Genomic DNA, 57,279 nt, shown 5'->3' with positions numbered 1-57,279 from the left:
GGTGAAGTGGGGCTCCTTCAGCGCCGAGTAGTTGGCGGTGTTGGTGATGAAGCCGTCCACGCTGTCGAAGCCCTTGACGGTGCCGGAGACGGTGCTCGCGAACAGGTCGGCGGACGGGCCGAAGTTGGTGTCCCAGCCGAGCCAGCCGTGGTGACCGGCGTCGATGTAGGTGTAGACGTTGTTGATCGCGTGCAGCTTGTCCAGGGCGTAGCGGACGCCGTTGACGTAGGCGCCGCTGTCCTTGGCCTCCTGGCACTTGGCCACGTTGAGGTTGGTGATCAGGTTGGGCAGCGAGTCGATCTCGATGATCGACACGATCCGCAGGGCAGCGTACCTGGGCTCGGCCATGATCGCGGCGATCGGGTCGATGTACTCGGTCTTGTAGCGGTTCAGGCCGTTCTGGGAGATGAGCAGCTCACCGTTGGAGGCCAGCGCCGAGCAGTCCCGGTTGGGCAGGTTGTAGATGACGAACTGGATCGTCAGCGGCTTGCTGCCGTTGGCCGCGTCCTGGCGGAGCGCCTCCTCCAGGTGGGCGCGGAGGCCCATGGCCGAGGAGGAGCCGGCGATGGCGGCGATGCGGTCCAGCCACACACCGGTGGAGATCTTGGCGACCGCGTTGCCGCCCGGCTCGGCGGCGGCCTTGGCCGACCAGTCGGGGTTCACGTAACCGGTGGCGTCGGTGTACGGGTTGTCGACGTGCTCGCCGGTCGGCGGGTTGCCGTCGTCGTCGGCCTCGGTGGCGGTGACCGTGGCGCCGGTGTGGCCGCTGGCGGCGGCCGTGATGGTGGCGGTGCCGTTGGTCTGGTCGGCGTCCTGGGCAGCCGAGACCGTCACGTTCTGCGCCGTGTTCCAGTTGGCGGTGGTGAAGCTCAGCGTGGAGGGCGAGATGGTGATGTCGCTGTCACCGGTCTTGCTCAGGTTGACCGTGACGTTGCCGCTCGGTGCCTGGCTGAGCTTGAAACCGACGGTCGCGGAGCCGCCCTCGGGGACGCTGACGGAGGTCGGGGAGGCGACGATCGACGGGGTCGAGGTGCCGGCCACGGTGAAGGGGACCGCGGCGGTCTCGGTGGAGAGCGCCGGGGAGGCGTTGTCGTACGCCTTGGCCTTGGCGGTGTGGGAACCGGCCGCCAGGCCCGTGGCGGAGTAGGAGTAGGGGGCGGTGGTGTCGGTGTTGACCAGCGTGCCGTCGACGTAGAACTCGACCTTGCTGACCGCGCCGTCGTCACTGGCGGTCGCCGTGAGCGGCACGGCGGCACCGGTCTGGTAGGAGGCGCCCGAGGCGGGGCTGGTCAGGCTGACCGTGGGCGGCTGGTTTCCGGGGGTGGTCCCGCCGCAGGCCACGCCGTTGATCGTGAAGGAGGTCGGCTTGGGGTTGGTACCGGACCAGTTGCCGTTGAAGCCGATGCTGGTCGAGGCGCCGGTGGCCAGGTTGCCGTTCCAGTCCAGGTTCTTGGCGGTGACGGCCTGGCCGCTCTGCGCCCAGGTGGCGCTCCAGCCCTGGGTGAGCTGCTGGGTGGTCGTCGGGAAGTTGAACCCGAGGGTCCAGCCGGTCAGCGGGTCACCGAGGTTCTTGACGGTCACGCTCGCGGTGAAGCCGCCCTGCCAGTCGTTGGTCGTGTAGGCGACGTCGCAGGCGACTGCGGCGTGCGCGGTGGCGGCTTGCCCGGTGGCAAGGCCGGCGGCGGCCACCAGCAGTGCCGCCGTGGTCGCCGCCCGATTACGCCAGGCGTGGCGACGCGAATTGACTCTCATGCGTGATCATCTCCAGGACGATGGTGGGAGCGCTCCCATAGTCCGGATGTTTCACCCGTGTGTACAGCTTGTTGCACGTCGGAGCCCCTGAATTAGGGCCGCCCCGGCCTCTGACCTCACCGAACGGGTTTCGAACCCGATGAAAGTTTCAGAGCCCTGTCTGCGGCCGGTCCGGAATGGTGCGTGGATCTCCTTGCCCGCCGCGTGCGCCCACCGCGTCCGCCCGGACCCCCATCCGGTCACCGCGGCCGAAAAGACACCGTCTAGGGCACAGTGTGCCGCCCCGCTCAGCCGGCGGGGCGGTCGCCGCGCTTGGCGCGCTGGATGAGCTCGTAGACGTGGGCCCGGAGCTCGGCGAAGCGGGGCAGGGAGCGGGTGGTGAGCTGGTCGCGATCGTCCGGCAGGTCGACGGCGACCTCTTCGAGCACCACCTGCCCGAGGCGGTGTCCAGCAGCCCGGCGACGCATCTCAGCAGGGTGGTCTTCCCGCCCCGGAGGGGCCGACGATGCAGACCGGCTCGCCGGGCGCGATGCTGAAGGTCAGGTTGCGGACCGCCTCGACGCTGCGGTTCCCGCCGCCGTACACCTTGCGCAGGTCACGTACGTCGAGCAGCGCGGTCGGGGTCTCGGGGCGCGCGGCGGCGCCGATGAGTGTGGTGGTCATGTCAACTCTTTGTCCGTTTGATGAGGATGACGCTATAAATCATGTACGCGATTGTCAACGATTTTTTCACCAAACGAAGAACCAAGCTTGTGAGCAGTTTGGGCGAACCTTCGCGTGGGCATGCCGAAACGGGCCTGGACACCGGGAACAGGCCTGGGATGTGCGTGCCGGATCAGGCTTCGGCGAGCACCGCCACGTCGACGTCGGGGCTCTGGAATCGCGAGATCTGCGTGATCACGTCACGTAGGTGTGCCCGCATCGCGGCCTCGGCGCCGGCCGGGTCACCGGCGACGATGGCATCGACGATCCTCTCGTGCTGATCGAGGGAGACGGCGGACCGCCCGGGCTGGAGCGACAGCCGGAACTGGTGACGGACGAGCTGGCCCTGCAGCCGGACGAGGATGTTCCGGACGGTCGACTGCCCCGCGATCTCCTGGATGAGAGCGTGCAGTGCGGCGTTGAGATCCGAGTAGGCCAGCGGGTCGTGTGCCGCCACCCTCTCGCGCATCGCCTCTTTGATCCCGAGCAGTCTCTCGGCCTGCTCGGGTGTCACCCGCTCCGCCGCCTTCGCCGCCAGCAGGCCCTCCAGCACCATCCGCACTTCGGTGATCTCCACCGCCTCGGCGGTGGAGATCGTGCGGACGCGTGCCCCCTTGTTGCGCTGCACCTCGACCAGGCCGTCGGCGACGAGTTCACGCAGCGCCTGCCGCACGGTGGACCGGCTGACCTGGTAGAAGTCGCACAGCTCGGATTCGATGAGGCGCTGCCCTGCGGTGAACTGCCCGGTCAGCACCGAGCGGCGGATCTTCGCGACCAGATCTTGGAGATCGTCCGCTCCCATGCCCTTCCTCCCGTTTCGGTCACCGTAGGGCGGCAACTGAAGGCGTCAACATTATAGGTTCCGAAGCCGGCGACATGATCTGTACGCCTTCGGGCCTCCGGGGATGCCGGGCGCGTCACTCGATCACGGGGGTGCCGTGGGTGTGGAACGAGTCGATGGTCTTCAGCCCCCAGGCCTGCCCCTTGGCGCGCTCGGCCTGGGTCCAGGTGACGACCTCCCAGTCGGGGGCCAGGATCAGTCGGGCACCGGCGTTGCACAGCTCGACGCGGTTGCCGCCGGGCTCCCAGACATAGAGGAAGAACGTCTGCTGGATGGCGTGCTTGTGCGGACCGGTCTCGATGTGGATGCCGGCCTCGAGGAAGACGTCGGCGGCCCGCAGGATGTCCTCCCGGGTGTCGGTCGCGAACGCCACATGGTGCAGGCGCCCTCGCGCGCCGCGCCGGTCGGCGGTGTAGACGATGTCGTAGGACTTGTCGCAGACCGAGTACCAGATGGCGGCGACCTCACCGTCGCTCGCTCCACCCGGCGCCGAAGCCGGCCGCCTCGATGGCCTCGACCCTGCGCCGCAGGGCCTGCGGGCCGCCCGCAGGAACGTACGGCCGACGCCGGCGCGATCCCTGCCGGTGACCTTCACCGTGTACCGCTCGTAGTCGTCCCAGGAGTGCAGGTAGATCGAGTCACCCTCCCGGTGGACCTCCTTCATCGCCATCAGGTCGACGAAGAAGTCGCGGGTCTCCTCCGGCACCGAGGTGAAAAGCTCGACGGATCCCACATGGGCGATGTCGCGGAACGCTTCTGACCGCATCGGATCTCCTCGGGGTAGGTGGGGCCCACGGCGGCCTCGTACTGGAAATCACGACCGCGGGCCGGTGGTCAGGTCTGGCGCGGCCAGGTGAGGCCGTCGAAGAGTTTGCGCGCGGTGCGCAGCACCCCCGACCGGTGCACGCGCAGCCGCGCTCCGCTGCCCGACACCTCGATCGAGGTGTCGAAGAAGCCGGTCGGATGCTCGATCCGCAGGACGTCTCCCGGCGGCCCGCTCACCGCTATCCCGGTGGCGACCGAGCCCTCAAGGAGTACGGCGGTGGCGACCGAGACCGCGCCCAGCACTCCGATGGAGGTGTGGACCCGGTGCGGGATGAACGTCCGGGTCGAGATGGCGCCCCCGTCGCGGGGGGCGGCCACCAGTGACATCTTGGGCACCGTGGTCGCGCGCACGTCGCCCAGTCCCATGAGCCGGCCCGCCTGGAGGCGAATCTCCTCGACCTTCGCCCTCAGCGTTGCGTCGCCCTCCAGTTCGGCGGGCGACTCGTATCCCGTCACCCCGAGCGCCTCGGCCGCCATCAGCACGACGGGCATGCCGTTGTCGACGCAGGTCACCTCCACGCCGGCGATCCGGTCCCGCACCGACCCGGTGGGCAGCAGGCTGCCGCACACGGAGCCTTCCGTACCCTCGAAATCGAGGGTCACCGGCGCCGAGGCGAAGGGCACGCCCGAGATGAGCGTGCTGCCCGCGTACCTCACCCGGCCGTCACGGGTGTCCACGGTGGCGGTGGCCACACCGTCGCCGTTGACGATCCGGACGCGCACCCGGGTGGTGTCGCCGTCCACCGGGATCAGTCCGCGCTCGATGGCGAACGGCGCGACGCCGACCAGTAGGTTGCCGCACGTCTGCTGTGCCGAGACCCGGGCCTCGGTGACCTGCACCTGCAGGAACAGGCAGTCGACATCGGCCTGCGGATCGGCCGAGCGCGACACCACCGCGACCTTGCTCGTCAGCGGGTGACCGCCGCCGATCCCGTCGACCTGCCCGGCGTCTGGCGAGCCCATCAGCCGGAGCAGCAGGTCGTCGCGGCGGGCCTGGTCGGCGGGCAGATCCTCCGCATCGAGGCTGCCGCCTCCATCTCGGCCACGCGGCGTACGCTGTGCGCCACGGTGCCGTCGAGAAGCCCGCGGACCACGGCACCGTCGAGCCCGGTCAGGGTGTCGACCAGATGGTCGTAGCACCACCGCCCCAGCCCCTGCGACTCCGCCACCCGCAGCGACTCGACCATCAGGGCGGTCAGGCCCTTGACCACGATGCTGCGCAGCAACTTGCGCGCCGCCGCCTCGCCGAGTCCGAGAAAGGCGACGCGCGGTTTCACAGGGCGCCCTCGGGGTGTTCGTCGACGTACTCGACGCCCAGCCGGGTCAGCACCTCGCGCAGGCCGTACATGTCGACGCCGAGCACGCCGGACCGCAGGGCCGCGCGCCTGTCGTGTTCGGCCGCGATCCGGGCCCGTGACCTGGCCAGCACCTCCGCCGCCGACCGGGCGGGCACGCACATGACCCCGTCGTCGTCGGCGACCACGACGTCGCCGGGCCGCACCACCTGACCACCGCAGACGACGGGCACGTTGACGGACCCGGGGGTGGCCTTGACGGTGCCCCGCGCCGAGACGGCGCGTGCCCAGACGGGGAACCCCATCTCTCGCAGGGCGGCGATGTCGCGCACACCGGCGTCCGTCACGAGCCCCACCACTCCGCGGGAGAGCAGGGACGCGGCGAGACGGCGACCCGGCCCGGCCGTCCGCTTGATCGCCAACAGTCCACCGGAATGGCACCCGAGCCGCCAACTTAATTAGTTACGAAATTGTCAACAATATCCCTAACCATCCTTGCGGACAACCGGGCGGTGGATCCCGGTGCCCCGCCCGGTGCACGGCGCTGAAATAACCGCAGCGCCGGCGCCGTTGAACAGCACTCGAAGGGGGGCGCGCTCCTCCCTCCCCGCGACGAAAGGCTTGCTCCCCATGGCTCCTCCGCTCTCCATCCTTGATCTGGCGTACATCGGCGAGGGAGAGACGGCCGCCGACAGCCTGCGGGCCAGCGTGACCCTGGCCCAGCGCGCGGAGGAGTGGGGCTACCGGCGGATCTGGTACGCGGAGCACCACAACATGCCCACCATCGCGTCCTCGGCGACCGGCGTCCTCATCGCCCACGTGGCCGCGCACACCCGGACGATCCGCCTCGGAGCCGGCGGCGTCATGCTCCCCAACCACTCCCCGCTGACCATCGCCGAGCAGTACGGAACCCTCGAAACGCTGCATCCCGGGCGCATCGACCTGGGTCTCGGCCGGGCGCCGGGCAGTGACCAGCAGACCGCACGGGCCCTGCGCCGCACCCCGATGGCCGCGGACGACTTCCCGCAGGACGTCCTGGAACTGCAGGGATACCTGACCGGCGAGTCCCGGATCCCGGGCGTCGACGCGACGCCGGGCAAGGGCACCGACGTGCCGCTGTACATCCTCGGCTCCTCCCTGTTCGGAGCCAGGCTCGCCGCCGCACTCGGGCTGCCGTACGCCTTCGCCTCCCACTTCGCGCCGAACGCGCTCCAGGACGCCGTCTCGCTCTACCGGCGCGAGTTCAAGCCGTCCCGGCAGCTCGATCGCCCGTACGTCATCGCCGGCGTCAACGTCCTCGCGGCCGACACCACGGCCGAGGCGCAGGAGCACTTCCTGGCCATGAAGCGCAGCCGGGTCAGCCTGCTGCTCGGCCGGGGCCGGAAGTTCACGCCGGAGGAGGCGGACGGCATCCTCGCCTCCCCCGCGGGGCAGCAGATCCTCCAGATGGCCACCTACTCCGCCATCGGCACCCCGGCCGAGGTGACGGACTATCTCCACCGCTTCGCCGAGAAGTTCCAGGCCGACGAGCTGATCACCGTTTCGGCCTCCCCCGACCGGAAGGCCTGGCTGCGCTCCTTCGAACTCCTCGCGGAAGCCCGCGGCCTCCTCGCCACCTGACGTTCGACACGTTCGGCGGCGGCGTGGGCCCCGTTGAGCCCGGCGGCAGCGCGACGTCAACCGCCGGACCGCAGCCGGGCTCGCACCGGCTCTTCATGATCCAAAATGAAAATCTCCAGAGATGGTAGAAATGGGAGGCGCAGCTGGAATCCTGACGGTAGGGGCGATGGATGATCCGGATTCTGCTCGCCGAGGACATGCACATGGTCCGCGGGGCACTGGTCGCGCTGCTCCGGCTCGAACCCGACATCCAGGTGGTCGCGGAGGCCGCCACCGGCAACGAGATCGTGCCCATGGCGCTGGAGCATGAGCCGGACGTGGCCGTGATCGATGTCGAGCTACCCGGCGTCGACGGGCTCACCGCCGCGGCCGAGCTGCGCAGAAGACTGCCGCGATGCCGGGTGCTGATCGTCACCGGCTTCGCCCGCCCGGCGAACGTCCGCAAGGCGTTCGCCGGGCGGGCGTCCGGGTTCATGCTCAAGGACGCCCCGCCGGACCAGCTCGCCGACGCGATCAGAAAGGTCGCGGCGGGCGAGCGGGTGGTCGATCCCCAGCTCGCCGTGGCCGCGCTGGAGGCGGCCGAGAGCCCGCTCAAGCCGCGCGAGCTGGAGGTGCTGCGGAGGTTCTCCGACGGCGAGGACGTGGAGCAGATCGCCGAGGCGCTGTTCCTGTCCGCCGGCACCGTACGCAACCACCTCACCGCGATCGTCGCCACGCTGCACGCCCGCAACCGGCTGCACGCCGTACGGATCGCCCAGGGCGCCGGTTGGCTCTGAGCCCGGCCCGCCTGCTCGCCGGGTTCATCTGCCTGCTGTGCCTGCTGCGAGTGACCTTCCACCTCGGCGAGACCACGTCCGGCCCGCTGACCGTGGCGAGCGTCATCGCCGTCGCCGCACTCCAGTTGCCGATCTCGCTCCGAGGCGGGCGGCGCCCGGCCCCCGTGCTCCTGCCGGCGCAGGCCGTGCTGAACTACCTGCCCCTGCTGGCCGAGGCCGAGAGCTGGCGGGCCGGCGGCTCGGGGTTCGTCGCCGCCTCGGTCCTGCTCGTGGTGAGCGGTCCCTGGGCATGGTCGCTCTTCGGGTTGATCGCGCTCGTCGAGGGCACCCTGGCGGTCGCGCTGGACCTGGCGCCCGTGCAGGTCTACTACGCGGTCGTCGCCCCCCTCAACGTCGGCCTGATGCTGTACGGTCTCAGCCGCCTCACCGACCTGCTGGACCGGGTCCGGCGGGAGCGGTCGGAGCTGGCCGCCAGGGCCGGAGAGGTCGAGCGGCTACGGCTGTGGGGGTACGTCCACGGCCTGGTCGTGAGCAGCGTGTCCGCCGTCGAGCGGCTGGCCCGGAGGGCCCGGCGCGAACATGACGCGGAGGCGGCGCGAGGAGCGATCCGCCGGGCCGTCGCCGTCGCGCGGGAGGCCCTGGAGCGGGTCCGATCCCTGCCGGCCGTCGAAGAGGCGATCCCGGTCCCGTCCCGCGACGACGACACGCGGATCCTCCGGCTGGCCACGCCGATCCTCGTCATCACGCACGTGCTGTTCATCGGGCAGTCGCTGTTCAACTTCGTCGCCGACGAGGGGCTCGATCCCGGCTCCGGAGACGCCGGCTACCTGGTCCTGCTGCCCGTGACCTTCGGTCTGCAGTTCTGGCACCTGGCCGCACTGCGCGCGGGCACCCGGCCCAGGGGGCCTGCCTGGACGCTGGCCGCTCAGGCGCTCACCATTCACGCGCCGCTCCTGCAGGGGAACGCGTCCGGGCTCGTCGTGTCGGGGTTCTTCGCCGGGGTCGTCCTGCTCTACCTGCGGACGCCGGTGTCATGGCCGCTGTCCATGGCGATCTGCGGCATCGCCGCCCTCGAGGCCTGGTCCACCCGGGGCCCGGGCGTCGCCGCGTACCAGCTCTGCAGCACCCTCGCCACCGCCCTGACGGTCTACGGACTGACCCGGCTGGCCGCCCTCGTCACCGAGCTCAGGAAGACCCGGGCCGAGCTCGTCGAGGTGGCCGCCCTGCGCGAACGGCTCCAGGTGGGCAGAGACGTCCACGACCTGCTCGGCCGCGGCCTCACCGCGATCGTCCTGCACGGCGAGCTCGCACTGCGGCTGCTCGGCACGGATCCCGGCAGGGCGGCGGAACAGCTCGAACGGGTGACGGAGTCGGCGCGGACCGCGCTCTCGGACACCGCCCGGCTGAGCGCACCGGACCGGCGCCTGTCGCTGGCCGCGGAGACCGACTCCGCCAGAGCCGTGCTGGAGTCGGCGGGAGCCACCGTACGGATCGACGCCGCTCCCGTGACCGGGCCGGCCGAGCCCGTGCTCGCGGTGGTGCTGCGCGAGGCGGTCACCAACGTGCTCCGGCACAGCACCCCGTACGAGTGCGTGATCGAGATCGCCGTCGAGGACGGCCGCGTACGGCTGCGCGTGGCCAACGACCGCGCCGCCCCCGTGTCCGCCCCCGTGTCCGACGGGCCCGGCACGGGACTGCGCAGTCTGCGCGCCCGCCTGGCCGCCGTCGGCGGCGAGCTCACCACCACCCGGACCGGCGACCGCTTCGAACTCCTCGCCCGCACCCCGGTCGATCATGAGAATCTCACGCCCACGAGGTGACCCCGGCGACTGTGCGGGCAAGCGCCCGGTGCCGCACAGTTGGTCCGCCACACCGACACGACAGACCAACCGGGGACCATGAACCGTCGACAGTTCCTCGCGGCCGCCGCGCTCTCGGGCCTCGCCTCGGCCTGCGGCTCCGCCTCCGCGAGCGATCCGACCACCTTCCGCACCGAGTTGCGCGTTCCACCTCTGCTCGACCCCAAGGTGGACAAGGACGGGACGCGGAGATTCACGCTGACGATGCGGCGCGGCCTGAGCGAGTTCCTGCCCGGCAGGCCGGTCGAGACCTGGGGGTTCAACGGCCCGCTCCTCGGGCCGACGATCCGGGCGGCCCGCGGCGACGAGATCCGGATGACGGTCACCAACCGGCTGGACGAAGTCAGCACCGTGCACTGGCACGGGATGCGGCTGCCCGCGAAAATGGACGGCGGTCCGCACCAGCCGATCGAACCGGGCGCGACCTGGAACCCGCACTGGACCATTGACCAGCCCGCCGCCACGTCCTGGTACCACCCGCACCCGCACGGTCAGACCGCCAGACACGTCTACCGGGGCCTCGCCGGCATGTTCATCGTCGATGACGACCGGGGCGAGGCGGGGCTTCCCTCGCGATATGGGGTCGATGACATTCCTCTCATCCTGCAGGACAAGAACCTCGCGGAGGACGGCTCGCCGACCGGTGACCCGTTGAAGGGCACCTTCGGCATCCTGGGTGACCACATGCTGGTCAACGGCACACACAGGGGTTTTCTGAACGTGGGGACCGAGCGGGTGCGGTTCCGGATCCTCAACGGGTCGAACGCGCGGATGTATCACCTGACGTTCGCCGACGGCCGCTCGTTTCACGTGGTCGGCGGCGATGCCGGGCTGCTGGCCGCTCCGGTCGAGGTGGAGCGGGTCTCGCTCACGCCGGGTGAGCGGGTGGAGGTCGTCGTGGCCTTCACGGCCGGGGAGCAGGTTCTGCTGCGTACGGTCTCGGGCTCCGACGACATCGACGAGGGCGACTTCGACCTTTTGAAGATTGTCGCGGCGCCGCGGCTGACCGCCTCTCCCCGGCTGCCCGGCCGCCTGGCCGGCGCGCCCGCGCCGATCGTGGTGCCGTCGAATGCCACGGTACGGCGATTCCGGCTCAACGGGCACGATGCGATCAACGGCAAGGAGATGGATATGTCGCGCATCGACGAGGTGGTTCCGGCCGGGGCCGTCGAGATTTGGGAGGTTGAGAACACCGTTTACCCCCATAACTTTCATATTCACGAGGTGGCGTTTCAGGTGATCGACGTGGATGGGCAGAAGCCGGCGGGGTATGCGAGCGGGCACAAGGACACGGTGTACGTGCCGTCGAAGAGCACGGTGCGGCTGGCCGTCCAGTTCGGGCGGTTCACGGACCCGGGGACGCCGTACATGTATCACTGCCACATCCTCCGGCACGAGGACTCCGGCATGATGGGGCAATTCGTGATCGTGCCGCCCGGCACCGCGAACCAGGTGCCCCGCACGATCGCCGCCCACCACCTGTAGCGCCGACCGCGTCGCGGAAGCCGCCCGGCCGAGACTCCGGCCGCGTGCCTGCCGTCATCCCGACGACTGCTTCCGCGAGGCCGCCATGGCCGCGCCCACGATGCCCGCCTCGTTCTGGAGGGCCGCGGGGACGATCGGGGTGCGTATCCTGATCCGGGGCAGGAACCTGTCGGCCTTCTTGCTGACCCCGCCGCCGATGACGAACAGCGAGGGAGAGAAGAGCACCTCGAGGTGTTCGAGATACTCGGCCACCCGGTCGGCCCACTCGTTCCAGCCGAGGTCGTGTGCCTCCCGTGCGTGGTCGGAGGCACGCTTCTCCGCCTCCTTGCCCCTGATCTCCAGATGGCCGAGCTCGGTGTTGGGCACCAGACGGCCGTCCATGAGCAGGGCACTGCCGATCCCGGTGCCGAAGGTCAGCAGCATGACCACCCCCGGTCTGCCCCTGGCCGCCCCCGCCTCCACCTCGGCCAGGCCCGCCGCGTCGGCGTCGTTGAGCACCGTCGTCGGCAGGCCGGTCTCCGCGGAGAACAGCTCTCGCACGTTCGTGCCGATCCAGTCCTTGTCCACGTTGGCGGCCGAGCCGGCGACCCCGTCGACCACGACTCCGGGAAAGGTCACGCCCACCGGCCCGTCCCAGCCGAAGTGCCGGACGATCCGCACCACCACTTCGGCCACCGCTCTGGGCTTGGCGGGCTTCGGTGTGGGAACGCGCAACCGCTCTCGCGTCAGCCGCCCCGTGGCGACGTCCACCGGCGCGCCCTTGATCCCCGACCCGCCGATGTCGATTCCCAGCGCTTCCATGTACGCACCTCCTGCCGACCCCCTTCCCTCCGACAGGCGGCTGATACTCGCTTGCAGATGGCGGTCAACCCGGTTGAAAGCACCTCGTCTCAGACTGTGGGCATCGCAGCCGGAAAGGAACCCCTCCCATGACGATCACCCGTTCCCTGACAGGACTCGCCCTCGCCGCCGCACTCATATCGATCACTCCGGTGGCCGCCCAGGCCGCGACCGGCCCGGCCGGCGAGGGCACGACGGCCGCGGAGAGCGCCACCCAGCGCACCATCCAGTGGGGCGTCAAGTACGCTCCCGGCCGGAAGGCCAAGACGCACGGCTCGCTGACGGTCTCCGGCGAGGACCACGCCGACATCCCGGCCGCCGCGACGAGCCGGGTCTCCGGCAAGGTCTACGACCTGACCAGGGGGTCCTCCTGCGGCTGGGCGGTCTTCCGCCTCACCTACCGGACCGCGGACGGGAACCTGCCGTTCAAGCACCGCAGTGTCGTCGACTGCTCGTACGGCACTCCGAAGTCGTTCACGTTCACCCAGCGCGACCTCTACCAGCTCGAACTGAAGGTCTGTTCGGAGGCCAAGGCCGCCAAGCCCTCGCTGAACTGCCTGTACGCGGGCACCTGGAAGGTCCTCTACGTCGCGAAGTGACCGGCGGCCGGACGCCTTCCCGGTGGGAACGTCAGCTCACCGGGGAGGCGGACCGGCGCCTGCGGCGCACCATGAATCCGAGTGCCGTCGCGGGCAGTACGACCAGTCCCGCGATCAGCCCCGCCATGGGCAGGTAGTCCTGGTCGGGCGTGACGGGCGAGCCCGTGCCCGTCGCGGGGAAGGTGATGGTGGCGGTGACCGCCCGTTTCACCATGCCGCTCATCAGCGTCAGCTTCACCTTCCAGGGCCCCGCCGGCACCTGCGGGTCCAGGGTCACGATCACCGGAGCGGCGGACCCCGGAAGCAGCGTGACCCCCAGATCGGCGGGAAAGGGCCCGGCCTGCAGACCGCTCGGCCCGTCCGACAATGCGAGCGTCCCGCTCATGTCCAGCGTCCGTTTACCGGTGTTACGGACCAGTGTCGCCAGCTGCGGACTGCCGTCCGGGCCGCGCATGGGTGTCAGATTCTCGATCCGGAAGTCCGAGGGCGGGTCGCCACCGGGCCCGATGTCGAGGTAGACACGGATTCCGACACGATTGATGACACGCACGGGCCTGGCGGCGTTGGATTCGGCAACGGTCTCCGCCCAGACGACGCCGTACCGCTCGCCACGCGAGGCGGCGGGCGGCACTGTGATCTTTACTTGCGCGACCTCCTTGCCGCCCGGTGCCACGTCGATCGAGGGGCGGTCGAGTGATATCCAGCTCGCCAGCTCGTTCCGGACCTGGCCCGGCGGCGCGCTGAAAGTGTTCCGCACGATGTCGGCACCGCCCGGATACAGGCGGATCCGCTGGGTCCTCCTGGAGGTGTTGGAAACCTCCAGCTTTCGCTGGATGGTGGTGCCCGGATTGAGATGGTCGACGATGTAGGAGAGCGCGCGTGGGTCGTTGCGGTGGCTGACCGGCGCCTCAAGGAGGCGGATGCCGATCGTGCCATGAGGGTCGGCGGTGACCGGGCTCGCGCCGGCCGCGCTGGAGAACAGCGCGGCCAGCAGCGTCGGCATGAACGCTCCAGCGAACCGGTCACGCCACCTGATGTGTCACCGTCCCGCTGTAGTCGGTGCCCACCTCGGCCGTGATGGGGACGTTGACGATCAGCGTGGGGTTCCAGGTGGCCGTGCTACCGCCGGTTCCCCCCGTGTGGCTGAAGGCCGTCACGGCGGTCCCCGCCGTACCGGTCAGCGCGACAGCGTCGCCTGCCGTGGGCTGGCCGGGAGTGAAGGTACCGCCGCCGGTGGTGGCGGTCTCCGGACCGGACCAGTACTGCACCGCGGCGAAGGGAACGGTCAGGGAGCCGACGGTGAAGTCCGTGGCGAACACCGTGGCGGTCCAGACCGAGCTGGCCCCGCCGCGGGTGTCGGAGACCGACACCGGGCCGATCTGCCCGGTGATCGAGCTGGCCGGAGCAGCGGAGCCGAGGTTGATCGGACCGGTCGGCGCGGTGATGTCCAGGGTTCCCGGCGACACAGTGAACGTGACGATGGTGTTGGCGTTGTTTTCCGCCACCGCCGGTACCGCCAGGATGAACAGCAAGGCGCCCGCCCCCGCCGAGGTGAGTGCGGCGAATCTCTTACCCAAGGTCTCTTCCTTCCGAATGACGGAGTCTTCGGGGGGATGAGCAAGTAATGGATCTTCCACACCCGCTGCGATCACCTTAAGAGATCAACAACTACGCAGCGTGGCCGAAACGGTAAAAGGGCGGCCCGTAGATGGCCGGGTAACCACCAAAGTGCCAGACAAGCCCCACGACGCCCCAGAGTGAGCGCATCGCCCTCCGATGGGCCGATCGGCAGTGGAGACGAACGCTTGAAGTGCAAATTTCAGAAATTCCCGAACACTGAATTCCTGTTTTGAAGCACTCTCCCGCAACCCTTTGACACAAAAAAGAAAACCAGCAACAAAAGATTGTCGAAACGGCGGGTTCCCTCAGCGTTTCACCGGGCCGGTCGAGGCCCTGACCACCAGTTCGGGCTCGAACAGCAGCTCGTCGGCCGGGACCAGCGCCTTGTCGATCTGGGCCGCGAGCAGATCGACGACCGCGCGCCCCATCGCGTCGATCGGCTGGCGCAGCGTGGTCAGCGGCGGGTCCGTGCAGTTCATCAGCGCCGAGTCGTCATAGCCGATCACCGAGACGTCACCGGGCACGGAGAGTCCCGCCCTGCGGGCCGCCCTGATCGCCCCCAGAGCCATCACGTCGCTGGCGCAGATGACGCCGGTCACGCCCTTGCGGATCAGTCTCGCCGTCGCCGCGTGCCCGCCTTCCAGGGAGAACATGGTGTGCTCCACGAACTCCGGGTCGAGCCCCGCCGCGTCCAGCTTGCGCCGCGAGGGCACGTGATCGGGAGGGCCGAGCACCATGCCGATCCGCTCGTGGCCCAGCGACCGCAGGTGGCCCAGCGCCATCTCGGCGGCGGCCACGTCGTCGCAGGAGACCTGCGGGAAGGCGAGATGCGCGACCGCGGCGTTCACCAGCACGGTCGGCAGGCGCCGCTCCCGCAGCAACTCGTAGTGCTCGTGCGAGGCGTCCGCCTGGGCGAACAGGCCCCCGGCGAACACCACACCCGACACCTGCTGCTGGAGCAGCAGGTCGACGTACTCCGCCTCGGAGACGCCGCCCAGCGTGCGGGTGCACAACACGGAGGTGAACCCCTGCTGGGCCAGCGCCCCGCCGACCACCTCGGCGAAAGCGGGAAAGATGGGATTCTGCAGCTCGGGGAGGACGAGCCCGACCAGCCTCGCCCTGTCCCCCCGCAGCTGGGTCGGCCGCTCGTAGCCGAGCACGTCGAGCGCGGTGAGAACGGCCTCGCGGGTCGCCTCGGACACCCCGGGCTTCCCGTTGAGCACGCGGCTGACCGTCGCCTCGCTCATCCCGACCTTCTTGGCCACTTCTGCAAGCCGTCGCGTCATGATGAAACTATAAGGCAAGAGAAGCAATTACTTGCGTAAACTTGCGAAAGTTACGTCAAGAGTCAAGGGGCCGGCAGCCGTCCCGTTCAGCTCTCGGTGATCCGGCCGGCGTCGACGTGGATGCGCCGGGTGGTGTGCACCGCGTCCAGCATCCGGCGGTCGTGGGTGACCAGCAGCAGCGTACCGGGATAGGAGGCGAGCGCGGACTCCAGCTGTTCGATCGCGGCCAGATCCAGGTGGTTGGTCGGTTCGTCGAGCACGAGCAGGTTCACCCCGCGCGCCTGGAGCAGCGCCAGCGCCGCCCTGGTCCGCTCCCCCGGCGACAGGGTGACGGCCGGGCGCGGCACATGCGCGGCGCGCAGCCCGAACTTGGCCAGTAGCGTACGGACCTCGGCGGGGACCATGTCGGGCACGGCGGCCCCGAAGGCGTCCACCAGGGGCTCGTCACCGAGGAACAGCCCGCGCGCCTGGTCCACCTCGCCGACGACCACGCCGGGACCGAGTGAGGTGGCTCCCTCCTGAAGCGGGGTCCGGCCCAGGAGCGCGGCGAGCAGCGTGGACTTGCCCGAGCCGTTGGCACCGGTGACCGCCACCCGGTCGGCCCAGCCGATCTGCAGGTTCACCGGGCCGAGGGTGAACGCGCCGCGCCGGACCACGGCCTCGCGCAGCGTCGCGACGACGGCTCCGGAGCGGGGGGCGACCGCGATCTCCATCCGGAGCTCCCACTCCTTGCGGGGCTCCTCGACCTCCTCCAGCCGCTCGATCATCCGCTCGGTCTGGCGGGCCTTCGCGGCCTGCTTCTCGGTCGTCTCGGTACGGAAGTTGCGGCCGACCTTGTCATTGTCCGGCGCCTTGCGCCGCGCGTTCTTGACGCCCTTCTCCATCCAGGCACGCTGGATCCCGGCGCGCTGCTTGAGGGCGGCGACGGTGCCGGCGTACTCCTCGTACTCGTCGCGGGCGTGCCGGCGGGCGACCTCACGCTCGGCGAGGTACGCCTCGTAACCACCGCCGTGCAGGCGGATCAACTGCTGGGCGAGGTCGAGCTCGACGACCCGGTTCACGGTCCTGGCCAGGAACTCGCGGTCGTGGCTGACCAGGACGGTCCCGGCGCGCAGACCGGTGACGAAGCGTTCCAGCCGCTCCAGCCCCTCCAGGTCGAGATCGTTGGTGGGCTCGTCCAGCAGGAAGACGTCGTAGCGGCTGAGCAGCAGGGAGGCCATGCCCGCCCGCGCCGCCTGCCCCCCGGAGAGCGCCGTCATCGGCCGGTCGAGCTCCACGGCGAGGCCGAGTTCGGCGACCACCTCCCCCGCGCGGTCCTCCAGGTCGGCACCGCCCAGGGCGAGCCAGCGCTCCAGACCCACGGCGTACTCGTCGTCAGCATCCGGACGGCCCTCGACCAGCCCCTGGGTCGCGGCGTCCAGCGCGCGCTGCGCGGCGGCCACCCCGGTGCGGCGGGCCAGGAAGTCCGCGACCGTCTCGTCCGCCCGGCGCTCGCGCTCCTGCGGCAGGTAGCCGACCGACGCCGAGGGCGGGCTGAGCCTTACCGAACCGTGCTCGGGTGGCAGCAGCCCGGCGAGGATCCGCATCAGGGTGGACTTCCCCGCGCCGTTCACCCCGACCAGCCCGACGACGTCGCCCGGGGCGACCACCAGGTCGAGCCCGGTGAAAAGCGCTCGGTCGCCGTGTCCGGCGGCCAGATCCTTGGCGACGATGGTGGCACTCATGCCTAAACGTTATCCGCCCTCACCGGCCGCGATGCCATGCCCGATATGTCTGATTCGAAAGCCGGTCCGGCCGGAGGGCGCCACACGCCACCGCGACCCCTATTCCCGACAAATCAGACATATCTCCTTTTGTTGGAAATTTTTTCGGGTGCCGGCGATCAGCTATTGACCTGGCTATTCCCGCAGAAAAGCATTACCTTACGGGTACTTAAACCTACTTTTTTTGCGATTTAGGGCAACATCACTTACTTCTAGGCCGTCTTATGGAGAGGAGGCGGTCACTCCCGGCTGCCTCCAACAACGGGGAGAAAAGGAAATAATCTTGATGAAACGAATCGCCATCGGCCTGCTCTCCGCGGCCGTGAGCGGCTCGCTGCTCATGTCCGCCGGAACGGCCTCCGCGGAGCGAGTCGCCCTCAGTGTGCGCATCGACAGCGTCAACCCCAACCCGGTCGTCGTGCAGGGTGACGACGACACGAGGGTCACCATCGAGGTCCGCACCACCGAGGCCGAGCGCGTCGAACTGCGCCTCAAGCCGGTCTCCGACCAGCTGCGCACCCAGGACGCGCGCGAGCCCCGGGTCCTCCACCAGGGCGACCTGTGGCGTTTCACGACCAGCTTCGACGCCTCCGACTTCGAGGGCCGCTGGGTCGCGATCGCCGACGCGTACGACAAGGACGGCAAGAAGGTCACCGACCAGGTCAACTTCTCCGTCAAGCACGAGAAGAAGGAGAAGGCCGAGACCCGCGTCTACCGGTTCTCCGCCAGCCCCGAGGCCGTCCGCAAGGGCCGCTGGGTCTACTTCACCGGTCGTCTCCAGGTCGACGACCACCGCTGGAAGAACGTGCGGGGCGAGGAGGTGGAGATCTACTTCCGCAGGCACGGCTCCAGTGCCTGGAAGTACGTGACCGCCGACGACACCAACCGGAAGGGCGAGTTCTACGCCAGGGCCCGCGCCACCAAGAGCGGTGAGTACCGGGCGGTCTTCGACGGGACCGACGACCTCTCCGAGAGCAGGAGCAGGTCCGACCGGGTGCGCGTGTACAGCTACCGCTACCACCGGTAGTCCTGCCTGACGGCAGCCGACGCGGAGGCCCGGGGCGACCCGGGCCTCCGCCGCCGTCTTCTGACGGTTCGTTAGGGACACCCCCGGTCCGTGGTCTGTGAGTGGTGTCACCGGTTGATCCCCCACCTCCTGGGCAGGTGAGCAGGCACGACGACCGGAGGGGAGCCGCGACGATGACGACCGGTGATTTCTACGACTACTCCGAACTACTGGAGAAGCACGAGAAGGAGATCCTGCTCCGGGTGCGGGAGTTCATGGCGAACAAGATCGCACCCATTGCGAACGAGGCGTGGACCAACGCGCACTTTCCCCACCAGGTGATTCCCGATTTCGCCGAACTCGACATCGCGGGCCTGCCCTATCGGGGTGCGCGGAGCCTGCTGACCGGGTTCGTGGTGCTGGAGATGAATCGGGTGGACCCGTCCATGGGCACTTTCTTCGGCGTTCACAACGGCCTGGCGATGGGCAGCGTCGACCGGCTGGGGTCGGACGAGCAGCGGGAGCGGTGGCTGCCGCCGATGGCGGCGATGGAGAAGATCGGGGCGTTCGCGCTGACCGAGCCCGAGGGGGGTTCCGACGTCGCGGCGGGGCTGCGCACGACGGCCAGGCGTGAGGGCGACGTGTGGGTGCTCAACGGCGCCAAGCGCTGGATCGGCAACGCGACCTTCGCCGACCTGATCGTGGTCTGGGCCAAGGACGAGGCCGACGGCCAGGTCAAGGGATTCGTGGTGGAGAAGGGCACGCCCGGCTTCGCCGCGACGAAGATCGAGAACAAGATAGCCCTGCGGACCGTGCAGAACGCCGATATCACGCTCACCAACTGCCTGGTGCCGGAGATCAACCGGCTGGAGAGGGCGAACGGCTTCCGTGACACCGCCACGATCCTGCGGCAGACCCGGGGAGGCGTGGCCTGGCAGGCGGTGGGCTGCATGATGGGCGCCTACGAGCTCGCACTGGAGTACGCCAAGACACGTGAGCAGTTCGGACGGCCGATCGCGGGGTTCCAGCTCGTACAGGACCTGCTCGTGCGGATGCTGGGCAACGTCACCTGCTCGCTGGGCATGGTGGTGCGGCTGGCACAACTTCAGGACGCGGGCGTCTACAAGGACGAGCACTCGGCCATGGCCAAGGCGTTCTGCACGGCACGGATGCGCGAGGCCGTGGGATGGGCGCGGGAGATCCTGGGCGGCAACGGCATCGTCCTCGACTACGACGTCGGCCGGTTCGTGGCCGACTCCGAGGCGATCTACTCGTACGAGGGGACACGCGAGATCAACAGCCTGATCGTGGGGCGGGCGATCACCGGTATCGGCGCCTTCGTCTGAGCCGCGGGCGCCGTCAGGGGCCATCCGGACGCGGGTGCCCCGCGGGGATCATCCGGCCCGGCCACGACCGTGCCGGGGCCGTGGAACGGCTCCGGCACGGTCGTGGCAGATGACGTGAACCTGTGACGGTCCCGGTCAGCGGTCGCGGCGGGTGACGAGACGGGCGAGCGCGGCCAGTTCGGCGGCGGGCCGGGGCAGCGCGCCCGCGGATCCCAGGTGACGCAGGGCCCGCGCGAGCAGCTCATCGGCCTCCCGCTGGGTCCAGGCCCGCCCCCCTGCCGTCTCGACGAGCTCGGCCGCGCGGACCAGGTCGGCGTCGGAGAGCGGCCGCTCCCGGTGGTAGAGACCGGCCAGCTCATGCCCGGCGGGGGTGCCCGAGGTCAGGGCGGCGACGACCGGAATGGACTTCTTCCGGCTGCGCAGATCCGAGTGGGCCGGCTTGCCCGTCACCTCGGGATCTCCCCAGATGCCCAGCAGGTCGTCGACGAGCTGGAACGCCAGCCCCAGGTCCCTGCCGAAGGCGGTGAGGTGCTCGACCTGCTCCGGGCCGCCACCCCCGAACAGGGCGCCGAGCCCGCAGGCGCACCCCAGCAGGGCACCGGTCTTGCCGGCCGCCATGCCCAGGCACTCGGCCGGCCCGACATCGTGACGTCCCTCGAACGCGACGTCCGCGCTCTGCCCCTCAAGCAGTTCCTGGACCGCGGTGCCGAAGACCCGTGTCGCCTCGGCGGTGATCGCGTGCCCGCCGGTCGCGAGCACGCCGAAGGCCAGCGTCAGCAGCGCGTCACCGGCCAGGATGGCCGGGCTGATCCCGAAGACGGCCCAGGCCGTGGGACGGTGGCGGCGGGTCCGGTCACCGTCCATCACGTCGTCGTGCAGCAGGGAGAAGTCGTGCACCAGCTCGACCGCCGCCGCCGGTCGAAGCGCCAGGGCCGCGGCACCCCCCACGGCCTCGGCCGACAGCAGGGCCAGCGCGGGACGGAGCGCCTTGCCCCCGCCGGCCGTGGACGGCCGGCCCCGCTCGTCCCACCAGCCGAAGTGATAACCGGCGATGCGCCTCATCGGGGCCGACAGCGTGTCGATCGCCGGACGCAGGGTCGCCTCGACCATGTTCCGGCTCCAGGTCAGCACCTCGTCCGCGGACCGCCCGTCCGTCCTCATCTCAGTGGTCGTCATGCCTGCTTTCCTCACTCGGCCGTTCCAACAAGCGATGCGGCCAGAACGGCCGAGGTGCCGGGCCCGGGCGGGCCCGGGGAGAACGCGTCCGCCAGGACCGGGTGCCCCGGTCTCAGTGACCGATCTCGACGTCTTCCAGGATGCCGAGCGCGTCGGGCACCAGAACGGCCGCGGAGTAGTAGGCGCTGACCAGGTAGGAGATGATCGCCTTCTCGCTGATGCCCATGAACCGGACCGACAGGCTGGGCTGGTACTCGTCGGGGATGCCGGTCTGGTGCAGGCCGATGACGCCCTGGTTGTCCTCGCCGACGCGCAGGGCCAGGATCGACGTGGTGCGGGTGTCGGTGATGGGGATCTTGCTGCAGGAGAAGATGGGGACGCCACGCCAGGCGGGCACCCCGCTACCGCCGACGTCGACGCCCTGCGGGTAGAGCCCGCGCGCGTTGCACTCGCGGCCGAAGGCGGCGATGGCGTGCGGGTGTGCCAGGAAGAAGCTCGTGCTCCGGCGGCGGCTGAGCAGTTCGTCGAGGTCGTCGGGGGTGGGCGGCCCGCTGCGGGTGTGAATCCGCTGCTTGAGGTCGGCGTTGTGCAGCAGCCCGAACTCGCGGTTGTTGATCAGCTCGTGCTCCTGCCGCTCGCGCAGCACCTCGATCGTCAGCCGGAGCTGCTGCTCGACCTGGTCCATCGGGTCGTTGTAGAGGTCGGCCACCCGGCTGTGCACCCGCAGGACCGTCTGCGCGACGCTCAGCTGGTACTCGCGCGGGCTGAGCTCGTAGTCGACGAACGTGCCCGGCAGGTCGGCCTCTCCGGCATGCCCGGCGGCCACCTCGACGGCGGCCTCGCCGTACTTGTTCTGCGGCCCGCTGGTGGCGGTCTCCCGCCGCCGCAGGTGGGCCTGGAGCTCCTCGGAACGCTCGGCCAGTTCCAGGAACGCGTGCCGGGGCAGGACCATCGCCGTACCGCTGGTGACCGCCCTCGCGCTGAACGGCCACTCGCCGTCCGTGCCGACCAGCGTCTCGTCGCCGAAGTGGTCACCCGCGGCCAGCACCGTCAGCACGATCTCGTCGCCGTACGGCCCGGTGCCGACCTTGTTGACCTTGCCGTGCGCGATGAGCACCACCTCGTCGGCCGGCTGCCCCGACTCGGCGAGCACGTCGCCGGCCCGGAACTCCCGCTGGACGAACCGGCCCGCCAGCGCGTCGAGGGTGTCGGAGTCGTCGAACCCGCGCAGCAGGGGCAGCTCGCACAGCTCGGCGGGGATGACCGCCACCTGCGATCCGGCGTTGGTGAAGCTCACCCGCCCGTCGCCGATCGTGTAGGTCAGCCTCCGGTTGACGCGGTAGGTGCCGCCCGACACCTGCGTCCAGGGAAGCATCCGCAGCAGCCACCGCGAGGTGATCTCCTGCATCTGGGGAGTCGACTTGGTCGTCGTCGCCAGGTTACGCGCGGCGTCCGTACTCAGACTCAGCTGCGACCGGCCAGCCTCGAACTCCGTCACAACACACACCACCGATCCGTGCTCGTACCAACGGGGGAAGCGAAGACATGAATCAATCAGGAGGAAACGTCAGTCAACCGCAACAGAAACGGCAAAATGCTGACCTCCCGACGCGCGGATCCGAATTCGACCCGCCATCATGGACGCCCCAATTTTGGGTCGCCCTTAAATATATTGTCAAGCATTGAATACGATCGAGCCAACAATGAACAAAGACTCCATCGTCAAATGCCCGAAAAATATTGAATGTCTTATTCTTCGTCCCCCGGCCCGCACCGGAGTCCCGGCAGGTCGCGGATCCGCCTCGATTCCCCTGGCCGCCAGGCCGGCCGATGTTTCCCGCCTCAGGCGCGCATCCGTCACTTACCAACAGAACAGGGAAAACGCCAAGAAGCGCCACCGATCAGCAGCCGCCTTCATCCTGCGGGCGCCCTCACAGCAGGGCTGCGGAAGGCATTAAAGGCTGATTTTTTCATAAATTCAGCAGAAGCCAGCAAATCGGGTCAGCGCGACTGTTCCGGCCCTCGGTCCAGCAGTTCGGCGAACAGTTTCTCCCAGAGCGGCATGACCACTTCGGGGGTGTAGTCGTGCGCGGCGACGGCCGCGGCCGTTCCCATCCGCCGCCGCAGCTCCCGGTCCTCGATGAGCCGGATCATCGCCGCCGCCAGCGCGTCGACGTCGCGGGAGGGGACGAGCAGCCCGTCGACCTCGGGGGTGAGCACGTCGGCCGGGCCGGTCGGGCAGTCGAAGGCCACGACGGGCAGCCCGTGGGTCATCGCCTCGATCATCACCATCGGCAACCCCTCGAACCGCGAGCTGAGGACGTAGAAGGAGGCCCTGGCCAGTTCCTCGTCGAGGCGGTCGGTCCGTCCCATCAGAGTGACGTTGTCACCCAGCCGGTGCTCCTTCAGGAGCGCGCGCAACTGCCCTTTCTTCTTGCCGGTGCCGTAGATGCGCAGCCGCCAGTCCGGGTGACGGTCCACAACCTGCCGGAACGCGGGGATCAGCAGGTCGAAGCCCTTCTGCGCGACCAGCCGGCCGGCCGCGACCACGAGCCTGTCGTCTTTCCCGGAGGGTGTCCGGCGCACGGAGCCGACCGCGTTGGGGATGCGCTCGACGCGCGTGGTGGGCAGGAGCGCCTGGTACTCCCTCCTGTCGGTCTCGGTGAGCACGACCACCGCGTCCAGCCTGCCGTAGTGGCGGCCGATCTCCGAGCGGACCGCCTCGGAGTGGGTGGCCAGGTTCATGTGCTCCTGCCCGACCTTGACGATGCCGGCAGGAGCACGGCGGGCCGAGATGAGGTTCAGGGCGGGGCGGGTGGTCACCAGGACGCCGTCGGTGAGCGCGGAGACGTAGTCGATGACGGCCCGCTCCACACGTTCGGTGAAGTAGGAGGCCGCGAACTCGCCGGCGGGCACGATCCTGCCCCGGATCCACCGCCACACCCGCCGCCCGGTGGAATCGACGGGCCTGCCCTCACGCTGGTCCGACAACGTCAGGAGACGGATGCGCGGGTCGATCTCGAACTGGGGCCTCTCCCTCCGCCGTACCACGCTGACGATCTCGACCTCGTGGCCGGCCGCGGCCATCGCGTTCGCCTGGTTGATCACCGTGCGGATCGTCCCGCCCATGCCGTACGCGTGCAGCAGCAGGTAGCGGATCCTCGTGGTCTCCGGCGCCGTCATGCGGTCTCCGTGACGGACGGCAGATATCCCCAGCTCTCGCACATCGGCCGGAGCGAGTTGGGTATCTCCTCCGGCCCCGGCAGGTCGCGCCCGGGCTGCACACGCCCGGACCGGATCTTGTCCTTCCAGTCGCCGAGCCCCTTCTCCAGCACGGCCTGCTCGCCGTAGGCCAGCATCGCCGGCTCCCAGGGAACGTCCAGGAAGTCGCAGACGCGGCGTGCCTCGGCCTCGGGGTCGGCGGTCAGGTCCTCGTAGCGCACGGTGCACCCGCTGAGTGCCCCCCGCGCCCGCTGCACCGCCTTCATGTAACGCAGGGCGTCGAGTGCCGCCTCCTCCGGCGTCCGCCTGCCCGCCCCCGCCTCGTACCATGACCTGGCGATGGACGCCGGGTGGCGCAGCAGGAAGACGAATCTGGCGTCCGGCCAGCACGCGGCGACGCGCCGGTAGGCGAAGGCGTTGGCCGGCGTCTTGTCCACGAAGAACGTCTTGCCGCTCCTGACCAGCTCGCGGTGGAGCACCCGATCCCACAGCAGGTGTTCCAGGTCGGCCCGGTCGTGGCCGAGGGCCTTCATCGCCCGCTCCGCCAGCGAGGTGCCGAACTCCACTTTCAGCCTCCGCACGTGCGGCTCGTGCGGGGCGTGCAGCATGGAGTGGGCGTTGAGCATCGCCCTCAGCAGCGTGGAGCCGGACCTCACCGGCGAGAGGACGAAGACCGGCGCCACCAGCAGCCGGTCGATCTTCGGGTCGGCGGGCGGGCCGAACGGCTCCTCCGCGACAGGGGCCCTCACGTCCGCCGACGAACCGTTTTTTCCTACCCGGTTAATCCGGAATCCGGTGAGCCTGACAAGGGCGTCGTTGGCCTTACGCTGCCACTTCATGCCCAGGCAGGCTACCCATCTTTCCTGGCATTTCACTGTGTGTTCAGATTGGAAGCCGGTCCGCCCCCGCCGGGCACCGGCGAGCCGCGGGCGGCTCGCCGGGGTTCTCACCGCGCGGGACAGGCCGCGAATCGCCGTACAGTGTGAGCCATGGGGATGGTCAAGACCGTGGGACTGGTGCTGCACCCGCAGCGCGATTCGAAGGTGGCCATCGACACGATCGTGGAGTGGGCCCGCGCCCGCAGCGTCACGGTGCTCGGGCTGCCCGACGAGGTCGGGCGCATCGACTGCAGCGCGGTGGCCGTCGACGGCGCCACCCTGGTCGACCGCGCCGACCTGCTCGTCAGCCTCGGCGGCGACGGCACGATGCTGCGCACCATGCGGCTCATCTCGGGGCGGCGGACTCCGATCCTCGGCGTCAACCTCGGCAAGCTGGGGTTCCTCGCCGAGATCGACGTCGACGAGCTGCCCTTCGCGCTGTCGGCCATCGACGACCACGCCTACACGGTCGAACCCCGGATGGCGGTGCGGGCCACCCTGCCCGACGGCACCTCGGTGACCGCGTTCAACGACATCGCCCTGGTGCGGATACCGGGCCACGGGCTGTCCGCGATGTCGATCGCCGTGGAGGGGCACCCCTTCGTGCGTTACGCGGCCGACGCGGTGATCGTCGCGACCCCCACCGGGTCGACCGCCTACAGCTTCTCCGCGGGCGGCCCCATCGTCTCGCCGACGGTCGAGGGCTTCCTCGTGGTCCCGGCCGCGGCGCACTCGTCGTTCAACCGGGCCCTCGTGCTGTCGGCGGACGAGCGGGTCGTGCTCGGCCTGCTGCCGGCGAGCGGCCGGCTGGCCCTGGAGGTGGACGGCGCGGTGGGCGGGCACCTGTCGCCGGGGGACGAGCTCACCGTCACCGCGGTGCGCGCCGCCGCGTGGGTGGTCCGGCTCGGCACCACGAGCTTCTACGAGCGCGCCCGCCGCAAGCTCCGCGTCAACGGCAGCGCCGAGGTCGACTAGGCCCTCGCTCCCGCGATGACCGGTGACGACGCCGCGGCCAGAGAGGCATCCCGCCGCGCAGGCGAGCCAGGCCCACGTCGTCAGGGAGATGCGATGGATCCGCTTGGGTGCCTCGCCGATCCCGGCCGAGCGAGGACAGGCCTCGACCGCGTCGGCGGTGCCCGCGCTCGTCATTTCCAGCCTTCTGCTCTGCCGCGGTAAACGCGTACACCTCGACCTCGGCCACCGAGGAAGGCGGTCCAGGTCAGCATGGCCGCGATCACGAGCTTGCCACGGTAAGTGCGGGTATTCACCGCGGCGGTCGTTCGGCGAGGCAGGGGAAGGATCTGCCCCCGGCGTAGGGCTGCGGCCGGACCGAGGAGCGATGGGCCGCTTCGGCTGCCGGGCGATACCGGGACAGCGATCCTTATGATCCTTTAACATGCAGAAGTCTAAAGTCCTAGGAAGCTAGATAAATGGAGCAGCCAATGATCGAGTTCCATCTGGACGGCAGGTCGGGTGTTTCGCCGTACCTGCAGCTGGTCCAGCAAGTACGGCATGCGCTACGGCTGGGCCTGCTGCGCGAAGGCGACCAGCTGCCGACCGTCAAGGAGGCCGTGGCGCAACTGGCGATCAACGCCAACACCGTGCTCAAGGCCTACCGGGAACTCGAGCACGAGGGCCTGGTCGCCGCCCGGCCAGGGGTGGGGACGTTCGTGACGGCGACGCTCACCGACACCTCGCTGGCCGCGCACGGCCCGCTGCGCCTGGAACTACAGCGCTGGCTGGCCAAGGCCCGCCGGGCCGGCCTCGACGAGGAAAGCATCGAGGCCCTCTTCATGACCACCTTTCGGACCACCGCTCAGGAGGACATAGCGTGAACACTGTCCTACAGGCCCAGGGACTGGGCAGGAAATACGGCAGGCGCTGGGCGCTGCGCGAATGCACCATCGACATCCCGGCGGGCCACGTCGTGGGGTTGATGGGGCCCAACGGAGCCGGCAAGACGACGCTGCTGAAGCTGGCCAGCGGCCAGTTGGAGCCGACGGCGGGCGACATCACCGTGCTGGGCGGCCGTCCCGCCGGCAGCCCGGCGCAGTTGGCCAGGGTCGGGTTCGTCGCCCAGGACACCCCCGTCTACGCCGGGTTGAGCGTCGCCGATCACCTGCGGCTGGGAGCGCGGCTCAACCCCCGCTGGGACGCCGCCATGGCACGGGACCGGATCGCGCAACTCGGTCTCGATCCCGGCCAGCGGGCAGGCAAGCTGTCGGGCGGCCAGCGTGCTCAGCTCGCCCTCACCCTGGGCCTGGCCAAGCGGCCCGAGCTGCTGATCCTGGACGAGCCGGTCGCCTCGCTCGACCCGCTGGCCCGCCGCGAGTTTCTACAGCACCTGATGGAGGCCACGGTCGAGCACGAGTTCAGCGTGGTGCTCTCCTCCCACCTGGTCTCCGACCTGGAACGGGTGTGCGACTTCCTGATCGTGCTCGTCGACTCCCGCGTCCAGGTGGCCGGGGAGGTCGACCGGCTGCTGGCCACCCATCACCGGCTCACCGGCCCGCGCCGCGATCCCGACCGGCTCCCCGCCGACCAGCACGTGGTCTGCGCGCGCCACACCGAACGGCAGAGCACGTACGTGATCCGCACCGACGCCCCGATCCACGACCCCGCCTGGACGGTCAGCCGGCTCAGTCTGGAGGACCTCGTCCTGGCCTACATGGACAAGCACACCGCCGACCGGCGAGTCGCCCTGGAGGTGCGGCGATGATCTGGCTGACCTGGCGCCAGTTCCGCGGCTCGGCCGCGACGATGGCTGCCCTGCTCGTTATCCTCGCCGTCGTCCTGGCCCTGACCGGCCCCGGCTTGGCCTTCGACTACTCCGCCGGGATCGCGGCCTGCACCCAGGACAACACCTGCGACCGCTTCTACGATCGCTTCTTCGGCGGGCACGAGACCTCGTTCACGGCCCTGACTCTCGTCGTGCTGCTCCTGCCCGTCCTCGCCGGGCTCTTCTGGGGAGCACCGTTGATCACCCGCGAGCTGGAGGCGGGCACGCACCTGATGGTGTGGAACCAGAGCATCACCCGCGGCCGCTGGCTGGCGGTCAAGCTCGGGCTCATGGGTTTGACCGCCGTGGCCGTCGCCGGCCTGTGCGGCCTCATGGTGACCTGGTGGTCCGACCCTCTGGACAAATCAGCCGCTGAGAACCTGGCCCTGATGGCTCCCCTGGTGTTCGGCGCGCGCGGCATCGCCCCGATGGGGTATGCGGCCTTCACCTTCGTCCTCGGCGTGACCGTGGGCATGCTGGTGCGCCGCACGCTGCCCGCCATGGCCCTCACCCTGGCCGTCTTCGCCGCGATCCAGCTCGCCATGCCGCTGCTGGTCCGGCCCCACCTGATGCCTCCGATCACCTCGACCTTCGAGCTCGGCGAAACGAACGTGAACGGCATCGGCATAAACCGGGAACGAGGCGGATATGTGGAGATTCAACTGAGGTCGGCCGTTCCCGGCCACGCGGGCGCCTGGGTCCTGTCCGCCAGCCTGGTCGATCCGTCCGGACGTACGCTCGGCACCGGCGGCGAAGGCGCCGTCCCGATCTCCACCACGTCGGGCCCCTGCGCACCGTCGGCGGGCGGCGGGGGCGGCTGCATGGTCGAGATCAACCGGCTCGGCTACCGGCAGCAGGCGACCTACCAGCCCCTTGAGCGCTTCTGGCCCTTCCAGTGGACCGAGACCGGAATCTACGCCCTGCTCACCCTCGGCCTCGCCTGGTTCTGCTTCTGGTGGATCCGCAGGCGCCTGTCATGACCGTCATCAGGACCGCGGCCGCCGGGCTCGCCCTCCTCCTGGCAGCAGCCTGCACGGCGCCGGCGCCGCCGCGCAGCGAGGCGAGCACGGCGGCCGGTACGGTCTGCGCAGCACCCCGGGGAGTTCCAGGGGCGGAGACGGCCACCACGATCGACGTCATCGAGCAGGCGTACTTCTGCATCCTCGGCAACTACTACAGCGGCGCCACGCTGGACGCCCGCTCGTTGCTGACCGCCGGATTCGTCGCCCTGACGCAGGAGCTCAACCGCAACGGGCGCGACCTGCCCGAGGCGGGCATGCCCGCGCTGACGGGTGACCGGAAAGCCGACTGGACCGCTTTCGAAGCCGTCTACCGCAAGATCACCGATCGGGTTCCCGACCTCCGTGACAAGCTGGCCGTCGGCACCCTCAAGGCCATCGTGGCCGGCCTCGGCGACAACCACGCCCGCTGGGCGCACGACGTCAAGCGGCCGCCCGACCACTACGACGGCGACGGCTACGGCCTGGGTCTCCTGGCGAACGTCAATGGCCCACAGGTGGACGGCAACCCCGGCGTCGCCCTCCCCCCGCTGTTCGTCACCACCGTGCAGGGCGGCGCGGCGCAAGCGGCCGGGCTGCGCCCGGGCGACATCATCGAATCGGTCAACGGATCGGCGCCCTTCATCGACGGGAAGGCCACTCCCGCGATCGCCGCTCTCTATCCGGGGTACCCGGAGGCGCGCCCGGTCCGGTTACGGCTCCTGCGGCAGAGCACCGGCCGCCGCTGGAGCGTGACGCTCAAGCCCGGCCTCTACCAGCGGGACCTGGCCGCCCTGCAGGTGGTGACCTCGAAGCTGCTGGACGACGACATCGCCTATGTACGGCTGCGCGGGTTCGCTCCCGACTCCGCGGACAGGGTCTTCAAGGCGATCTCCAGACTGCGCACCGGCCGGCACCTGTCCGGCGTCGTGCTGGACCTGCGCGGCAACGGCGGCGGCAGCCCCACGGAGGCGACCCGGCTGGTGAGCGCGTTCACCCATGAAAAGGCCACCGCCTACCTGTGCACCGTGGACGCCAGGTGCGAGACCTTGTGGACCGACAACACCGTCGAACTGCTCGATCTGCCGCTGATGGTGCTCACCGACCGCAGTTGCGCCTCGGCGTGCGAGCACTTCAGCTCCGCGGTCAAGGACCTGCGCCTCGGCCGGCTGGTCGGCACCAGAACCGCCGGCGTCATCTCCGGCCCGGCGCAGCCGTACCTGCTCGGCAACAACACCAGCCTGAGCTTCCCCGCCAAGCACCACCTCGGGCCCAAGCGCGAGGTGATCGACCGGATCGGCGTGCCGCCCGACCACCACGTTCCCCTGACCCCGAAGGACGCGGCCGCCGGGCGCGACCCCGTGCTGACCAAGGCCCTGACCTTGCTGGACAAGTGAATGGACCTCTCGATGAGACAGATCCTGGCAGTCGTCGCGGGACTGGTCGTCCTGGCCGCGTCCGCCTGCTCCGCGCCCACGCCGCCCCGCTCCGCCGCCCCGTCGCCCACGCCTACCGGCCCCGCCACCCTGCCCGCCCCCACCGGCACCCACCCGGTCGGCACCACCGCCCTGTATCTGAAGGACGCCTCCCGCCCCGATCCGTGGAACCTCGACGTCGACGCGCGCGAGCTCAAGGTCACCCTGTGGTATCCGACAAAGCAGCGGGACGGGCAGCGGGCGCCGTACATGACGCCGAAGGAATCGGAGCTCGCCCTGAGGCACCTGGGGATCGGGGGCGTGCCGAACGACACGCTCAGCGGGACGCGCACGAACGCCGTCAAAGGCGCCGAACCCGCGGGGCGGAAGCTTCCGCTGGTGGTGCTCTCCCCCGGCTTCACCAATCCGATGAGCACGCTCACCTCCCTGGCCGAGGAACTGGCCAGCCGAGGGTACGTCGTGGCCGGTATCGACCACACCTACGAGAGCTACGCCACCACCCTGCCCGGCGGGCGGGTCGCCGAATGCCTCGCCTGTGACAGCGACACGGACGCGGGCTTCGGCACGGGGGTGGTCGCGGGCCGGGCGGCCGACGTCTCGTTCGTGCTCGACGAGCTGCCGTCGAAGTGGGAGGGTTCCGATGTGATCGACCGGTCCAGGATCGCGATGGTGGGCCAGTCGATCGGCGGGGCCGGCGCCATGGCGGCCATGGTGAAGGATCCCCGGGTGCGCGCCGGAGTCGACATGGACGGCACCACCTACGCCCGGATCCCCAAGAGCGGGTTCACCCGGCCGTTCATGTTCCTGGGCTCGGCGCAGCACCTCCCCGGCGGCCGCGACACCTCATGGGACCGCGACTGGAAGCTGCTGACCGGGTGGAAGCGCTGGCTCGTGCTGACGGGCTCGGAACACCGGTCCTTCACCGACGCCCCGCTGATGGCCGGCGCTCTCGGCATCACGCCCACCGCCGACGTCCTGCCCGCGGCGCGCGCCGCCGAGCTCACCCGCACGTACGTGGCTGCTTTCCTCGATCAGCACCTGAGGTCGCGGCGACAGCCCCTCCTGGACAAGCCGTCATCGCGCTACCCGGAGGTCAGGTTCTGCCCCGCGACATGCGGACGGTCCTGAGGCCCTGTGCACCCTGAAGCCCACCGGCCGACACCCCGGAGCGGTTCGACGCGCCCACGGGCCAGGCCGTCTTCCGCGGGCGAGGGTCCCGGTCGGCCCGGCTCGGTGTCCGCGAGAACGGCGTGCCGGGCTTCAAGAGCCCCGACACAAGCGGCCACACGACCGGCGGGAACCGCGCCGGCGCCGGATTCCGTTCCAGGTCTCTCCGACTTCCGATCCGGACGCCGTCACCTTCTCCGCCCGGCACACCGCCGCCGGTCACGGAACGTGATGACGAACGGCATGGCAACAGCGGCGGTCATGAAAGTTCCACAGGCGGGTTGACAGTGGGAAAGCGCTTACCTAACTTGTGGATTGTTCGCTCACATGTCCGTGGATCGCATGTGTGAACGGCGAGTGCTCGCTGGGGGGACTCCGAAACGCAGGCCGCACCGGCCTGCCGGACCAGCAAGGAGCTCAACCGTGCTGTACAGATTCAACGGAAAAACGGCCGGTGCGGTCATCGCCGCCGCGGCCCTCGCCCTGTCGGGAACGGTGGCGGGCGTCTCCGCCGCGGCCGCCGCTCCCGCCGCGGGAAACTACACTCTGGTGAACAACGGCAGTGGCCTCTGCCTGACCGTTCCAGGCGGCGGCTCGTCCGACGGCGTCCAGCTCACCCAGAGCGGCTGCGGCGGCGCCGGGCAGACCTGGGCCGTGTCCGGGGGCAGCACCCAGCTCAAGGCCACGCACAGCGGCAAGTGCGCGGGCGTCAAGGACGCCAGCACCTCCGCGGGCAAGGCCGTCCAGCAGGAGAGCTGCTCGGGCGCGTCCTCCCAGACCTGGAACCTGACCGAGTCGGGGTCGAACTACCGGGTGGTCAACGCCAACGGCGGCAAGTGCCTCAACACCGCCGACAACTCCACCTCCTCCGGCGCCCTCGTGCAGCAGAACTCCTGCGACTCGGTGGCGACCAAGCAGTGGCGGCTCGTCCCCGCGGGCGGCTCGAACCCGACGCCGACCGTCACCCCCACCACGACGCCTCCCCCGAGCGGCCAGACCGGCCTGGTCGGCTGGGCGACCCAGGGCGGCGGCACCACCGGCGGCGGCAACACCCCGGCGACCACGGTCAGCAGCGCCTCCGCGCTGACCAGCGCGCTCTCGGCGAGCGGCGCGGCGGTCATCCGGGTGTCCGGCACGATCTCCTGCTCCGGGATGCTCAAGGTCACCTCCAACAAGACGGTCCTCGGCAACTCCGGCGCCGTCATCTCCGGCTGCGGTCTCAACATCTCCGAGGCGTCCAACGTCATCGTCCGCAACCTGACCTTCCGCAACTGGAACGACGACGGCATCCAGGTCCAGTACTCCACCCGGGTCTGGATCGACCACAACTCCTTCAGCAACGGCTACGACGGAGCCGTGGACGTCAAGCGCGCCAGCGACTACGTCACGATCTCCTGGAACCGGGTCTCCAGCCACGACAAGACCATGCTGCTCGGCCACGACGACGGCAACGCCAGTGAGGACACCGGCAGGCTGCGCGTCACCTACCACCACAACTGGTTCGACGGCACCAACCAGCGCCACCCGCGGGTCCGCTTCGGCAACCCGGTGCACGTCTACAACAACTACTACGGCAACGTCGGCAGCGGCGGCGGCTACGGCGTGGCGTCCACGAAGAACGCCGGCGTCCTGGTCGAGGGCAACTACTTCGAGAACACCCCCGACCCCTACCACCGCGGCGAGGGCTCCTCTCCCGCCGCCAACCTGGTCGCCCGCAACAACCACTTCGTCAACTCCGGTGCCGGGGACGCGGGCGGCAGCGTCGCCTCCATCCCCTACTCCTACTCGCTCGACACCGCCTCCAGCGTCAAGTCGATCGTGACCGGCGGCGCCGGCGCCGGCCGGATCGCGGTCTGATCCAGCCCGTGCCAGGTCTGCCACCTGACCCGGACCTGGCACGGAGCCGAATCGGTACCGGGCCGGCCCGTCCGGCCCGCACCCCCCACCCAGCCGAGCCGATCGCACCGGTCCGGGACGGCGATCCCTGAGCGTGACCGGGCCCCGACGGGGCCCGGTCACAAGGCTTCACTGCCACCGCGGCCGGAGCGTCCTCAGGCGCGCACGCTCGACTCTCGGACCACGAACTCGGGCTCGAAGACCACGTGGCGGTGGCGGTGGCTGTCGCGTTCGTCGATCTCCTCCAGCAGAAGCTGTGCGGCGACCTTCCCCAGTTCCTCGCGGGGCTGGCGGACCGAGGACAGCGGGACGGCGGCCGCGGCGGCGTAGTCGATGTCGTCGTACCCGACGAGCGCGATGTCGTCGGGAACGCGCAGACCCCGCGCGGACAGTTCCTGCAGCAGGCCGAGGGCCAGCAGGTCGTTGGCGCAGAAGACCGCGGTCGGGCGCCGCGACGGGTCCGTCTCCAGCAACTGCTCCCCCGCGTGCCTGCCGGAGGCGAAGCTCAGCGACGGTGTCTCGATGAGCGTCAGGGACGCCCCCACCCCGGCCTCGGTCACGGCGGCGGCAGCTCCGCGGCGCCTGTCGGTCACCTGGCTTATCGTCATCGGCCCTCCGGCGAAGGCGATGCGACGGTGGCCCTGCTCGAGAAGGTGCTCGGCCGCCAGGCGCCCGCCGAGCACGTCGTCGACGGCCACCGAGCAGCGGTTCCTCTTGGTGGTCCGGCAGTCGAGCAGCACGACGGGGGTGCCCCTGTCGATGATCTGTTCCAGGTGGGGGTTGCGGGCCTCGACCGGGGTGATGAGGATCCCCTGGACGCGCTGCTCCTCCAGATGGTCGAGGTAGCGGCGCTCCCTCGGGCCGTCCTGGTCGCTGTTGCACAGCGTGACGATCATGCCGCTGGCGTCGGCCGCGCCCTCGACGCCCTTGGCGACATCGGTGAAGAAGGGGTTGGTCACGTCGAGCACGACGAGGCCCATCGTGCGGGTACGCCCGGAGCGCAGAGCCCGCGCCGACTCGTTGCGGACGAATCCGAGCTCCGACATCGCGCTGAGGACCCGCTCGCGAGTGGCCGGCGACACCGCCTCCGGCCGGTTGAGCACGTTGCTGACCGTGCCCACCGAGACGCTGGCCAGCTGCGCGACCTCCTTGATGCTCGCTATCGCCATGGCCCCTCGCAGCGTGAAACAGATGCGCGTCTCCGGATCGAACAGGCGTCGCCGCAGCCTGTCCGAGCGCAGCGTACTACAGCGCGGCACGGACCGATTGAAACGTAATAATCGCCCAGAGGCAACATTGAGGATCGAAACACCTTCGTGACCTGGAAACTTGCCGGTAACTCTTGACGCATCTTCCGTTACAAACCTAGCCTCCACTGCCAGACGGTTGAAACGTTTCATAAAGATCCCGCCGTCTTGAGGAGGTAGTTGTGAAGGGTTCATGGCAGCGGGCGGGCCGCGCCACCGCCGCGGCGGTCCTGGTCCTCACCGGCGCGCTCGCGTGCGGGAGCGGGACGCCGACGACGGCTGAGGCCCCGGCGGCGGGCACGTCGGCGAGCCCCGGCGGCGGGCAGGTGACCGCCGAACCGCCCAAGGCCCCCGAGGGCGTGGTCGAGTTCGAGCAGGCGGAGCCCGGCAGCGGCGAGGGACTGACCATCGGCTTCACCCAGCTCTCGCTCGCCTCCGGCTTCCCGCAGGACGTCCAGAAGGGGGTGGAGGCTCAGGCCAAGCTCGCCGGAGCGGAACTGATCACCTGCGACTCCAAACTTGACGCGGCCAAGGCACTCGACTGCGCCAAGCTGTTCAAGACCCGCGGCGCGAAGGGCCTGATCACCTTCCAGGCCGACACCAACGCCTCCCCCCGCATCTGCGCGGCCGGCCCCCAGGTTCCGGTCCTGTCCGTGGACATCGAGCAGAAACCCTGCCAGACAGCCTTCATGGGCGCCGCCAACGCCTACGCCGGCCAACTCGCCGGCTACGAGGTGGGCAAGTACTTCAAGGAGAAGTTCAACTGCGAGTACGACGCCTTCATCTCCCTTGAGGCACTGCAGGTCGGCGCGGTCAACGAGCAGCGCATGGGTGGCGTCCGCGAGGGCTTCGCGAGCGTCTGCGGCGAGGTGCGCAACCTGCGCAAGCTCGACACCGGCGGTGCGGGAGGCGACATCGCCCAGAAGCTGATGACCGACACCCTCACCGCGCTCCCCGGGCAGAAGCGGATCATCGTCGTCGGGATCAACGAGGACGGCATCCTGGGGGCTCTGGCCGCCGCACGCGCCCAGAACCGCACGGACGACCTCTACCTCGGCGTGCAGAACCTGAACCCGGCCAACTGCGTGATCTACCAGCACCCCAACTGGATCGGCAGCGTCGCCTACTTCCCCGAGCGCTACGGCGAGATCCTCGTCCCCTACCTGATCAAGGCCATCAAGGGCGAGAAGGTGCCCGGGCAGTTGCTCGTGCCGCACGCCGTGGTGACCAAGGACAACGTCAAGCAGTACTACCCGCAGTACGCCTGCTGATTCGGAGAGCACACGTGACGGAACATCCCTTCCTCAGCGTGCGCGGCATCCGGAAGTCGTTCGGCGACGTCGAGGTCCTGCACGGGGTGGACCTCGACGTCGCCGCCGGCTCCGTTCTCGCCCTCCTGGGCGAGAACGGAGCCGGAAAGTCGACACTGGTCCGCGTGATCGCGGGCGATCTGCACCCCGACGCAGGGGAGATCGCCCTCGACGGCACGCCGCACGACGTCCGGGACGTCGCCACCGCGCGGCGGCTCGGCATCCGGCTGATCTACCAGGAGATCAGCGACGCCCCTCCGCTCAGCGTGGCGGAGAACATCGTCCTGGGCGCCTGGCCGACCAGGCACGGCTTCGTCAGGAACGGCGAGACCCGCGCGACGGCCAGGAAGGTCCTCGACTCGCTGGGCGTGAACCTCCCGCTGGACAGCCCGGTCGGGAGCCTGCGCCTCGGCGAGCGGCAGACCGTGGAGATCGCTCGCGCGCTCGCCGGGCAGGGACGGTGCCTGATCTTCGACGAGCCGACGGCCGCGCTCTCGGACGCCGAGACCGAGCGCCTCTTCGAGGTGATCAACGGCCTGCGCGAGCGCGGAGTGGCCATTCTCTACATCACCCACCGTCTCGACGAGGTCTTCCGTCTCGCCGACGAGGTGTGCGTGCTGCGCGACGGCCACATCGTGCTGCACGAGCGGGTGTCGGCCGTCGGCAAGGACCAGGTCGTCGAGGCCATGGTCGGCCGCACGGTCGAGCAGCGCGGCCGGGGACGTGAAGTGCCCGCGGCCACCGGTGACCAACCCGCCATGGTCGCGCTGGAGCGGGCCTCCAGCGGCGACGCCTTCACCGACGTGGATCTGGCGGTCCGTCCCGGCGAGATCGTGACGCTCTACGGCAAGGTCGGCTCCGGTGCCTCCGAGGTCGCCGAGGCGATCTTCGGTATGCACCCCGTGGACAGGGGAACCCTGACCGTCGGGGGAAGGCGGACGCGGTTCCGCCACCCCGCCGACGCCATCGCCGCCGGAGTCGGCTGCCTGCCCGGCGACCGCCAGCGCGAGGCCATGTTCCGCTCCCGGTCCGTCGCGGAGAACCTCGCGGCGCCGAGCTGGGGCGGAATCGCCCGCGCGAGGGCGTTCGTGACGCGTGGCAGTGAGGCCGTGGCCTACCGGCGCTGGCACGACGCGCTGGGCATCCGGTCTCGCGACGATCCCGAGCAGCAGATCTGGACGCTGTCGGGAGGCAACCAGCAGAAGGTCGTCCTGGGCCGCTGGCTGGAGCGGGGCTCGCGCGTCCTCGTACTGGTCGAGCCGACCCGGGGTGTCGACGTCGGTGCCCGCCAGGAGATCTACCGGGCGATCCGCTCGCTGGCCGAGCGCGGGAGCGCGGTCGTCGTGGCGACCTCCGACTACGAGGACGTCATCGAGCTCGCCGACAGAGCGATCGTCATGGTCCGCGGCAGGACCGTGGCCGAACTCACCGGGGAGGCCGTCGTGGTCGAGGCCCTCACCCAGGCCGCAGGAGGAGTCATCAATGACTGAGAGAAGCGCACTGTCCGGAACGTCACAGGCGTCCCCCTCCCCCGGCGGGGGAAGGGAAGGAGCCGCGCGGGTGCCGGACGGCCGCAGAAAACGCCGGGTCCCGGAGACCATCGGGCTCCTGATCTTCCTCGCCGTAGAGGTCGTCTTCTTCTCCGTCCAGTCGCCGTACTTCTTCAACTGGGACAACTGGGGCAACATTCTGACCGCGGTGTCGATCACCGGGGTGCTCGCCGCCGCCGGAACGTTACTGCTCGTCGCCGGGCAGTTCGACCTCTCCGTCGGGTCCGGTGTGGCCTTCGTCGGCATCGTCCTGGTCGAGACCGCCCCGAGCCTCGGTCTTGGCCCGGCCCTGGTGCTCTCGGTCCTCGCGGGGGTCGGTATCGGCCTGCTCAACGGATTCCTCGTCACCGTGGTCGGGGTCAACGCGCTCATCACCACCCTCGGCATGCTCGGCATCTTCCGCGGCCTGACACTGGTCATCGGCAAGGGACAGAGCATCTTCATCGAGGGCTTCGACTGGGCCACCGCCCGCCCGTTCCTCGGCATCCCGATGCCCGCCATCGTGCTCGTGGTGGTCATCGCCCTGTTCTACGTGCTCATGCACTACACGGTGTTCGGCCGCAAGATGTACGCCATCGGGGCCAACCCCGTCGCCGCGCGGCTCGTCGGCATCCGCGTCAACCGGACGATCTTCGCGGGCTTCCTGCTCTCCGGAGGCTGCATGGCGCTCGCCGGGCTGCTGGTGACCTCCCAGCTCGGCTCCAGCTCGGCCAACACCGGCGTGGGACTGGAGCTGGCGGTCGTCACGGCCGTCATCCTCGGTGGCACGAGCCTGTCGGGAGGCACCGGAACGATCTTCGGTACGGTCGTCGGCCTGCTGATCGTCGGCGTGCTGAGCAACGGCCTGACCCTGCTCAACGTGGACTCCTCCTGGCAGCAGGTGGCCACCGGCGTCCTGCTCATCCTCGCGGTCGCGGTGGACAGGCTCCGCCAGACCTATCTCAGAAAGGCCGGCTGATGCGCGGGACCGTCCACGTCGAGCGTGACGTCCCGGTGCCCATGCGGGACGGGACGATGCTGCTGGCGGACGTGTGGCGCCCCGCGGGCTCCGGGGCGTGGCCCACACTCCTGCAACGCCTGCCCTACGACAAGTCCTCCTCGTTCATGGCCCAGCACATCGTCGGGCTGGAGCCGGTGCAGGCGGTGGAGTCGGGGTTCGCGGTGGTCGTCCAGGACACGCGGGGCCGCTACAGCTCCGGAGGGTCGTTCAACCCCTTCTTCGACGAGACGGAGGACGGCCTCGACACGATCGCCTGGATCCGGGCGCAGGACTTCAGCGACGGCCGGGTCGGAATGTACGGGGCGTCCTACATCGGCGCCACCCAGATGCTGGCGGCGAGCGCGGCCCCCGAGGGGCTGGTGGCGATCGCGCCGCAACTGACGGCGTCGGAGTATCACGACGGCTGGTCCTACTCCGGCGGCGCCCTCCAGCTTGGGTTTCTGCTGCTCTGGGTCGCCGAGTCGCTGGCCGCGGTCGACCTGCTGCGGCGTCCCGCCGGGCCCGGTCTCGACCGGGCCCGGGAGACGCTGCTGGAGATCCTGCGCGACCCACACGCCGCCTACGCCCGCCTGCCTCTCGACCGCGACGACCTGGCCGAACTGGCACCGTACTACCGGGAGTGGCTCGGCCATCCGGCCCGCGACGTCTTCTGGCAGGTCATCGACCCCGGTGCGGCGCACGGCCGGATGAACGTGGCCGGGCTGCACATCGGCGGCTGGCACGACATCTTCCTTGAGGGCACGCTGCGCAACTACACGGGCCTGCGCACGCGGGCTCCCTCGCCCTGGGCCCGCGAGAGCCAGCACCTGATCGTCGGCCCCTGGGCGCACGGCAACCTGGGCGACTACCAGGGAGACCTCTGGTACGGGTACGGCGGGGCGTCGGCCGCCCTGGACCTCACCGCGGTGCACACCGAGTTCTTCCGCGCCGCGGCCGAGCGCCGGCCCGCCGACCTGCCCCGGGCCAGGATCTTCGTGATGGGGGCGAACGTCTGGCGTGACGAGGACGAGTGGCCGCTCTCCCGGGCGCGGGAGGTCTCCTTCTTCCTGCACGGCGAGGGCGGCGCGAACTCGGCCGGCGGCGACGGGCGGCTCGGTACGGAGCCGCCGGGGCCCGGCGAGCCGGCGGACCACTACGTCTCCGACCCGGCGGACCCCGTCCCCACGGCGGGTGGGGCGACCTTCCTGCCCGGGGTACTGCTCGGCCGCAACTCCGGCCCCAAGGACCAGGCCGCCGTCGCGGTCCGCGACGACGTGCTGGTCTACACGGGCGAGCCGCTGTCCGAAGACCTGGAGGTCACCGGCGAGGTGGTCGTCGAACTGTACGCCGCGTCGAGCGCGGACGACTGCGACTGGGCCGTCCGGCTGGTCGACGTTCACCCGGACGGCACCGGGTACGGCGTGGTGGACGGCATCCTGCGGGCGCGCTACCGCCGGGGGCTGGACCGGGAGGTCCCGCTGACCCCGGGCGAGCCGGAACTCTTCCGCTTCGCGCTGGGCACCACCAGCCAGCTCTTCCGCCGCGGGCACCGGCTGCGGGTGCAGGTCGCGAGCTCGAACTTCCCCCGTTTCGACCGCAACCCCCAGCGGTGGATCCCCGTGCACACGGCCGGGCCCGATGACATGCGGCCCGCCCGCCAGACGGTGTTCCACGACGCCTCGCGCCCGAGCCGGATCATCGTCCCGACGATCCCGTCATAGGGAGGGCGGCTCCCGCCGGCGATGCCCGCGGGAGCCGCGTTGATCACTGGTGGGTGAACTGGGTGAGCGCGGGCAGCGCCCGGTCGGAGAAGTCGAACAGCGCCTGGTTCTCCCACCCGTTGCCCGAGGACGGATCGGCCGGGTCCCAGCCGTTGCCGGGCACCGCGGTCCAGGTGGGCTCCCAGTAGACGACGCCCAGTCCCCGGCCGTTCGGCACGGCCTGCACCACGCTCATCACGTCGCGCAGCATCGCCGACTGGCCCGCGGCGGAGGCCGGGTAGCCGGGGTACGGCGTCGCCGCGGTGATGATGTTGGTGAGGCCGTCGTCGTTGCCCGTGGTGAAGGGGTAGGCGGTCTCCACGACCAGGACCGGCTTGCCGTACCTGGAGGCGATGTCGTTGAGGTTGGTCTGCAGCGCGCCGAGCGTGCCGTGCCAGTAGGAGTAGTAGGAGACGCCGATCACGTCGTAGTTCACGCCGTTGGCGGCGGCGCTGTCGAACCACCAGCGGAAGAGCGGGTTGTTGCCGCCCTCGGCCACGTGCAGCACGACCCTGGTCGAGGTGGAGACCGCCTTGACCGCGCTGTAGCCGGAGTTGAGGAGCTGGGCGAGGTTGCCGAAGTTGGAGCTGCGGCCCTCCTCCCAGAGCATGCCGTCGTTGATCTCGTTTCCGACCTGGACCAGGTCGGCGGTGGTGCCCTGTGCCTTCAGCGCGTTCAGCACGTCGTAGGTGTGGTTGTAGACGGCGGTCTTGAGCTGGGCGAGCGTGTACCCCGCCCACGCGGCGGGCTTGTACTGCTTGCCGGGGTCGGCCCAGGTGTCGGAGTAGTGGAAGTCGATCAGCAATCCCATGCCCTGGGCCTTGATCCGCCGCGCCAGGGCCAGCACGTGTGCCTTGTCGTTGTAGCCGTCGGCCGCGTTGACCCAGACCTTCAGCCGGACGTGGTTGAGCCCGGCCGAGCGCATGATGGCCAGTGCGTCACCCTGCGTGCCGGCGGCGGTGCGGTACTTCCCGCCGAGGGCCTCGGACTTGGGCAGGCTGGAGGTGTCGGCGCCCTTGATCGCCAGCGTCGCCGACCCCGCGGCGAAGACGACGTCGTCGAAGTTGGCCCAGCCGCCCGCCGCGGCGGCGGAGCCGAGGCTCACCGTGCACTGGCCGCCCGTCACGGTCTGGGTGACCGCGATCTGGATCCATTCGGACGAGCTGACCGGCAGGTGGGTCCTCCTCTCGGCGGGACCGCAGTTGCGCAGCGCGATCCAGCTCTGGCTCGCGGCTCCCGACCTGACCCAGGCCCGGAGCGTGTAGGTGCCGGCGCTCAGGCCGGTCAGTGTCTGGTGGGTCTCGACGGTGTACGCGCCGGTGGCCCAGTGGGACAGGCGGTAGGAGCCGCTTCGGCCACCGGACTCGGTGAAGTCGGCGGCGGCCGAACCGGTGGTGCTCCAGCCGGTCGGCGCGGCGGTCGGGCCTCCCGTCTCGAAGCCGCCGTTGGTGACCGTCGAGGCGGCCAGGGCGGCCGGGGAGGCCGCCAGGGGTGTGAGCGTCGCGGCGGCGCAGAGCAGCAGCGCCACCAGGATCTTCTTCATGTGTCCTCGCTCTGGGATGGAGTGGTGCGGACAGTTCCCCGAAGACCCCGGTGGCGCGCCGCGGTCAGGTGGCCGGCGCGGCACCGGGGGAGCTCACGCGTCCGGTGCCGGCTCGACGACGGTGACGCCGCCGGCCGGTACCGTCGCCGAACCCGCGTACTCGGCGCCGTCGAGAACTCCGGTCCCGCTCACTCCGGGAACGGTGACCGGCTCGTCGCCGTGGTTGAGAAGGAAGAGGTGGCGGCCCCGCCGCAGGATTTCGAGGGTGTCGGGCAGGCCGCGCGGGCGGGACACGCCCGCGGCGTCGAGGGCCGCGCGCAGGATCGCCCGCAGGTCCCCGTCCGTGTCCGGGCCCACGCCGGGGTCGAGGGCCGTGGCGACGTACCAGGCGGTGCCCGCTCCCAGCTCGTGGCGGGTCACCGCGGGGTGGCCCGCGTCCGGTCCGCCGGTGAAGGCGCGCACGGTACGCGCTCCGGCGAGGCGGACCCGCTCGGACCAGATCCGGCCGGTCAGCCCGTCGTCGCCGACGGCGACCGTGCCGTTCTCCGGCAGCGGGTGGAACTCCTCCACCGACAGGCCGAGCACGTCGCGCAGCACGCCGGGGTAGGCGCCGGGGTGGATCGTGTCGTTCTCGTCGACGATCCCGGAGAAGCAGGAGACGAGCAGGTGGCCGCCGGCCTCCACGTGGCGGTGCAGGTTCTTGCCCGCGGCCTCGGTGAGCAGGTAGGAGCTCGGTACGACGACCATCCGGTACGCCGAGAGGTCGGCCGCGGGGTGGACGAAGTCGACGGTGACGTGCTCGCGCCAGAGCGCCTCGTAGTACGCCTCCACCCGCTCGCGGAACCTCAGGTCCACCGAGGGCCGCCACTCCAGTTCGAGCGCCCAGTACGACTCCCAGTCCCACACCAGCGCGACCTCGGCCTCGACGCGGGAGCCGCGCACCGGCGCCAGCTCGCGCAGCTCGGCGCCGAGGGCGACCACGTCGCGCCAGAGCTCGGAGTCGGTCCCGGCGTGCGGCAGCATCGCCGAGTGGAACTTCTCCGCACCGTAGCGGGAGGCGCGCCACTGGAAGAAGAGCACCGAGTCCGATCCCCTGGCGACGTGGGCGAGGCTGTTGCGCCGCATCTCCCCCGGCCGCTTGGCGAGGTTGCGCGGCTGCCAGTTGACGGCGCCGGTGGAGTGCTCCATGAGCATCCACGGCCGGCCGCCCGCCACCGAGCGGGTGAGGTCCGCCGCCATGGCGAGCTCGATGTGGCCCTCGGCCCGCCCGGCGTCGAGGTAGTGGTCGTTGGAGACGACGTCCACCTCGCCGGCCCACCGCCAGTAGTCCATCGGCTCGCAGTTGGGGATCATGAAGTTGGTGGTGACCGGCAGGTCGCTGAAGCGGCGGATGGCGTCGCGCTCGCGGCGGAAGTTGGCGATGTGCGCGTCGACGGAGAAGCGCGCGTAGTCGAGCTGCAGGGCGGTCAGCTGGCCGGCCGGCGCGAGCCTCGGGGGTTCCACCTCGTGGAACGAGCCGTAGGTCAGCCCCCAGAACGTGGTCCCCCACGCCGCGTTGAGCGCCGCCACGTCCCCGTGCCGCTCGCGCAGCCAGTCGCGGAACGCCTCCGCTGAGGTCTCGCAGTAGCAGCGCGCGTTCGCCCAGCCGTACTCGTTGTGGACGTGCCACATGACGACCGCCGGGTGCCCGGCGTAGCGGGCGGCGAGCCGGCCGGCGATCCGTTCCGAGGCGGCGGCGTACTCCGGGGAGCTGGGGCAGAAGCTGTGCCGGGAGCCTCCGGCGACGACATGGCCCGCGCGGTCGACCAGGTGGCTGCCCGGGTGGGCGGTCCGAAACCAGGTGGGCGGGGAGGAGGTCGGTGTCGCGAGGTCGACCCTGATGCCCGAGGAGCCGAGCAGGTCGATGATCCGATCCAGCCGGCCGAAGTCGTAGACCCCTTCCTCCGGCTCCAGCAGGCTCCAGCCGAAGATGCCGAGGCTGACCAGGTTCACCCCGGCCTCGCGCATCAACCGGACGTCCTCGTGCCAGACCTCCTCCGGCCACTGCTCGGGGTTGTAGTCCCCTCCGTACGCGATGCCCTCCGGCAGGACGGGATATCCAGGCAACTGCTCCCCCTTGGCTCATCTCTGTGAACGTGCACAGTAATCGAAACCCGACACTCAGGGAAGAGTCGCCGCAGGAACATCGAGGAGGGCAGGCGATTAACAAGAGCGTAACGAGCATTGACAGGGCGATATCCCGGATTTCAGTCTGTGAACGTTCACAGACACTTCCGCACGGCGGGCCCCGAGCCCCGGCTCAGCACCCCCGATACAGCACCCCCGACACGGCATCCCTGACACGGAGGAACCATGCAGAGAAACCGGCTCGCAGTGGCGGCGGCCGCGGCTCTCGCCGCCACCCTGGCCGCCGGCTGTTCCGGCGCCGCCCAGGAGCCGGCCGCCCCGGCCGCGCAGAGCTCGGCCCCCGCGGGGCCGGTCAAGCTCACCTACTGGACATGGGTTCCCAACATGGACAAGATCGCGGCGGCCTGGAACAGCGCCAACCCCGACATCCAGGTCACGGTCAGCAAGCAGGCCGGCGGCGACGACGCGGCCGCCAAGTTCCTGACCGCGGCCAAGGCGGGAAACCCCCCTGACCTGGTCCAGGCCGAGTACCAGATGCTGCCCTCCTTCGTCGCCGCCGACGCGGTGGCCGACCTCTCCGGCGACGTGGCGCAGGCGAAGGGCGAGTTCGGCGAGGGCGTCTGGGGGCTGGTCACGCTCGGCACCGACGCCGTCTACGCGCTCCCCCAGGACAGCGGCCCGATGATGCTCTACTACCGCCAGGACCTGTTCGACAAGTACGGCATCGAGGTCCCCAAGACGTGGGACGAGTACGCCGAGGCCGCCCGCACCGTACGCAAGAAGGACCCCAAGGTCTTCCTGGGCACCTTCTCCAGCAAGGACCCCGGCGCCTTCGTCGGCCTCGCCCAGCAGGCCGGCGCCCAGTGGTGGTCGATCAGCGGCGAGTCCTGGAAGGTCGCGGTCGACGACGACGCCACCAGGAAGGTCGCCGACTACTGGGGCGGCCTCGTCAAAGAGGGCGCCATCGACGACCAGCCGTACTTCACCCCCGAATGGAACAAGGCGCTCAACGACGGCAAGCTGCTGACCTGGCCCTCGGCCGTCTGGGCACCGGGCGTGCTGTCCAGCAACGCCCCCAAGGCCAAGGGCAGATGGGCGATCGCCCCGCTGCCGCAGTGGGGCACCGGCGAGAACGCCAGCGGCTTCTGGGGCGGCTCCTCCACCGCGGTCGCCGCCAAGTCCGCCAACCGGGCGGCCGCCGCGAAGTTCGCGACCTGGCTCAACACCGACCCCGAGGCGCTCGCCCTGCTCGTCAAGGAGGGCGCGGTCTACCCGGCCGCCGCCAAGGGCGGCACCATGCTCGGTGAGGCCCCCGACTACTTCTCCAACCAGCCCGACTTCTGGCAGCAGGCCGCCGCGATCTCCGCCACCGCGCGGGGCTTCACCTTCGGGCCGAACGTCGGCGTGACGTACAACGCCTTCAAGGACACCTTCGACAAGGCCGTACAGGACAGGTCCGCGTTCTCCGAGGCCGTCGGCAAGATGCAGGAGGCGACGGTCGCCGACATGCGGAAGTCCGGATTCCAGCTCGCCCAATGACCCCGATGACAAAGCGTCCCGGCGGCGGCGCCCGCACCGCGAGCGCCGTCCCCTACCTCTTCCTCGCACCGGCCATGGCGCTGTTCACGCTCTTCATGGCCGTCCCCATCGTCTACACGGCCTACCTCAGCCTGCGGCGCACCAAGGTCTCCGGACTCGGCCTGGGCAAGGGCTCGCGCCGCGAGGTCTTCGCCGGCCTCGACAACTACACCGCGACGCTCGCCGACGGCGAGCTGTGGGCCGGCTGGCTGCGCGTCCTCGGCTACGGCCTGCTGGTGCTCGTCGTCATGCTCGGGCTCGCCCTGCTCTTCGCGCTGCTGCTGGACTCGGCGCACGTGCGGCTCGCGCGCTTCTCCAGGATCGCCGTCTTCCTGCCGTACGCGGTGCCCGGCGTGGCCGCCACCCTGCTGTGGGGCTTCCTCTACCTGCCGAGCCTCAGCCCGATCCGCCAGGTGCTCGACGTCGACCTGCTCGGCTCGGGCACCGTGGTCCTCTCCATGGCGAACATCGCGGTCTGGGGCGGCGTCGGCTTCAACATGCTGGTGCTCTACACCGCCCTGCGCGCCGTACCCAGGACCTACTACGAGGCCGCCAGGATCGACGGGGCGAGCGAGATCCAGACAGCGCTGCGGATCAAGATCCCGATCCTGCTGCCCGCGATCATCCTGACCACCGTGTTCTCCGTCATCGCCACGATCCAGGTGTTCACCGAGCCGACCACGCTGCGGCCGCTGACCAACACGATCAGCTCGACCTGGAGCCCGCTCATGAAGGTCTACCGCGACGCCTTCGTCACCGGCGACCTCTACTCGGCCGCCGCCACCTCGATCGTCATCGCGGCGATCTCCCTCGTCCTGTCCTTTGGTTTCCTGCGCGTCGTCCGCGACCGCGCCTTCGGAGAGAGCTGATGGCCGGCACGAACCACACCGCCGCACGGCGGCTCCCGTACGGGATCGCACCGACCGCGATCCTGCTGCTGGGCGCGCTCTACTGCCTGCTGCCGGTCAGCTGGGTGCTGGTCGCCGCCACCAAGTCGAAGGCGGAGCTCTTCTCCACCTCGACCTTCGCCCCCGGCACCGGGCTGCTCACCAACCTCGCCGACCTGGCCGCCTACCGCGACGGCGTGTTCTGGCTGTGGATGCTCAACACGCTGTTGTACGCCGGCGGCGGCGCCCTGCTCTCCACCGCCGTCTCCGCGGTCTCCGGCTACACGCTGGCCAAGTACCGCTTCCGGGGCCGGAACCTGATCTTCAACCTGCTGATCGGCGGCATCCTGGTGCCCGCCGTGGTGCTGGCCATCCCGCAGTACCTGCTCTTCTCCCGGATCGGGCTCGCCGACACCTACTGGTCGGTCCTGCTCCCGCAGATCCTGCACCCATACAGCATCTATCTGGCGCGCATCTACGCCACCGCCGCCGTCCCCGACGCCCTGCTGGAGGCCGGGCGCATCGACGGCGCCGGACACTGGCTGCTGCTGCGCCGGGTGGCGCTGCCCCTCATGATCCCGGGCATGGTGACCATCTTCCTGTTCCAGTTCGTCGCGATCTGGAACAACTTCCTGCTGCCGTTCATCATGCTGGGCGACGACCAGAGGTTCCCGCTGACCGTCGGGCTCTACACGCTGCTCGCGGCCGGGGCCAACCAGCCCTCCCTGTACAACCTGATCCTCACCGGCACCCTGCTGTCGATCATCCCGCTGATCGCGCTCTTCCTCACCATGCAGCGCCACTGGCGGACCGACCTGGCCGGCGGGGCCGTGAAAAGCTAGTGGCCGTGCCGTACCGGGTGGGTCCGGGACGCGGCCGGTCGAGGGGAAAATGGGGAGCATGGCGAAGCGTCCGACCATCCATGACGTCGCGGCGGTGGCAGGGGTCTCCCGGGGAACGGTCTCCCGGGTGCTCAACGACGACCGGTACGTCAGTCCCGCGGCGCACGCCGCGGTCAGGCGGGCCATCACCGAGACCGGCTACATCGTCAACCGCAACGCCAGGAGCCTGGTCACCCAGCGCTCGGGGTCGGTCGTCATGGTGCTCTCAGAGCCGCAGGAGAAGGTCTTCGAGGACCCGAACTACAGCACGACCATCCGCGTCGCCATCCGCCGGCTGGCGACGCGCGACGTTTCCCTGGTCATCATGATGGCCGGAGACGACGGCGACCGCGAGCGGGTGGTCCGGTACGTGCGCGGCGGCCACGCCGACGGGGTGCTGCTGATGTCCACCCACGCGGGCGACCCACTGGTGGACGCCCTGGAGACCATCGGAATCCCGGCGGTCGCCTGCGGCGCGGTGATCGGCAAGGAGAACGTGATCCCCTACGCCGCGGCCAACGACCGTGAGGGCGCCCGGCAGATGACCCGCTACCTGGTCGGGCTGGGCCGCAGGAGGATCGCCACCATCACCGGCCCCATGGACACTCCTGGCGGCAGCCAGCGGCTGGAGGGGTTCGCCGACGTACTCGGCCGCAAGGCCTCCAAAAGGCTGATCGAGCACGGCGACTGGACCCAGCTGGGCGGGGAGAGCGCGATGGCCCGGCTGCTGGAACGTGCCCCCGACATCGACGCGGTGTTCGTCGCCTCCGACCTGATGGCCGCGGGCGCGCTCGCCGCGCTGCGCGCCGCCGGGCGACGGGTGCCCGAGGACGTCGCGGTGGGCGGCTTCGACGACTCGGCGGTGGCGCTCACCACCCATCCGCCGCTCACCACCATCCGCCAGCCCCTGGAACGGGTCGCCGAGGAGACGGTTCGCCTGCTGCTCGCCCTGATCGACGGCGCCGAGCACGTGGAGCCGGTGATACTGCCCACCGACCTCATCGTGCGCGAGTCGACCTGAGCCGATGTGCGCGGGCGGCCCGCGACGCGGACCGCCCCCCCGTCCGGGGTACGCGGACGGGGGGGCGGTGGCGAGGTGTGCCGTGTTGCGGTACACCGTTCCGCGCGAGGTCAGCGAGCGGCGGAGGAGCCGTTCACGGTCAGGACCTGCTCGGTCTCGATGGCGGGGAAGGTGCCGGTGTCGATGATCCCGTGCTCGTGGAAGGCCGCCTCCAGCAGCGCGTGAGCCTTGGGCTCCAGCTTCCACAGCGCCCGGTACTCGCGGGCGGTGGCCAGGGAGACGCCGGTCTCGTGGGCGATGTCCGTCGCCCGGGGCACGAACCTCCGCTCGATCTGCTTGTCCCAGTACTCCCGCGCGGCACGCATCAGGGCCGCGCGCTGCGCCGTGTCGACGACCGGCGGCGGTCCGTCCAGCACCTGGATCTCGTCGTCATCGTCGTCGATGACCGATCGTCCCGCGGCCACCGCGGGGCGCATCGGCTCGGGCTCCGGGTCCCACGGCACCGGCGGGGTCAGGTCGATCAGCGCGGAGGTGTTGTAGAGGGCGCCGATCTGGGAGAGCAGTGCCTCCTGGCGTACCGAGTCGACGGCCAGGCCGGTGTGCTCCACCGCCCGGTCCATGGCACGGTCCAGCTTGGTGAGGGCCGCGCGCATCTTCCGGTCGGACGCCCCGGACTCGCGGAGCGCGCGGGCGCGCTTGGCCGCCAGCGCGACCCGGGTCAGCCTGCGGTGGGCGTCGACCTCACTCGCCGTACGGTCGCTGACCTCGGCCAGCCCGATGCGGACCAGCGCCCGCTCGGGGGTGAGCCGCCAGTTGATGCGCGAGCGCCCGCTGATCCGGTGGCGTTCGATCGCCATGCCGCGCTCCCAGAGCCACGCCGCCACCAGGGGCGCGGCGAGCCGGAAGATGGCCTCGGCCATGCTGCGGGCGTCCATGCTGGACAGCACCGCGGTCAGGCCGGTGAGCGCCCACACCGCGATGCCGTCGATACCGGCCGAGAAGTTCTCCCGCATGTTGCGGCGGGCCCGGACCGCGCTGGTGATGACGGCGACCTCGATGAAGGCGAAGAGCAGCAGCCGCAGCGGGCCGTCGAAGCCGAGCACGTCACCGGAGAAGCGCCACATGCCCTGGGCGGAGACGCCCGTGGCGATGCTGGCGGCGACGATGGTGAGGATGTCCTCCACCGGACGGGGCGCGACATGAGAGTGGAAGAAGCGGACCGCCATTCGCTGGACGGCGCGGAGCGCGAAGTAGGCCACGACCAGGAGGACGAGAGCGAACACGCCGATGATGATCGTTAACACCGGCTGGTCGGATGCGAAGGTGGTGATTTGATCGATGGGGGGCATCAGTCACTGTCCGTCAGTCTCGATGTCCGACAGGATATCTACGCGATCATTCCAGAATGTCGGCGTCCTGTTCGCCAAACGGGCGCTCACCCGAGTGACAGAAGTGCACACAGTTGCGGCACGGGCGAGTAAGAACCTTCGTCCCGCTCCGCCGGTCCCCCTGCCACACCTGCCCGTTCGCCGTCGTGACCAGCACTGTCAGTGGTTACCAAGTCAACTTTCAGATGACCACAAGAGCCGGTGGCTAGCGTCTTCGACGTAAGGGAAGGCACCGGGCGCCGCACTCGACGAGGAACACCGCGCCCGATCCGCGGAGGAGCCGGGCATGTCCAGGATCGATGTCGACGACCTCCCGTTCGAGGGCGCCGAGCCGGGCGAGGTCGCCGGCGGCCGGTGACCCCGTCCTGGCGCGACGGCCAGGGCCAGGTCGGCGAGTGGTGGGCCGACCGGCGACAGACTCGCCGCCCCGGGTGGGAACAGACCCCGTCCAGGGCGGCGCTCCACCTGCCGTGGATGCCGGAAGGCAGGTCAGACGTCCGGGAGAGGGACCTCTCCCGGAGTACGGACCCGCCGGAGGTACCTCGGCTGACAAGCGCCTTCCTTCCGGAAGGTGCCGAACCGGCCAGGGCCGGGAGGGGGGAAGGCGCGGCACACGCCGCTCTCCCGGCCCCGGCCGGTCGGGCATCGATTGCTCTGGCGCGGCGGAGCGGGATTCCCGTTCCGCCGCGCCTTCATTTCCCAGAGCCAAGGCTCGGGTCTCCACACTGGAGGTATTCGATGAGTGACCTCGGAACGACGCTCGCCTCCGGGGTGCGGCTGCTGCGCGGCCTGCCTCGCCGCCGCGCGGAGGTGCCGCAGGCCCGGCAGTCGGCCGCCGCGTGGGCGGCCGACCATCCCGAGGTGAAGGCGGAGTTCGTCGTCGACGAGTCTCCCGGCACCTCGGTGGTCGACTTTCACCTGCTGCTCCAGGATCCGGAAGGCGGGGCGGTCGCGCTCACCGCGCAGGCCGACGACGGCGTCCCCCAGCCGATCGGCCACTCCATGCACCGGGCGGCGGACCTGCTGGTCAGCGTGGACGGGATACACCTGTCGGCCGCCCAGGCGCTCACCATGATCCGCTCGCTGTCACACCGCGACGCGACCCCGCACGACGAGATCGTCGACCGGTGCCTGATCCTGAACGAGATCCGGCACGACGACACGCCGGTCGGCGACGAGGAATCGCAGGCCGCGGCCGACGAGTTCCGCCGCCGCAGGGAGGCCGAGCTCGGCCCGGACTACCTGGCCGCGCACCCCGGGAAGTTCGACCGGGTACGCGCGCTCTGGAGCATCGGATCCGAGCGGCGCCTCGCGGACATCTCCGGTGACCCGATGGAGCTCCTCGGCGCGGCCTTCAGCGGCCCCAACGACGAGATCGAGACGACGATCGCCGAGCGCCTCGCCTTCGAGCTGCCCGAGCCGCTGCGTGACGCCGAGCCGGGAGACGTCGTCGGGCCGGTGGCCCATGCCGGCACCTTCCTCACCGGGGTCGTCCTGGGGCGCGCGGACGCGTCGGCGGACGAGCGGACCCTGGCCGCGGCCGGGCGGGTGGCGTTCACCGAATGGCTGGCCGAGCGCCGCGCCACGGCCTCGATCGAGTGGCACTGGTCATGACCGACAGGGTTCCCACGGCCACCGGCGGCTCCTCGCGGAACAAGGTCTTCCGCGAGGAGCCGCTCCGCCGCCACCAGGTCGATGATGATCCGCAACAGCACGCCGGTGGGCCTGTGGGTGCTGGTCACGCTGCCGGTGGTGACCGCGACCGGGTTCGCGCTCCTGCTGCGGACGGTCGACACGTGCCTTTCAGGACCGGTGGGCTCGCCTGAGCTGTTCGACGACCCGGTCGAGGGTCTCGATCGGGGCGGTGTACGGCACCCGCAGCCGGTTGGCCCGGGTGCCGTCAGATGAGAACACCGGCCCCGGGAGCAGGCTGAGTCCTGCCTCGGCCGCCTTCCCCGCGAGTGCCTCACCGGACACACCGTTCAGGCGCAGCCAGAGCGCCAGGCCGCCCTGCGGGAGGGAGAAGCTCCAGGCGTCGTCCCCGTCCAGGCTTACGGCCAGATGGTCGCGCTGGCGCCGCAGCTCGCTCCTGCGCTGGCCCAGCAAGCGGCCCATGAGGGGTAAGACCTCACAGGCCACGAGCTGCTCCATGGGCGGCGGGGCGTACAGATCGCTGATCGGGTCGAGGAGGAGTTCACGGATCAGCGCGGCCGGGCCCCGGATCCATCCCACCCGCAACCCTCCCCACACGGTCTTGCTCAGGGAACCGATCGTGACGGCCCGGTCGATCCGGGGCTCGGGCACCGGATGGTCGCGCAGGTCCAGGTCGCGCACGGTCTCGTCCACGATCACGGTCACCCCGTACCTGGCCGCCAGCTCCGCGACCTTCCGGCGGTCCTCGGAACCCATCAGCACTCCGGTCGGGTTTTGGAAGTCGGGGGTCAGCAGGGCGGCTCCCCCCGCAGCCTCGCGGAAGGCGGTGGCGAGCTGGTCGTCGTCCCATCCCGCCGCGGTGACCCGCACGGGGACGGTACGGATACCGAAGCGCCTGAGCGTGGCGAGGCTGTCGAAGAAGGTGGGGTTCTCCACCACGATTCTGCGCGGGCCGAGATGGGTGACGAGCAGCGCCAGCGCGGCACGGGCTCCCGAGGTGACCAGGATCTGTTCGGGGCGGGTGGCCGATCCCTCTCCGGTGTGACGCCGGGCGATCAGCTCGCGCAGCTCGGGCAGGCCGGGTCCGGGCTCGCCGCTCTCCAGCAGCAGCCCCGCCGACCTGCCGAGCGCGCGGGTGACGGCGTCGGTGACGATCGCGCGCGGGGCGGCGGGAACGGCGCGCCGCAGGTCGAGGAGCGAGCCCCGGCCGTCCACCGACAGGGGCGCGTAGCGCTCACCGAGGTTCCGCGGCAGCCGCACCCTGCTGCCACTGCCGTGCTCGGTGACGAGCCAGCCCTCCTCGCGCAGCCGGGACAGGGCGGCGACGACCGTTCCCCGGCTCACCCCGAGCTCACCGGCCAGGCGCCGTTCCGAGGGCAGCCGGTCCCCGACGCGTACGCGCCCGTCGAGCACCGCCTCGCGCAGCGCGACGGCCAGCGCACCCGCGAGAGGGCCGCCGAATCGCCGCCATCCTGCCAGAACATCCTTGAGCACTGGTCCAGTTTGCCGTGATTGGACCACGACGCGAACATGCTCCGTTTCCTAGCGTCGAAGCATGAACGTCAGACCCGACGCGGGCACCGCTCCCATTCCCGGCTCTCCGCACCTCGGCGGCGGCCCCTGGCCTGGACCAACGAACACCAACAGCGACCAGCAGCCCGAACCGTCACACAGCGGCGGAGAGTATCGGCACGGACCATCGAGCGCCGACGGCGACCAGGAGCCCGGACCGTCCGGCGGCGGGGACGACCGCCTGTCCGGGGTGCCGAAGGCCGATCACATCCGCGGACCCCTGGGAGCCGACCGCGCCCGCGTACCCGAACTGATGGAGGCCACCCGCGCTTACGCCGTGCGTCTCCTCGCCGGGCTCGACGACCGCCCGGCGGCGCGGACGCCGGTGCGACCGGCGCCCGAGTCCCTGCCGGAGACGGGAATCGGTCTGGAGGGGGCGATGGAGATGTTCGCGCGGCGCTGGGAACCGGGCTTCGCGGCCAGCGCGGGCCCCCGCTACCTGGGCTTCGTCACGGGTGGCGCGACACCCGCCGCGCTGGCGGGCGACTGGCTGACCGGCACCCTCGACCAGAACCCCACCTCCGGCCTGGACTCCCTCGCCCCGGACCTCGAACGGGAGACGGTCGCCTGGCTGCGCGACCTCTTCGGCCTGCCGCCGGAGCACGAGGGGACGTTCGTCAGCGGTGCGACTATGTCCAACTTCGCGGGCCTGGCGATCGCCAGGGAGTGGCTGGGCGAACTGCGCGGCGTGTCGGTGGCCGAGGCGGGCGCGGCCGCGCTCGGGCCGGTGACGGTGCTGTCGGCGAGCCCGCACTCCAGCGTCGTCAAGTCGCTGTCCATGCTCGGGCTGGGACGGTCGGCGATCCGGCACGTCGGCGTCCTGCCGGGGCGGGAGGCGGTGGACGTGGCCCTGCTCGCCGAGGAACTCGACCGGCTGGATGGCGCACCGGCGATCGTGGTCGCCAATGCCGGCACGGTGAACACCGTCGACTTCGACGACCTGCGCGCCATCGCCGCCCTGCGCGAGCGTCACCCCTTCTGGCTGCACGTGGACGCCGCGTTCGGCGCCTTCGCCGCGCTCTCCCCCGAGCACGCCCACCTCGTCGCGGGCCTCGGCGAGGCCGACTCGGTCTGCGCGGACCTGCACAAGTGGTTGAACGTGCCCTACGACAGCGCGATCCAGTTCACCCGCCGCCGTGACCTGCAGGCCCGCGTCTTTTCGAACTCGGCCGCCTATCTCACCCCGCTGAGCGAGGAGCCCGACTTCGCGCACCTGACCCCGCAGAACTCACGGCGCCTGCGTGCGCTACCAGCCTGGTTCACGCTGGCCGCCTACGGACGCGAGGGGCACGCGGAGATCGTCCGCCGCGACATCGCCCTCGCCGCCGGGCTCGCCGAGCGGATCGCCTCGATGGCCGCCTACCGGCTGCTCGCCCCGGTACGGCTCAACGTGGTCTGCTTCACCCTCGCCTCCGCCCCCTCCCCCGAACGGATCGGGGAGGTGGTCGGCGCGATCACCGAGTCCGGCGAGGCCTTCCTCACCCCGACGGTCCACGCCGGGGTGCCCGCGCTGCGTGCCGCGTTCAGCAACTGGCGCACCACCGAGGCCGACGTCGGCAGAATCGCGAAGATCCTGGAATCGGCCGCGCCCCGGTCGTGACGACGCTCCCGTAGGTCAGGCCACCTGTGCCACCGGCGGTTCCAGCGTGATGACGGCGGACACCTCGGCGCGCAGGCGGCGGCTGAGTGACTCACGCTGGGAGACGACGGTGACGTGCACACCGCACTCGGCGAGCCAGCAGGCCAGATCGGCGAAGTAACCGTCGCCCGAGCCGATCACGACCCGGTCGAACCGCTGGTCCATCCGGTCGCCCCGGGCGGCCTCGGCCAGGGCCTGGTCCGCGCCGTCGGGGCCGGAGCGGGCCAGCAGCTGCACACCGTGAAAGGCGATCCCGACCGGGACGAGCGCGCCGTGATTGACCGCGACGACGAACTGGTCCATCGGGCCGATCGGGACGACCCGCCGGTAGAGGGTCATGACCTCGGCGACCGCGAGGGTGGTGGGGCGGGTGGATCTGGTCAGGTTCTCGATGTCCAGCAGGTGCACGGCCCGCCCGGAGCGGAGCCGCCGCCTGCCGCGTGACGTGCGGGCCTGGAACCGGTCGATGCGCGTGGTGGGGGTGATCACGTGACATCGGTTCCTTCCATGATGTTGTTTAGTGTCCAATAAAGTTCAGTAAAACACGTGTTGATGGAATCGACCAATAACTTTGAGGACGCTGTATGGAGGTGACAAACTCAGGTACGTTCCAATCGACACGGACATCGAGCCCGAAGAACCCGTGAACGGGACGACCGGGCAGACCTGGACCGATATGAAGGAGCCGATGAACCGGGACGTCCGGCCGACCGGATGGACAGGGACGTCCAGGTGACCGCGGCGGATAATGGGGAGCCGGTGGACAAGGACGTCCGGGCGACCGCGACCGACACGGAGGACCAGGTGGACAGGGACGTCCAGGTGACCGCGGCGGACATCGCCCGGCTGGGTGACGTGGGCCGGGCCGCGGTGAGCAACTGGCGCCGTCGGCACGACGACTTCCCCCAACCTGTCGGCGGCACCGCGACCAGCCCCGCCTTCTCCCTCGGCGAGATCAAGGAGTGGCTGCTCGGCCACAGCGAGGGCAGGGCGCTCCCGGCCCGCGAGTGGCTCTGGCAGGACCTGCGCGCGGGCGTGCCGGAGGAGGATCTCGCCGACCTGATCGCCGACCTCGGCGCCTTCCTGGTCTACCTGGACCGGGAGGGTGACGACTGGGCGGCACTCTCCGCCGCCGACGACGCGGCCGTGGCGGCCGTGCTTCCCGAACGGGTCCTGGCCGCGTGCGCCGCGCCGATGCGGAACCCGCCGCCGCCGAAGTGCCTCATCCGGGGACGGCTGCCGCTGCTGCGCCGGGTGGCCGCCCTGGCCGCCGAGGACGGCGCCGGGAAGACCTTCGGGTTCCTCCGCGAGCGCTACTTCGAACTGCACACCAAGCGGATGTACGCCACCCCCGAGCCGGTCGCCCGGCTCATGGCCGAGCTCTGCGGCCCCTCCCCCGAGCTCGTCCTCGACCCGGCCTGCGGCTCGGGAACGCTGCTGAAGGCGGTGCGCGACCGCACGGACGGTGGTGTACGCCTGCTCCTCGGCCAGGACGCCGACGAGGCGACCGCCCGGCTGACCGCCGCGCATCTCGCGCTGCACGCCGCCACCGTGCGCGTCTCCTCCGGCGACTCCCTCCGGCAGGACGCGTTCTCCGGCACCCTGGTGGACGCGGTCGTGTGCAACCCGCCGTTCAACGACCGCGCCTGGGGATACGAGGAGCTGACCGCCGACCCCCGCTGGGAGTACGGTCTGCCGCCCCGGATGGAGCCCGAACTCGCCTGGGTCCAGCACGCCCTCTCCCACCTAAGGCCCGGCGGCACCGCGGTCATGCTCATGCCGCCCGCCGTGGCCAACCGCAGGTCAGGGCGCCGGGTCCGCGCCCAGCTGATCCGCCGGGGGGCGCTCAGGGCGGTGATCACGCTCCCGCTCGGCAGCATCCCCAACACGGCGGTCGCCCTGACCCTGTGGATGCTGCGCAGACCCGCGGACTCCGGTACGCCAGGTCACGTCCTGATGGTCGACACCTCCGACCGGCAGGAGGGCTTCGCGCGGGTCGCCGCGGACGCCTGGGAACGCTTCGAGGCCGGTGCGGACGTCGACGAACCGGGCGTCAGCCGGGCCGTCCCGACCATCGACGTGCTCGACGACGACATCGACCTCACCCCCGCCCGATACCTCGCGCCACCGCCCGCGGACCTGTCGCCCGAGCGTGTCACCGGGCAGCGCGACCGGGTGGCCGACCTCCTCCGCCTCGTCGCGGAGCTGGCGCCGACCGTCGAGTCGTCCCGGGGACCGAAGGACCTCCCGATGGTCCCGCTCGCCGAACTCCTGCGGCGCGGCATGCTGACGATCCACCACCAGAGCCCGGTGCGGCCCGGCGAGCCTTCCGAGGTCCCGGACGGCCTCACCGTCCTCACCGCCGAGGACGTCGTCGACGGCACCTCGCCGACCGCGACCACGCCCGGCACGGCCGTACAGCACGAGATCATCGTGCGGCCCGGTGACGTGCTGCTGCCCAATGTCGCACGGCGACCGGTGGCGTGGGTCGCCGGGGAGGGCGGCCCCGTCCTCGGCCTCCGCCTCTCCCTGCTCCGCCCCGACCCCGCCCTGCTCGACCCCCATTTCGTGGCGGGCTTCCTGAGCGGCTCGGTCAACCTGCGCAACTACACCACCGTGGGCAGCCGCGCCCAGGTGGACATACGCCGCGCGGAACTCCCGCTGCTGCCGATCGAGGAGCAGCGGCTGTACGGCGAGGCGTTCAGGAGGCTGGCGGAGTTCCAGGCTTCGCTGCGCCGGGCCGCCGCCCTCGGCGAGGATCTGATCCAGCTGATATCCGACGGCCTGACCCACGGCGCCGTCCGGCCCTCCCCCGAGAAGCGGACGAAGGAAGAATCCTGAGCGGTGACCACCAGGGGTACGCGGACCGCATCTGGTCGGTCGCCGACGAGCACGGCTCCATCCGCAGGCGCCGACCTGCCGGGCCCGGCCGGCTGCACCGCGAACGCCGGCGACGCTGAGACCGATCCCGCCGAGA

The 57,279-nt window shown here is 70.4% G+C and carries 48 protein-coding genes (1 of these 48 only partly in view); 25 read left to right on the top strand and 23 right to left on the bottom strand.

Features of this window, described 5'->3' with window-relative positions:
- The 8 genes from ACFQVD_RS00530 to ACFQVD_RS00495 form a co-directional block, all read right to left on the bottom strand.
- Window positions 1–1,752: the 5' portion of a glycoside hydrolase family 6 protein gene (locus ACFQVD_RS00530; protein ID WP_343962040.1), read on the bottom strand. It extends 552 nt beyond the left edge of the window; the window shows 1,752 of its 2,304 coding nt (coding positions 1–1,752); its start codon is at window positions 1,750–1,752; its stop codon lies off the left edge, out of view.
- Between the two features lie 287 nt (window positions 1,753–2,039).
- Entirely contained in the window at window positions 2,040–2,219 is a 180-nt protein-coding gene (locus ACFQVD_RS00525; protein ID WP_343962038.1) for a hypothetical protein, read from the bottom strand.
- A gap of 1 nt (window position 2,220) precedes the next feature.
- On the bottom strand, window positions 2,221–2,415 hold the full coding sequence (locus ACFQVD_RS00520) for a hypothetical protein (protein ID WP_343962036.1): 195 nt from the start codon (window positions 2,413–2,415) through the stop codon (window positions 2,221–2,223).
- A gap of 172 nt (window positions 2,416–2,587) precedes the next feature.
- Entirely contained in the window at window positions 2,588–3,256 is a 669-nt protein-coding gene (locus ACFQVD_RS00515; protein ID WP_343962033.1) for a GntR family transcriptional regulator, read from the bottom strand.
- A 115-nt stretch (window positions 3,257–3,371) separates the two neighbouring features.
- Window positions 3,372–4,061, bottom strand: a complete 690-nt coding sequence (locus tag ACFQVD_RS00510; protein WP_343962031.1) for a VOC family protein — start codon at window positions 4,059–4,061, stop codon at window positions 3,372–3,374.
- Between the two features lie 68 nt (window positions 4,062–4,129).
- On the bottom strand, window positions 4,130–5,095 hold the full coding sequence (locus ACFQVD_RS00505) for a 4-oxalomesaconate tautomerase (protein ID WP_343962165.1): 966 nt from the start codon (window positions 5,093–5,095) through the stop codon (window positions 4,130–4,132).
- Entirely contained in the window at window positions 5,083–5,397 is a 315-nt protein-coding gene (locus tag ACFQVD_RS00500) for a DUF1932 domain-containing protein (protein WP_343962029.1), read from the bottom strand. Before ACFQVD_RS00500 ends, ACFQVD_RS00505 begins: the two co-directional genes overlap by 13 nt.
- On the bottom strand, window positions 5,394–5,837 hold the full coding sequence (locus ACFQVD_RS00495) for a 4-carboxy-4-hydroxy-2-oxoadipate aldolase/oxaloacetate decarboxylase (protein WP_343962027.1): 444 nt from the start codon (window positions 5,835–5,837) through the stop codon (window positions 5,394–5,396). The genes ACFQVD_RS00500 and ACFQVD_RS00495 overlap by 4 nt, the downstream gene beginning before the upstream one ends.
- Before the next feature lie 208 nt (window positions 5,838–6,045).
- Between ACFQVD_RS00495 and ACFQVD_RS00490 the strand changes: the two genes are divergently transcribed.
- The 4 genes from ACFQVD_RS00490 (at window position 6,046) to ACFQVD_RS00475 (ending at window position 11,155) form a co-directional block, all read left to right on the top strand.
- Window positions 6,046–7,035 (top strand): LLM class flavin-dependent oxidoreductase, encoded by a 990-nt coding sequence (locus ACFQVD_RS00490; RefSeq protein ID WP_343962025.1) that lies wholly within the window; start codon window positions 6,046–6,048, stop codon window positions 7,033–7,035.
- Between the two features lie 170 nt (window positions 7,036–7,205).
- On the top strand, window positions 7,206–7,811 hold the full coding sequence (locus ACFQVD_RS00485; RefSeq protein WP_343962023.1) for a response regulator transcription factor: 606 nt from the start codon (window positions 7,206–7,208) through the stop codon (window positions 7,809–7,811).
- Window positions 7,802–9,631 (top strand): sensor histidine kinase, encoded by a 1,830-nt coding sequence (locus ACFQVD_RS00480; RefSeq protein ID WP_343962021.1) that lies wholly within the window; start codon window positions 7,802–7,804, stop codon window positions 9,629–9,631. The genes ACFQVD_RS00485 and ACFQVD_RS00480 overlap by 10 nt, the downstream gene beginning before the upstream one ends.
- Before the next feature lie 78 nt (window positions 9,632–9,709).
- Entirely contained in the window at window positions 9,710–11,155 is a 1,446-nt protein-coding gene (locus ACFQVD_RS00475; RefSeq protein WP_343962019.1) for a multicopper oxidase family protein, read from the top strand.
- Window positions 11,156–11,209: 54 nt separating this feature from the next.
- Here ACFQVD_RS00475 and ppgK read toward each other — a convergent pair whose 3' ends face one another.
- Window positions 11,210–11,956, bottom strand: coding sequence for a polyphosphate--glucose phosphotransferase (gene ppgK, locus ACFQVD_RS00470; RefSeq protein ID WP_343962017.1), 747 nt, complete (start codon window positions 11,954–11,956; stop codon window positions 11,210–11,212).
- Window positions 11,957–12,084: 128 nt separating this feature from the next.
- Between ppgK and ACFQVD_RS00465 the strand changes: the two genes are divergently transcribed.
- Complete coding sequence (locus ACFQVD_RS00465) at window positions 12,085–12,594, top strand: hypothetical protein (RefSeq protein ID WP_343962015.1); 510 nt, start codon at window positions 12,085–12,087, stop codon at window positions 12,592–12,594.
- A gap of 31 nt (window positions 12,595–12,625) precedes the next feature.
- Here ACFQVD_RS00465 and ACFQVD_RS00460 read toward each other — a convergent pair whose 3' ends face one another.
- From ACFQVD_RS00460 to ACFQVD_RS00445, 4 genes are all read right to left on the bottom strand, one after another.
- Complete coding sequence (locus ACFQVD_RS00460; protein ID WP_343962013.1) at window positions 12,626–13,597, bottom strand: hypothetical protein; 972 nt, start codon at window positions 13,595–13,597, stop codon at window positions 12,626–12,628.
- A gap of 19 nt (window positions 13,598–13,616) precedes the next feature.
- The gene (locus ACFQVD_RS00455; protein WP_343962011.1) at window positions 13,617–14,171 is read right to left on the bottom strand and encodes a hypothetical protein; all 555 of its coding nucleotides are present in this window, start codon (window positions 14,169–14,171) and stop codon (window positions 13,617–13,619) included.
- 348 nt (window positions 14,172–14,519) lie between these two features.
- Window positions 14,520–15,500: a LacI family DNA-binding transcriptional regulator gene (locus ACFQVD_RS00450; RefSeq protein WP_030918816.1), complete on the bottom strand. Its 981-nt coding sequence runs from the start codon at window positions 15,498–15,500 to the stop codon at window positions 14,520–14,522.
- 86 nt (window positions 15,501–15,586) lie between these two features.
- Window positions 15,587–17,224, bottom strand: coding sequence for an ABC-F family ATP-binding cassette domain-containing protein (locus ACFQVD_RS00445; protein WP_343962007.1), 1,638 nt, complete (start codon window positions 17,222–17,224; stop codon window positions 15,587–15,589).
- A gap of 325 nt (window positions 17,225–17,549) precedes the next feature.
- Between ACFQVD_RS00445 and ACFQVD_RS00440 the strand changes: the two genes are divergently transcribed.
- A complete protein-coding gene (locus ACFQVD_RS00440; protein WP_343962005.1) occupies window positions 17,550–18,290 on the top strand; it encodes a hypothetical protein in 741 nt (246 codons plus the stop codon).
- A gap of 173 nt (window positions 18,291–18,463) precedes the next feature.
- Entirely contained in the window at window positions 18,464–19,615 is a 1,152-nt protein-coding gene (locus ACFQVD_RS00435; protein WP_343962003.1) for an acyl-CoA dehydrogenase family protein, read from the top strand.
- A 135-nt stretch (window positions 19,616–19,750) separates the two neighbouring features.
- Here the strand turns inward: ACFQVD_RS00435 and ACFQVD_RS00430 are convergent, their stop codons facing one another.
- The 4 genes from ACFQVD_RS00430 to ACFQVD_RS00415 form a co-directional block, all read right to left on the bottom strand.
- Window positions 19,751–20,791, bottom strand: a complete 1,041-nt coding sequence (locus tag ACFQVD_RS00430) for a family 2 encapsulin nanocompartment cargo protein polyprenyl transferase (protein WP_343962000.1) — start codon at window positions 20,789–20,791, stop codon at window positions 19,751–19,753.
- 112 nt (window positions 20,792–20,903) lie between these two features.
- Entirely contained in the window at window positions 20,904–22,289 is a 1,386-nt protein-coding gene (locus ACFQVD_RS00425) for a family 2B encapsulin nanocompartment shell protein (protein ID WP_343961997.1), read from the bottom strand.
- Window positions 22,290–22,792: 503 nt separating this feature from the next.
- Window positions 22,793–23,974 carry a glycosyltransferase family 4 protein gene (locus ACFQVD_RS00420; RefSeq protein ID WP_343961995.1) on the bottom strand — a complete coding sequence of 394 codons (1,182 nt, stop codon included), beginning with the start codon at window positions 23,972–23,974 and terminating at the stop codon, window positions 22,793–22,795.
- A complete protein-coding gene (locus tag ACFQVD_RS00415; protein WP_343961993.1) occupies window positions 23,971–24,852 on the bottom strand; it encodes a sulfotransferase family protein in 882 nt (293 codons plus the stop codon). The genes ACFQVD_RS00420 and ACFQVD_RS00415 overlap by 4 nt, the downstream gene beginning before the upstream one ends.
- A gap of 150 nt (window positions 24,853–25,002) precedes the next feature.
- Here ACFQVD_RS00415 and ACFQVD_RS00410 point away from each other — a divergent pair, with 150 nt between their 5' ends.
- The 7 genes from ACFQVD_RS00410 to ACFQVD_RS00380 all read left to right on the top strand — a co-directional run bounded on the left by ACFQVD_RS00410 (window position 25,003) and on the right by ACFQVD_RS00380 (window position 33,128).
- Window positions 25,003–25,866 (top strand): NAD(+)/NADH kinase, encoded by an 864-nt coding sequence (locus ACFQVD_RS00410; protein ID WP_343961991.1) that lies wholly within the window; start codon window positions 25,003–25,005, stop codon window positions 25,864–25,866.
- Window positions 25,867–26,333: 467 nt separating this feature from the next.
- Complete coding sequence (locus ACFQVD_RS00405; RefSeq protein WP_343961989.1) at window positions 26,334–26,726, top strand: GntR family transcriptional regulator; 393 nt, start codon at window positions 26,334–26,336, stop codon at window positions 26,724–26,726.
- The gene (locus ACFQVD_RS00400) at window positions 26,723–27,610 is read left to right on the top strand and encodes an ABC transporter ATP-binding protein (protein ID WP_343961987.1); all 888 of its coding nucleotides are present in this window, start codon (window positions 26,723–26,725) and stop codon (window positions 27,608–27,610) included. The genes ACFQVD_RS00405 and ACFQVD_RS00400 overlap by 4 nt, the downstream gene beginning before the upstream one ends.
- Window positions 27,607–28,650, top strand: coding sequence for an ABC transporter permease (locus ACFQVD_RS00395; RefSeq protein WP_343961984.1), 1,044 nt, complete (start codon window positions 27,607–27,609; stop codon window positions 28,648–28,650). The genes ACFQVD_RS00400 and ACFQVD_RS00395 overlap by 4 nt, the downstream gene beginning before the upstream one ends.
- Complete coding sequence (locus ACFQVD_RS00390) at window positions 28,647–30,065, top strand: S41 family peptidase (protein ID WP_343961982.1); 1,419 nt, start codon at window positions 28,647–28,649, stop codon at window positions 30,063–30,065. The genes ACFQVD_RS00395 and ACFQVD_RS00390 overlap by 4 nt, the downstream gene beginning before the upstream one ends.
- A 12-nt stretch (window positions 30,066–30,077) precedes the next feature.
- Window positions 30,078–31,232: an alpha/beta hydrolase family protein gene (locus tag ACFQVD_RS00385; RefSeq protein WP_343961980.1), complete on the top strand. Its 1,155-nt coding sequence runs from the start codon at window positions 30,078–30,080 to the stop codon at window positions 31,230–31,232.
- A gap of 462 nt (window positions 31,233–31,694) precedes the next feature.
- Window positions 31,695–33,128 (top strand): pectate lyase family protein, encoded by a 1,434-nt coding sequence (locus tag ACFQVD_RS00380; RefSeq protein WP_343961978.1) that lies wholly within the window; start codon window positions 31,695–31,697, stop codon window positions 33,126–33,128.
- Between the two features lie 194 nt (window positions 33,129–33,322).
- Here the strand turns inward: ACFQVD_RS00380 and ACFQVD_RS00375 are convergent, their stop codons facing one another.
- Window positions 33,323–34,426, bottom strand: a complete 1,104-nt coding sequence (locus ACFQVD_RS00375) for a LacI family DNA-binding transcriptional regulator (RefSeq protein ID WP_343961976.1) — start codon at window positions 34,424–34,426, stop codon at window positions 33,323–33,325.
- Window positions 34,427–34,596: 170 nt separating this feature from the next.
- Here ACFQVD_RS00375 and ACFQVD_RS00370 point away from each other — a divergent pair, with 170 nt between their 5' ends.
- From ACFQVD_RS00370 to ACFQVD_RS00355, 4 genes are read left to right on the top strand one after another with little or no spacing between them, the layout of a single operon-like run.
- On the top strand, window positions 34,597–35,685 hold the full coding sequence (locus ACFQVD_RS00370) for a substrate-binding domain-containing protein (protein ID WP_343961974.1): 1,089 nt from the start codon (window positions 34,597–34,599) through the stop codon (window positions 35,683–35,685).
- A 14-nt stretch (window positions 35,686–35,699) separates the two neighbouring features.
- Entirely contained in the window at window positions 35,700–37,214 is a 1,515-nt protein-coding gene (locus ACFQVD_RS00365) for a sugar ABC transporter ATP-binding protein (RefSeq protein WP_386274084.1), read from the top strand.
- Window positions 37,207–38,232 carry an ABC transporter permease gene (locus ACFQVD_RS00360; protein ID WP_343961969.1) on the top strand — a complete coding sequence of 342 codons (1,026 nt, stop codon included), beginning with the start codon at window positions 37,207–37,209 and terminating at the stop codon, window positions 38,230–38,232. The genes ACFQVD_RS00365 and ACFQVD_RS00360 overlap by 8 nt, the downstream gene beginning before the upstream one ends.
- A complete protein-coding gene (locus ACFQVD_RS00355) occupies window positions 38,232–39,974 on the top strand; it encodes a CocE/NonD family hydrolase (protein ID WP_386274081.1) in 1,743 nt (580 codons plus the stop codon). The genes ACFQVD_RS00360 and ACFQVD_RS00355 overlap by 1 nt, the downstream gene beginning before the upstream one ends.
- 43 nt (window positions 39,975–40,017) lie before the next feature.
- Here ACFQVD_RS00355 and ACFQVD_RS00350 read toward each other — a convergent pair whose 3' ends face one another.
- Together ACFQVD_RS00350 and ACFQVD_RS00345 are read right to left on the bottom strand one after the other, a co-directional pair.
- Window positions 40,018–41,556: a glycoside hydrolase family 53 protein gene (locus ACFQVD_RS00350; RefSeq protein ID WP_343961964.1), complete on the bottom strand. Its 1,539-nt coding sequence runs from the start codon at window positions 41,554–41,556 to the stop codon at window positions 40,018–40,020.
- A gap of 93 nt (window positions 41,557–41,649) precedes the next feature.
- On the bottom strand, window positions 41,650–43,662 hold the full coding sequence (locus ACFQVD_RS00345; protein ID WP_343961962.1) for a beta-galactosidase: 2,013 nt from the start codon (window positions 43,660–43,662) through the stop codon (window positions 41,650–41,652).
- A 246-nt stretch (window positions 43,663–43,908) separates the two neighbouring features.
- Here ACFQVD_RS00345 and ACFQVD_RS00340 point away from each other — a divergent pair, with 246 nt between their 5' ends.
- The 4 genes from ACFQVD_RS00340 to ACFQVD_RS00325 are packed head-to-tail and all read left to right on the top strand — an operon-like array spanning window position 43,909 to window position 48,050.
- On the top strand, window positions 43,909–45,222 hold the full coding sequence (locus tag ACFQVD_RS00340; protein WP_364155728.1) for an ABC transporter substrate-binding protein: 1,314 nt from the start codon (window positions 43,909–43,911) through the stop codon (window positions 45,220–45,222).
- A gap of 5 nt (window positions 45,223–45,227) precedes the next feature.
- Window positions 45,228–46,130, top strand: a complete 903-nt coding sequence (locus tag ACFQVD_RS00335) for a carbohydrate ABC transporter permease (protein ID WP_343961957.1) — start codon at window positions 45,228–45,230, stop codon at window positions 46,128–46,130.
- The gene (locus tag ACFQVD_RS00330; RefSeq protein WP_343961955.1) at window positions 46,130–46,990 is read left to right on the top strand and encodes a carbohydrate ABC transporter permease; all 861 of its coding nucleotides are present in this window, start codon (window positions 46,130–46,132) and stop codon (window positions 46,988–46,990) included. The genes ACFQVD_RS00335 and ACFQVD_RS00330 overlap by 1 nt, the downstream gene beginning before the upstream one ends.
- Window positions 46,991–47,048: 58 nt before the next feature.
- Window positions 47,049–48,050, top strand: a complete 1,002-nt coding sequence (locus ACFQVD_RS00325; RefSeq protein WP_343961953.1) for a LacI family DNA-binding transcriptional regulator — start codon at window positions 47,049–47,051, stop codon at window positions 48,048–48,050.
- A 110-nt stretch (window positions 48,051–48,160) separates the two neighbouring features.
- Here the strand turns inward: ACFQVD_RS00325 and ACFQVD_RS00320 are convergent, their stop codons facing one another.
- Window positions 48,161–49,333: a hypothetical protein gene (locus ACFQVD_RS00320; RefSeq protein ID WP_343961951.1), complete on the bottom strand. Its 1,173-nt coding sequence runs from the start codon at window positions 49,331–49,333 to the stop codon at window positions 48,161–48,163.
- 843 nt (window positions 49,334–50,176) lie between these two features.
- On the opposite strand from ACFQVD_RS00320, the gene ACFQVD_RS00315 reads away from it, so the two are divergent.
- A complete protein-coding gene (locus ACFQVD_RS00315) occupies window positions 50,177–51,052 on the top strand; it encodes a hypothetical protein (RefSeq protein ID WP_343961949.1) in 876 nt (291 codons plus the stop codon).
- 189 nt (window positions 51,053–51,241) lie between these two features.
- Here ACFQVD_RS00315 and ACFQVD_RS00310 read toward each other — a convergent pair whose 3' ends face one another.
- Window positions 51,242–52,585, bottom strand: a complete 1,344-nt coding sequence (locus ACFQVD_RS00310; protein WP_343961947.1) for an aminotransferase-like domain-containing protein — start codon at window positions 52,583–52,585, stop codon at window positions 51,242–51,244.
- 61 nt (window positions 52,586–52,646) lie between these two features.
- Between ACFQVD_RS00310 and ACFQVD_RS00305 the strand changes: the two genes are divergently transcribed.
- Complete coding sequence (locus ACFQVD_RS00305) at window positions 52,647–54,263, top strand: pyridoxal phosphate-dependent decarboxylase family protein (RefSeq protein ID WP_343961944.1); 1,617 nt, start codon at window positions 52,647–52,649, stop codon at window positions 54,261–54,263.
- 15 nt (window positions 54,264–54,278) lie between these two features.
- On the opposite strand, the gene ACFQVD_RS00300 is transcribed toward ACFQVD_RS00305, so the two are convergent.
- Complete coding sequence (locus tag ACFQVD_RS00300) at window positions 54,279–54,791, bottom strand: NYN domain-containing protein (protein ID WP_343961941.1); 513 nt, start codon at window positions 54,789–54,791, stop codon at window positions 54,279–54,281.
- A 225-nt stretch (window positions 54,792–55,016) separates the two neighbouring features.
- Here ACFQVD_RS00300 and ACFQVD_RS00295 point away from each other — a divergent pair, with 225 nt between their 5' ends.
- Entirely contained in the window at window positions 55,017–57,143 is a 2,127-nt protein-coding gene (locus ACFQVD_RS00295) for an N-6 DNA methylase (RefSeq protein WP_343961939.1), read from the top strand.
- The last annotated feature ends 136 nt before the right edge of the window (window positions 57,144–57,279 follow it).

The organism is Streptosporangium amethystogenes subsp. fukuiense (assembly GCF_042665875.1).
GTDB lineage: Bacteria > Actinomycetota > Actinomycetes > Streptosporangiales > Streptosporangiaceae > Streptosporangium > Streptosporangium fukuiense.
The sequence above is the reverse complement of the archived record's forward strand: the minus strand, read 5'-3'. Positions and strand labels throughout refer to the sequence as shown.

Excerpts from the sequence above, each read along its gene's own strand:
- ACFQVD_RS00525 (WP_343962038.1), bottom strand. The coding sequence starts at position 2,219 with ATGCGTCGCCGGGCTGCTGGACACCGCCTCGGGCAGGTGGTGCTCGAA.
- ACFQVD_RS00520 (WP_343962036.1), bottom strand. The coding sequence starts at position 2,415 with ATGACCACCACACTCATCGGCGCCGCCGCGCGCCCCGAGACCCCGACC.
- ACFQVD_RS00515 (WP_343962033.1), bottom strand. The coding sequence starts at position 3,256 with ATGGGAGCGGACGATCTCCAAGATCTGGTCGCGAAGATCCGCCGCTCG.
- ACFQVD_RS00510 (WP_343962031.1), bottom strand. The coding sequence starts at position 4,061 with ATGCGGTCAGAAGCGTTCCGCGACATCGCCCATGTGGGATCCGTCGAG.
- ACFQVD_RS00490 (WP_343962025.1), top strand. The coding sequence starts at position 6,046 with ATGGCTCCTCCGCTCTCCATCCTTGATCTGGCGTACATCGGCGAGGGA.
- ACFQVD_RS00485 (WP_343962023.1), top strand. The coding sequence starts at position 7,206 with ATGATCCGGATTCTGCTCGCCGAGGACATGCACATGGTCCGCGGGGCA.
- ACFQVD_RS00475 (WP_343962019.1), top strand. The coding sequence starts at position 9,710 with ATGAACCGTCGACAGTTCCTCGCGGCCGCCGCGCTCTCGGGCCTCGCC.
- ppgK (WP_343962017.1), bottom strand. The coding sequence starts at position 11,956 with ATGGAAGCGCTGGGAATCGACATCGGCGGGTCGGGGATCAAGGGCGCG.
- ACFQVD_RS00465 (WP_343962015.1), top strand. The coding sequence starts at position 12,085 with ATGACGATCACCCGTTCCCTGACAGGACTCGCCCTCGCCGCCGCACTC.
- ACFQVD_RS00460 (WP_343962013.1), bottom strand. The coding sequence starts at position 13,597 with ATGCCGACGCTGCTGGCCGCGCTGTTCTCCAGCGCGGCCGGCGCGAGC.
- ACFQVD_RS00450 (WP_030918816.1), bottom strand. The coding sequence starts at position 15,500 with ATGACGCGACGGCTTGCAGAAGTGGCCAAGAAGGTCGGGATGAGCGAG.
- ACFQVD_RS00445 (WP_343962007.1), bottom strand. The coding sequence starts at position 17,224 with ATGAGTGCCACCATCGTCGCCAAGGATCTGGCCGCCGGACACGGCGAC.
- ACFQVD_RS00440 (WP_343962005.1), top strand. The coding sequence starts at position 17,550 with ATGAAACGAATCGCCATCGGCCTGCTCTCCGCGGCCGTGAGCGGCTCG.
- ACFQVD_RS00435 (WP_343962003.1), top strand. The coding sequence starts at position 18,464 with ATGACGACCGGTGATTTCTACGACTACTCCGAACTACTGGAGAAGCAC.
- ACFQVD_RS00430 (WP_343962000.1), bottom strand. The coding sequence starts at position 20,791 with ATGACGACCACTGAGATGAGGACGGACGGGCGGTCCGCGGACGAGGTG.
- ACFQVD_RS00420 (WP_343961995.1), bottom strand. The coding sequence starts at position 23,974 with ATGACGGCGCCGGAGACCACGAGGATCCGCTACCTGCTGCTGCACGCG.
- ACFQVD_RS00415 (WP_343961993.1), bottom strand. The coding sequence starts at position 24,852 with ATGAAGTGGCAGCGTAAGGCCAACGACGCCCTTGTCAGGCTCACCGGA.
- ACFQVD_RS00410 (WP_343961991.1), top strand. The coding sequence starts at position 25,003 with ATGGGGATGGTCAAGACCGTGGGACTGGTGCTGCACCCGCAGCGCGAT.
- ACFQVD_RS00405 (WP_343961989.1), top strand. The coding sequence starts at position 26,334 with ATGATCGAGTTCCATCTGGACGGCAGGTCGGGTGTTTCGCCGTACCTG.
- ACFQVD_RS00395 (WP_343961984.1), top strand. The coding sequence starts at position 27,607 with ATGATCTGGCTGACCTGGCGCCAGTTCCGCGGCTCGGCCGCGACGATG.
- ACFQVD_RS00390 (WP_343961982.1), top strand. The coding sequence starts at position 28,647 with ATGACCGTCATCAGGACCGCGGCCGCCGGGCTCGCCCTCCTCCTGGCA.
- ACFQVD_RS00385 (WP_343961980.1), top strand. The coding sequence starts at position 30,078 with ATGAGACAGATCCTGGCAGTCGTCGCGGGACTGGTCGTCCTGGCCGCG.
- ACFQVD_RS00360 (WP_343961969.1), top strand. The coding sequence starts at position 37,207 with ATGACTGAGAGAAGCGCACTGTCCGGAACGTCACAGGCGTCCCCCTCC.
- ACFQVD_RS00355 (WP_386274081.1), top strand. The coding sequence starts at position 38,232 with ATGCGCGGGACCGTCCACGTCGAGCGTGACGTCCCGGTGCCCATGCGG.
- ACFQVD_RS00350 (WP_343961964.1), bottom strand. The coding sequence starts at position 41,556 with ATGAAGAAGATCCTGGTGGCGCTGCTGCTCTGCGCCGCCGCGACGCTC.
- ACFQVD_RS00340 (WP_364155728.1), top strand. The coding sequence starts at position 43,909 with ATGCAGAGAAACCGGCTCGCAGTGGCGGCGGCCGCGGCTCTCGCCGCC.
- ACFQVD_RS00335 (WP_343961957.1), top strand. The coding sequence starts at position 45,228 with ATGACAAAGCGTCCCGGCGGCGGCGCCCGCACCGCGAGCGCCGTCCCC.
- ACFQVD_RS00330 (WP_343961955.1), top strand. The coding sequence starts at position 46,130 with ATGGCCGGCACGAACCACACCGCCGCACGGCGGCTCCCGTACGGGATC.
- ACFQVD_RS00325 (WP_343961953.1), top strand. The coding sequence starts at position 47,049 with ATGGCGAAGCGTCCGACCATCCATGACGTCGCGGCGGTGGCAGGGGTC.
- ACFQVD_RS00315 (WP_343961949.1), top strand. The coding sequence starts at position 50,177 with ATGAGTGACCTCGGAACGACGCTCGCCTCCGGGGTGCGGCTGCTGCGC.
- ACFQVD_RS00305 (WP_343961944.1), top strand. The coding sequence starts at position 52,647 with ATGAACGTCAGACCCGACGCGGGCACCGCTCCCATTCCCGGCTCTCCG.
- ACFQVD_RS00295 (WP_343961939.1), top strand. The coding sequence starts at position 55,017 with ATGGACAGGGACGTCCAGGTGACCGCGGCGGATAATGGGGAGCCGGTG.